General features: G+C 64.9%; 65 protein-coding genes (2 of these 65 cut by a window edge). 30 read left to right on the forward strand and 35 right to left on the reverse strand.

What is annotated here, in order from left to right; all coding sequences use genetic code 11:
- Positions 1-619, reverse strand: the 5' end (the start) of a protein-coding gene (locus tag K3148_RS09660) for a DEAD/DEAH box helicase (protein ID WP_221424604.1). The gene continues 1,235 nt to the left of window position 1, outside the view; only the first 619 of its 1,854 coding nucleotides appear in the window; it begins with the start codon at positions 617-619; its stop codon lies off the left edge, out of view.
- A 196-nt stretch (positions 620-815) separates the two neighbouring features.
- Positions 816-1,982, reverse strand: a complete 1,167-nt coding sequence (locus tag K3148_RS09665; protein WP_221424605.1) for a glutathionylspermidine synthase family protein — start codon at positions 1,980-1,982, stop codon at positions 816-818.
- Positions 1,983-2,064: 82 nt separating this feature from the next.
- Between K3148_RS09665 and K3148_RS09670 the strand changes: the two genes are divergently transcribed.
- Positions 2,065-2,745, forward strand: coding sequence for a DUF1190 domain-containing protein (locus K3148_RS09670; protein ID WP_221424606.1), 681 nt, complete (start codon positions 2,065-2,067; stop codon positions 2,743-2,745).
- 3 nt (positions 2,746-2,748) lie between these two features.
- Here the strand turns inward: K3148_RS09670 and K3148_RS09675 are convergent, their stop codons facing one another.
- From K3148_RS09675 to hisG, 7 genes are all read right to left on the reverse strand, one after another.
- Positions 2,749-5,352, reverse strand: coding sequence for a M14 metallopeptidase family protein (locus K3148_RS09675; RefSeq protein ID WP_221424607.1), 2,604 nt, complete (start codon positions 5,350-5,352; stop codon positions 2,749-2,751).
- Positions 5,353-5,387: 35 nt separating this feature from the next.
- Positions 5,388-6,299 carry an acyl-CoA thioesterase gene (locus tag K3148_RS09680; RefSeq protein WP_221424608.1) on the reverse strand — a complete coding sequence of 304 codons (912 nt, stop codon included), beginning with the start codon at positions 6,297-6,299 and terminating at the stop codon, positions 5,388-5,390.
- A gap of 94 nt (positions 6,300-6,393) precedes the next feature.
- A complete protein-coding gene (locus K3148_RS09685) occupies positions 6,394-8,547 on the reverse strand; it encodes a sodium-translocating pyrophosphatase (RefSeq protein ID WP_221424609.1) in 2,154 nt (717 codons plus the stop codon).
- Between the two features lie 150 nt (positions 8,548-8,697).
- Complete coding sequence (gene thiL, locus K3148_RS09690; RefSeq protein WP_221424610.1) at positions 8,698-9,567, reverse strand: thiamine-phosphate kinase; 870 nt, start codon at positions 9,565-9,567, stop codon at positions 8,698-8,700.
- 148 nt (positions 9,568-9,715) lie between these two features.
- The gene (nusB, locus tag K3148_RS09695; protein ID WP_221424611.1) at positions 9,716-10,168 is read right to left on the reverse strand and encodes a transcription antitermination factor NusB; all 453 of its coding nucleotides are present in this window, start codon (positions 10,166-10,168) and stop codon (positions 9,716-9,718) included.
- A complete protein-coding gene (hisD, locus tag K3148_RS09700) occupies positions 10,165-11,454 on the reverse strand; it encodes a histidinol dehydrogenase (protein ID WP_221424612.1) in 1,290 nt (429 codons plus the stop codon). The genes nusB and hisD overlap by 4 nt, the downstream gene beginning before the upstream one ends.
- Positions 11,454-12,107, reverse strand: a complete 654-nt coding sequence (gene hisG / locus K3148_RS09705) for an ATP phosphoribosyltransferase (protein ID WP_221424613.1) — start codon at positions 12,105-12,107, stop codon at positions 11,454-11,456. The genes hisD and hisG overlap by 1 nt, the downstream gene beginning before the upstream one ends.
- Before the next feature lie 44 nt (positions 12,108-12,151).
- Here hisG and K3148_RS09710 point away from each other — a divergent pair, with 44 nt between their 5' ends.
- Complete coding sequence (locus K3148_RS09710) at positions 12,152-13,216, forward strand: DUF2332 domain-containing protein (RefSeq protein WP_221424614.1); 1,065 nt, start codon at positions 12,152-12,154, stop codon at positions 13,214-13,216.
- A 12-nt stretch (positions 13,217-13,228) separates the two neighbouring features.
- Here K3148_RS09710 and K3148_RS09715 read toward each other — a convergent pair whose 3' ends face one another.
- From K3148_RS09715 to K3148_RS09730, 4 genes are read right to left on the reverse strand one after another with little or no spacing between them, the layout of a single operon-like run.
- Positions 13,229-14,125 (reverse strand): alpha/beta fold hydrolase, encoded by an 897-nt coding sequence (locus K3148_RS09715; protein WP_221424615.1) that lies wholly within the window; start codon positions 14,123-14,125, stop codon positions 13,229-13,231.
- Positions 14,125-14,940, reverse strand: coding sequence for an SDR family NAD(P)-dependent oxidoreductase (locus K3148_RS09720; RefSeq protein WP_221424616.1), 816 nt, complete (start codon positions 14,938-14,940; stop codon positions 14,125-14,127). The genes K3148_RS09715 and K3148_RS09720 overlap by 1 nt, the downstream gene beginning before the upstream one ends.
- Before the next feature lie 9 nt (positions 14,941-14,949).
- Positions 14,950-15,840: a pirin family protein gene (locus K3148_RS09725; RefSeq protein WP_221424617.1), complete on the reverse strand. Its 891-nt coding sequence runs from the start codon at positions 15,838-15,840 to the stop codon at positions 14,950-14,952.
- A gap of 13 nt (positions 15,841-15,853) precedes the next feature.
- The gene (locus tag K3148_RS09730; protein ID WP_221424618.1) at positions 15,854-16,126 is read right to left on the reverse strand and encodes a BolA family protein; all 273 of its coding nucleotides are present in this window, start codon (positions 16,124-16,126) and stop codon (positions 15,854-15,856) included.
- Positions 16,127-16,186: 60 nt separating this feature from the next.
- Between K3148_RS09730 and K3148_RS09735 the strand changes: the two genes are divergently transcribed.
- Positions 16,187-16,777 (forward strand): J domain-containing protein, encoded by a 591-nt coding sequence (locus tag K3148_RS09735; RefSeq protein ID WP_221424619.1) that lies wholly within the window; start codon positions 16,187-16,189, stop codon positions 16,775-16,777.
- A 4-nt stretch (positions 16,778-16,781) separates the two neighbouring features.
- Here K3148_RS09735 and K3148_RS09740 read toward each other — a convergent pair whose 3' ends face one another.
- The 5 genes from K3148_RS09740 to K3148_RS09760 are packed head-to-tail and all read right to left on the reverse strand — an operon-like array spanning position 16,782 to position 19,709.
- Positions 16,782-17,456 (reverse strand): dihydrofolate reductase family protein, encoded by a 675-nt coding sequence (locus K3148_RS09740; RefSeq protein ID WP_221424620.1) that lies wholly within the window; start codon positions 17,454-17,456, stop codon positions 16,782-16,784.
- Positions 17,457-17,460: 4 nt separating this feature from the next.
- Positions 17,461-17,940, reverse strand: a complete 480-nt coding sequence (locus tag K3148_RS09745) for a VOC family protein (protein ID WP_221424621.1) — start codon at positions 17,938-17,940, stop codon at positions 17,461-17,463.
- Positions 17,933-18,568 (reverse strand): glutathione S-transferase family protein, encoded by a 636-nt coding sequence (locus K3148_RS09750; protein ID WP_221424622.1) that lies wholly within the window; start codon positions 18,566-18,568, stop codon positions 17,933-17,935. Before K3148_RS09750 ends, K3148_RS09745 begins: the two co-directional genes overlap by 8 nt.
- 3 nt (positions 18,569-18,571) lie before the next feature.
- A complete protein-coding gene (locus K3148_RS09755) occupies positions 18,572-19,354 on the reverse strand; it encodes a VOC family protein (RefSeq protein WP_221424623.1) in 783 nt (260 codons plus the stop codon).
- Position 19,355: 1 nt separating this feature from the next.
- The gene (locus tag K3148_RS09760) at positions 19,356-19,709 is read right to left on the reverse strand and encodes a DUF1428 domain-containing protein (RefSeq protein WP_221424624.1); all 354 of its coding nucleotides are present in this window, start codon (positions 19,707-19,709) and stop codon (positions 19,356-19,358) included.
- A 68-nt stretch (positions 19,710-19,777) separates the two neighbouring features.
- On the opposite strand from K3148_RS09760, the gene K3148_RS09765 reads away from it, so the two are divergent.
- Positions 19,778-20,473, forward strand: a complete 696-nt coding sequence (locus K3148_RS09765; protein WP_221424625.1) for a winged helix-turn-helix transcriptional regulator — start codon at positions 19,778-19,780, stop codon at positions 20,471-20,473.
- Here the strand turns inward: K3148_RS09765 and K3148_RS09770 are convergent.
- A complete protein-coding gene (locus K3148_RS09770) occupies positions 20,470-21,315 on the reverse strand; it encodes an oxygenase MpaB family protein (RefSeq protein WP_221424626.1) in 846 nt (281 codons plus the stop codon). The two genes, K3148_RS09765 and K3148_RS09770, sit on opposite strands and share 4 nt — an antisense overlap.
- Positions 21,316-21,401: 86 nt before the next feature.
- Here K3148_RS09770 and K3148_RS09775 point away from each other — a divergent pair, with 86 nt between their 5' ends.
- The 4 genes from K3148_RS09775 to K3148_RS09790 all read left to right on the forward strand — a co-directional run bounded on the left by K3148_RS09775 (position 21,402) and on the right by K3148_RS09790 (position 25,936).
- Positions 21,402-22,076 (forward strand): cupin domain-containing protein, encoded by a 675-nt coding sequence (locus K3148_RS09775; RefSeq protein ID WP_221424627.1) that lies wholly within the window; start codon positions 21,402-21,404, stop codon positions 22,074-22,076.
- A gap of 73 nt (positions 22,077-22,149) precedes the next feature.
- Positions 22,150-23,133, forward strand: a complete 984-nt coding sequence (locus tag K3148_RS09780) for an AAA family ATPase (RefSeq protein WP_425594658.1) — start codon at positions 22,150-22,152, stop codon at positions 23,131-23,133.
- Between the two features lie 16 nt (positions 23,134-23,149).
- Positions 23,150-23,650, forward strand: coding sequence for a hypothetical protein (locus K3148_RS09785; RefSeq protein WP_221424629.1), 501 nt, complete (start codon positions 23,150-23,152; stop codon positions 23,648-23,650).
- A gap of 75 nt (positions 23,651-23,725) precedes the next feature.
- Positions 23,726-25,936, forward strand: a complete 2,211-nt coding sequence (locus K3148_RS09790; protein WP_221424630.1) for a transglycosylase domain-containing protein — start codon at positions 23,726-23,728, stop codon at positions 25,934-25,936.
- Here the strand turns inward: K3148_RS09790 and K3148_RS09795 are convergent.
- On the reverse strand, positions 25,933-26,346 hold the full coding sequence (locus K3148_RS09795) for a PaaI family thioesterase (protein WP_221424631.1): 414 nt from the start codon (positions 26,344-26,346) through the stop codon (positions 25,933-25,935). The genes K3148_RS09790 and K3148_RS09795 overlap by 4 nt on opposite strands.
- Complete coding sequence (locus K3148_RS09800; RefSeq protein ID WP_221424632.1) at positions 26,339-26,797, reverse strand: PaaI family thioesterase; 459 nt, start codon at positions 26,795-26,797, stop codon at positions 26,339-26,341. The genes K3148_RS09795 and K3148_RS09800 overlap by 8 nt, the downstream gene beginning before the upstream one ends.
- A 135-nt stretch (positions 26,798-26,932) precedes the next feature.
- Between K3148_RS09800 and K3148_RS09805 the strand changes: the two genes are divergently transcribed.
- Genes K3148_RS09805 through K3148_RS09815 form a run of 3 tightly spaced genes read left to right on the forward strand, consistent with a single transcriptional unit; the run spans position 26,933 to position 28,960 of the window.
- Complete coding sequence (locus K3148_RS09805; protein ID WP_221424633.1) at positions 26,933-27,094, forward strand: hypothetical protein; 162 nt, start codon at positions 26,933-26,935, stop codon at positions 27,092-27,094.
- Positions 27,095-27,113: 19 nt separating this feature from the next.
- Positions 27,114-28,076, forward strand: a complete 963-nt coding sequence (locus K3148_RS09810) for a hypothetical protein (protein ID WP_221424634.1) — start codon at positions 27,114-27,116, stop codon at positions 28,074-28,076.
- On the forward strand, positions 28,064-28,960 hold the full coding sequence (locus K3148_RS09815; RefSeq protein WP_221424635.1) for a transposase: 897 nt from the start codon (positions 28,064-28,066) through the stop codon (positions 28,958-28,960). Before K3148_RS09810 ends, K3148_RS09815 begins: the two co-directional genes overlap by 13 nt.
- On the opposite strand, the gene K3148_RS09820 is transcribed toward K3148_RS09815, so the two are convergent.
- The 10 genes from K3148_RS09820 to pyrE are packed head-to-tail and all read right to left on the reverse strand — an operon-like array spanning position 28,957 to position 35,866.
- The gene (locus K3148_RS09820) at positions 28,957-29,097 is read right to left on the reverse strand and encodes a hypothetical protein (RefSeq protein ID WP_221424636.1); all 141 of its coding nucleotides are present in this window, start codon (positions 29,095-29,097) and stop codon (positions 28,957-28,959) included. The two genes, K3148_RS09815 and K3148_RS09820, sit on opposite strands and share 4 nt — an antisense overlap.
- A gap of 19 nt (positions 29,098-29,116) precedes the next feature.
- Positions 29,117-29,605: a Holliday junction resolvase RuvX gene (gene ruvX / locus K3148_RS09825; RefSeq protein WP_221424637.1), complete on the reverse strand. Its 489-nt coding sequence runs from the start codon at positions 29,603-29,605 to the stop codon at positions 29,117-29,119.
- Entirely contained in the window at positions 29,581-30,822 is a 1,242-nt protein-coding gene (locus K3148_RS09830) for a DUF3089 domain-containing protein (RefSeq protein WP_221424638.1), read from the reverse strand. Before K3148_RS09830 ends, ruvX begins: the two co-directional genes overlap by 25 nt.
- 1 nt (position 30,823) lies before the next feature.
- The gene (locus K3148_RS09835; protein ID WP_221424639.1) at positions 30,824-31,969 is read right to left on the reverse strand and encodes an AI-2E family transporter; all 1,146 of its coding nucleotides are present in this window, start codon (positions 31,967-31,969) and stop codon (positions 30,824-30,826) included.
- A complete protein-coding gene (gene lepB / locus K3148_RS09840) occupies positions 31,966-32,859 on the reverse strand; it encodes a signal peptidase I (RefSeq protein ID WP_221424640.1) in 894 nt (297 codons plus the stop codon). Before lepB ends, K3148_RS09835 begins: the two co-directional genes overlap by 4 nt.
- Complete coding sequence (gene acpS, locus K3148_RS09845) at positions 32,856-33,257, reverse strand: holo-ACP synthase (RefSeq protein WP_221424641.1); 402 nt, start codon at positions 33,255-33,257, stop codon at positions 32,856-32,858. The genes lepB and acpS overlap by 4 nt, the downstream gene beginning before the upstream one ends.
- Entirely contained in the window at positions 33,254-33,523 is a 270-nt protein-coding gene (locus K3148_RS09850) for a pyridoxal phosphate biosynthetic protein (RefSeq protein ID WP_221424642.1), read from the reverse strand. Before K3148_RS09850 ends, acpS begins: the two co-directional genes overlap by 4 nt.
- A complete protein-coding gene (locus tag K3148_RS09855; RefSeq protein ID WP_221424643.1) occupies positions 33,520-34,260 on the reverse strand; it encodes a pyridoxine 5'-phosphate synthase in 741 nt (246 codons plus the stop codon). Before K3148_RS09855 ends, K3148_RS09850 begins: the two co-directional genes overlap by 4 nt.
- The gene (locus K3148_RS09860) at positions 34,257-35,252 is read right to left on the reverse strand and encodes a serine hydrolase domain-containing protein (protein ID WP_221424644.1); all 996 of its coding nucleotides are present in this window, start codon (positions 35,250-35,252) and stop codon (positions 34,257-34,259) included. The genes K3148_RS09855 and K3148_RS09860 overlap by 4 nt, the downstream gene beginning before the upstream one ends.
- Positions 35,253-35,287: 35 nt before the next feature.
- On the reverse strand, positions 35,288-35,866 hold the full coding sequence (gene pyrE / locus K3148_RS09865; RefSeq protein ID WP_221424645.1) for an orotate phosphoribosyltransferase: 579 nt from the start codon (positions 35,864-35,866) through the stop codon (positions 35,288-35,290).
- A 213-nt stretch (positions 35,867-36,079) separates the two neighbouring features.
- Here pyrE and coxB point away from each other — a divergent pair, with 213 nt between their 5' ends.
- The 14 genes from coxB (at position 36,080) to K3148_RS09935 (ending at position 47,359) form a co-directional block, all read left to right on the forward strand.
- Positions 36,080-37,126 (forward strand): cytochrome c oxidase subunit II, encoded by a 1,047-nt coding sequence (gene coxB / locus K3148_RS09870; RefSeq protein WP_247711541.1) that lies wholly within the window; start codon positions 36,080-36,082, stop codon positions 37,124-37,126.
- Between the two features lie 41 nt (positions 37,127-37,167).
- On the forward strand, positions 37,168-38,886 hold the full coding sequence (ctaD, locus tag K3148_RS09875) for a cytochrome c oxidase subunit I (protein WP_221424646.1): 1,719 nt from the start codon (positions 37,168-37,170) through the stop codon (positions 38,884-38,886).
- A gap of 91 nt (positions 38,887-38,977) precedes the next feature.
- Positions 38,978-39,928: an alpha/beta fold hydrolase gene (locus K3148_RS09880; protein ID WP_221426682.1), complete on the forward strand. Its 951-nt coding sequence runs from the start codon at positions 38,978-38,980 to the stop codon at positions 39,926-39,928.
- A 31-nt stretch (positions 39,929-39,959) separates the two neighbouring features.
- Positions 39,960-40,883 (forward strand): heme o synthase, encoded by a 924-nt coding sequence (locus K3148_RS09885; protein ID WP_221424647.1) that lies wholly within the window; start codon positions 39,960-39,962, stop codon positions 40,881-40,883.
- A 124-nt stretch (positions 40,884-41,007) separates the two neighbouring features.
- Positions 41,008-41,571 carry a cytochrome c oxidase assembly protein gene (locus K3148_RS09890; RefSeq protein ID WP_221424648.1) on the forward strand — a complete coding sequence of 188 codons (564 nt, stop codon included), beginning with the start codon at positions 41,008-41,010 and terminating at the stop codon, positions 41,569-41,571.
- 96 nt (positions 41,572-41,667) lie between these two features.
- Positions 41,668-42,489: a cytochrome c oxidase subunit 3 gene (locus K3148_RS09895; protein ID WP_221424649.1), complete on the forward strand. Its 822-nt coding sequence runs from the start codon at positions 41,668-41,670 to the stop codon at positions 42,487-42,489.
- A gap of 77 nt (positions 42,490-42,566) precedes the next feature.
- Positions 42,567-43,145, forward strand: a complete 579-nt coding sequence (locus K3148_RS09900) for an SURF1 family cytochrome oxidase biogenesis protein (RefSeq protein ID WP_221424650.1) — start codon at positions 42,567-42,569, stop codon at positions 43,143-43,145.
- Between the two features lie 51 nt (positions 43,146-43,196).
- Complete coding sequence (thrC, locus tag K3148_RS09905) at positions 43,197-44,585, forward strand: threonine synthase (protein WP_221424651.1); 1,389 nt, start codon at positions 43,197-43,199, stop codon at positions 44,583-44,585.
- A complete protein-coding gene (locus K3148_RS09910; RefSeq protein WP_221424652.1) occupies positions 44,585-45,472 on the forward strand; it encodes a class I SAM-dependent methyltransferase in 888 nt (295 codons plus the stop codon). Before thrC ends, K3148_RS09910 begins: the two co-directional genes overlap by 1 nt.
- Positions 45,473-45,482: 10 nt before the next feature.
- Positions 45,483-45,857: a dihydroneopterin aldolase gene (locus K3148_RS09915; protein WP_221424653.1), complete on the forward strand. Its 375-nt coding sequence runs from the start codon at positions 45,483-45,485 to the stop codon at positions 45,855-45,857.
- Positions 45,854-46,159 carry a Rossmann fold domain-containing protein gene (locus K3148_RS09920; protein ID WP_221424654.1) on the forward strand — a complete coding sequence of 102 codons (306 nt, stop codon included), beginning with the start codon at positions 45,854-45,856 and terminating at the stop codon, positions 46,157-46,159. Before K3148_RS09915 ends, K3148_RS09920 begins: the two co-directional genes overlap by 4 nt.
- Positions 46,156-46,398, forward strand: coding sequence for a MoaD/ThiS family protein (locus K3148_RS09925; protein ID WP_221424655.1), 243 nt, complete (start codon positions 46,156-46,158; stop codon positions 46,396-46,398). The genes K3148_RS09920 and K3148_RS09925 overlap by 4 nt, the downstream gene beginning before the upstream one ends.
- A complete protein-coding gene (locus K3148_RS09930) occupies positions 46,391-46,858 on the forward strand; it encodes a molybdenum cofactor biosynthesis protein MoaE (protein ID WP_247711542.1) in 468 nt (155 codons plus the stop codon). The genes K3148_RS09925 and K3148_RS09930 overlap by 8 nt, the downstream gene beginning before the upstream one ends.
- Before the next feature lie 75 nt (positions 46,859-46,933).
- Complete coding sequence (locus tag K3148_RS09935; protein WP_221424656.1) at positions 46,934-47,359, forward strand: hypothetical protein; 426 nt, start codon at positions 46,934-46,936, stop codon at positions 47,357-47,359.
- A 6-nt stretch (positions 47,360-47,365) separates the two neighbouring features.
- Here K3148_RS09935 and K3148_RS09940 read toward each other — a convergent pair whose 3' ends face one another.
- On the reverse strand, positions 47,366-48,046 hold the full coding sequence (locus K3148_RS09940; protein WP_221424657.1) for a Crp/Fnr family transcriptional regulator: 681 nt from the start codon (positions 48,044-48,046) through the stop codon (positions 47,366-47,368).
- Positions 48,043-48,561, reverse strand: a complete 519-nt coding sequence (locus K3148_RS09945; RefSeq protein ID WP_221424658.1) for a hypothetical protein — start codon at positions 48,559-48,561, stop codon at positions 48,043-48,045. The genes K3148_RS09940 and K3148_RS09945 overlap by 4 nt, the downstream gene beginning before the upstream one ends.
- A gap of 190 nt (positions 48,562-48,751) precedes the next feature.
- On the opposite strand from K3148_RS09945, the gene rplU reads away from it, so the two are divergent.
- From rplU to K3148_RS09960, 3 genes are all read left to right on the forward strand, one after another.
- A complete protein-coding gene (rplU, locus tag K3148_RS09950; protein WP_221424659.1) occupies positions 48,752-49,246 on the forward strand; it encodes a 50S ribosomal protein L21 in 495 nt (164 codons plus the stop codon).
- Between the two features lie 12 nt (positions 49,247-49,258).
- Positions 49,259-49,528: a 50S ribosomal protein L27 gene (rpmA, locus tag K3148_RS09955; protein WP_221424660.1), complete on the forward strand. Its 270-nt coding sequence runs from the start codon at positions 49,259-49,261 to the stop codon at positions 49,526-49,528.
- A 211-nt stretch (positions 49,529-49,739) separates the two neighbouring features.
- Positions 49,740-50,279 carry a GNAT family N-acetyltransferase gene (locus K3148_RS09960; protein ID WP_221424661.1) on the forward strand — a complete coding sequence of 180 codons (540 nt, stop codon included), beginning with the start codon at positions 49,740-49,742 and terminating at the stop codon, positions 50,277-50,279.
- A gap of 50 nt (positions 50,280-50,329) precedes the next feature.
- Here K3148_RS09960 and K3148_RS09965 read toward each other — a convergent pair whose 3' ends face one another.
- A complete protein-coding gene (locus K3148_RS09965; protein ID WP_221424662.1) occupies positions 50,330-51,208 on the reverse strand; it encodes a metal-dependent hydrolase in 879 nt (292 codons plus the stop codon).
- Positions 51,209-51,323: 115 nt separating this feature from the next.
- On the opposite strand from K3148_RS09965, the gene K3148_RS09970 reads away from it, so the two are divergent.
- Positions 51,324-51,923, forward strand: coding sequence for a TetR/AcrR family transcriptional regulator (locus K3148_RS09970; protein ID WP_221424663.1), 600 nt, complete (start codon positions 51,324-51,326; stop codon positions 51,921-51,923).
- Here K3148_RS09970 and ygfZ read toward each other — a convergent pair.
- The gene (gene ygfZ / locus K3148_RS09975) at positions 51,904-52,647 is read right to left on the reverse strand and encodes a CAF17-like 4Fe-4S cluster assembly/insertion protein YgfZ (RefSeq protein ID WP_221424664.1); all 744 of its coding nucleotides are present in this window, start codon (positions 52,645-52,647) and stop codon (positions 51,904-51,906) included. The genes K3148_RS09970 and ygfZ overlap by 20 nt on opposite strands.
- Before the next feature lie 39 nt (positions 52,648-52,686).
- Between ygfZ and pyrC the strand changes: the two genes are divergently transcribed.
- Positions 52,687-53,600: the 5' portion of a dihydroorotase gene (gene pyrC / locus K3148_RS09980; RefSeq protein ID WP_221424665.1), read on the forward strand. It continues 133 nt past the right edge of the window; the window shows 914 of its 1,047 coding nt (coding positions 1-914); it begins with the start codon at positions 52,687-52,689; its stop codon lies off the right edge, out of view.

The raw sequence follows: 53,600 nt of genomic DNA on the forward strand, positions 1-53,600 counted from the left end.
TCAGGCGCAGCGAATTGGTCTGGTAACGCTCGGCCAGCCGCTCGATCGGGCGCGGCATGGTGGCGGAGAACAACAGCGTGCGGCGGCCCTCGGGCGTCGCGTCGAGGATTTCTTCCAGATCCTCGCGGAAACCCATGTCGAGCATCTCGTCCGCCTCGTCGAGCACAACGCCGACCAGGCCCGACAGGTCCAGCGCGCCGCGTTCGAGGTGATCGCGCAGGCGGCCCGGCGTGCCGACGACGATGGCAGGGCCAGCCCGCAGCGCGCGGCGTTCCTTGCTCGCATCCATCCCGCCGACACAGGTCGCGATGCGCAGGCCGGTGCCCGCATAAAGCCAGCCAAGCTCGCGGCTGACCTGAAGGGCGAGTTCACGCGTCGGCGCGATGACCAGCGCCAGCGGCTTGTCGACAAGCGCCAGATTGGCGGTTTCGGCCAGCAGCGCATCGGCAAGAGCGAGACCGAAGGCGACCGTCTTGCCCGAGCCGGTCTGCGCCGACACGACGAGATCGCGCCCGCGCGCCTCGTTTTCGATCACGGCGGACTGGACTGGGGTAAGGTCGGTATAACCGCGTGCGGCAAGGGCTTCGCCGATGACCGGCGGCAGGGTTTCGAAAGACATCGTGGCTCGCAATACAAAAGCGCCGCGGCAAGAGGCCGCAGGGCTGGGAAAAAGGGGCATGTGTGAGGCCGCTTGGGGTCGCGGCGAGAGGGTCGCGCGCGCCGCCTCGCGGCATCCACACGACCATGCTTGCGCCGCCCCTACACGAAAGCGAAGCGTTTGGCTTGTGTTATTTTGCAGGTGCGAAAAGCGCCGCTCAGCCCAGGATTACGTGCGGCAGGAAGCGGGCGAGGTCGCGGGTGATGGGGCTGGCGTCTTCGCGGATGGACATGGCGACCGCTTCGTCGCCCACGATCCAGCTGCCGATGACCGCGTGGTTCTCGCCGCTGCGGGCGAGGGGGGCGTAGGCCTGCACGATCGCGCCTTCCGCGCCGTAGCCTTCGTCCGGGCCGCGGTGGCGGGTGTTGCCGTCGTAGAGCGAGATGTCCGCGCCTTCGCGGCTGAAGAAGGGCTTGCGCACATGGGGGCCGCGCGCAAGGTCGCGGCCTTCGGGGGCGTATTCGAAGAAGGTGGGCAGGAGGTTGGGGTGGCCCTCGTTGCGCTCCCACAGGAGCGGGAGCATGGCCTTGTTGGAAAGGATCGCCTTCCATGCGGGTTCGAGGAACAGAGTCTCGCTGCCTGCAACGTGCTCGGCGAAGCTCTCGCGCAGCATGTCCTCCCACGGGTAGAGCTTGAACAGCGCGCCGATGCGGTAGCCGTCGGGATCGGTGAAGCGCCCATCCTCGGTCACGCCGATGGCGGAAATGTCGAGGAAGCGCGTTTCCATGCCGGCCTGGCCTGCGACATCCTCGAGATAGGCGACGGTGGCGCGGTCCTCGACATGGTCCTCCACGGCGGAGAAGTGGAGGAGGCTGCCGGACGAAAGGATCGCCTGGAAACGCTCCATCAGCGCTTCGTGCAGGCGATTGAACTGGTCTGCATGCTGGGGGAGGCGGCCCAACTCGATCATGTCCTCCAGCCATTGCCACTGGAAAAAGGCTGTCTCGTAGATCGAGGTGGGGGTGTCGGCGTTGAACTCCAGCAGCTTGGCCGGGCCGCTGCCGTCATAGGCGAAGTCGAAGCGGCCGTAGAGCGAGGGATCGCCGTTCTTCCAGCTGTTGGCGACGAGATCCCGCATGTCTTCGGGAATGGCGAGGCGTTCCATCAGCTGCTGGCTGTCGCACGCCTCGTCGACCAGTTGGAGGCACAGGGCGTAGAGTTCGGTGGAGGGGTCCTCGATCTGGTTCTCCACCTCGTCGAGCGTGAATTGCCAGCAGGCGCGCTCGTCCCAATAGATTTCGCCATCGACATGGTGGAAGACGAAACCGTTAGCCCTTGCGACCTCTTGCCAGTCGGGCCGCTCGCCCAATTCCTTGCGGATCATGTCCCTTGCGCCCCCGTGGAAGGAATTTGTCAGTAATTTCGAACTATAGCCCTTATCCATATAGAGATTTTGGGGGCATCCAATGACGAATTCCGACATCACGCCGAAAACGCGCCGCAAGCGTTCGGGCCGCGTTGCGCTGACCACTATGGCCGCGCTGGGTGGCGGTGCCTTGCTGTCCGGCTGCGGCGAGGCGGCGGCCGAACAGGCCAAGGCACCGATGCCCGTCGCCAGCGCTCAGGATGGCGAGGAAGTGCAGGTCTTCGAGAACGTCTTCGCCTGCGCCAAGGAAACCGGGATGACCCGCGCCGAATGCGCCGAAAAGCGCGAGGAAGCGCTGGCCATTGCGGAAAAGGAAGCGCCGCGTTTCGAAGCTCTGGCCGATTGCGAACAGCAGTTCGGTGAGGGTAAATGCCAGGAAAGCCCCTCCGATACGACGTCGCCGACGGAATCGCGCCGCGGTCCGTCCTTCATGCCGTTCCTTGTCGGCTATATGTGGGGCAAGTCCTCGACGCGTCCCGCACCGGCCTTTTCGTCGCCGGGCGGCGGCTACCAGACCAGCCGCGGTGTGCGGCTCGGCTATGCGGGCGCTCCGGGCAAGTATTACGCCGGATCGCGCGCCTTCCAGCCCGCGCGCAGCGTGCCCAAGGTCAAGGCCGCCTCGGCCATGGCCAAGAAGGCCGGCTTCGGCGAAACCAGCCGTGGCTGGAGCCTCAACAGCCGTGCAGGCCGCACCGCGACCGCATCGAGCCGCGGCGGCTAGACCCTATCGCGTGTGGGCCGGGGCCAGCAGGATCGCGTTGGCGATCAGCAGGTCCAGCCCGTCGAGATAGCCGCGCAGCGAAGGATCGTGCGCGAACCCGATGGCGAGCCCGCCACCGTTCCGCTCGGCCAGGAGGTAGGGCTTGAATGCCATCTGGCGCCTATTCTCGTCCCAGATATAGCCGCTTTCCAGCAGTGCGTCCGCCGAGGCGAAGCGCAGCACGTTCGTGCCGTCCTTGCGGTTGAGCGGGGTGAAGATCAAACTCCCCGACGCGCTGACGACCGGTCCATCGTCGTAGCCTGACGAGAGGTAATGGTTTGCATCGGCCACGGTGCGAACCAGCGCGCCGGGGAGGCGGTCGGGCAATTCGGTGGGATCGTCGATCAGCGCGTCGTATTCGTCGGCCGAGACGATTTCCGTTCCTTCGCTTGCGGGAGCGTCCTCGCCCACTTCGCCATCGCCCTCCGGCGACTTGCCGAGCGCGCCCTGCCGCGCGGTGCTGAACAGCCGCGTCTCGTCTTCGATGAAGCCGGTAAGTGCCGTTCCGACGATGACCGCCACACCGCCCCGCTGGACATAGGCCTGCACCGCCTTGCGCGCTGCCATATCGAGCGAGCCTTCGGGTATGAAGAGCACGTCGTAACTGCCGAGATTGGCGCGCGGCAGGGTGCCGGTGCGGATCGGGGTGACGGGCGTCGCGAGCCTGCGCTCGATCACGTAGCGCAGCGATCCGGCGGAGGTTGGCGAGATGCCGTCGTCCCATGCCATGGCCACGCGCGGCGCGCCGAGGCGGCGGAAGGCTTCGCTGCCGAAATTGGGGCCGGCCTCGACCCAGCTTTCGGCGAGCGGCACGGTTTCAGCGCCGATCTGGCGGGTGAGTTCCTCCAGCCGCGCCAGTGCTTCGGGGCTGTTCGAACGGCGCGGCACGATCACCGAACCGCGCGGGAATTCTCGGCCGCCAATGGTGAAGGCGCGTTCGCTTGCGCCAGCGTCGATGCCTTCGCGCAGCGCGGCGAGGATGAGCTGCGCCTGACCGCTATCGGTCCAGGGAATGGCGAGACCGAAGTCGCCCATGCCCCCTGCCGAGGCGGTGATGGGGGAGGACGCCTCCAGCGGGGAGCCGGTGACGCGCGACGAGCATTGGGTGACATCGACGCCCGACATCAGCCCGACCGACCAGGCGGTGGTGTCGTAAAGCTCGTGCGGCTGGCCGCGCTCGCGGCGCTCTTCCTGGCGGCGCACGAAGGCGGGGTCGAGCGCGGTGGTACGGTCGAGGAGGCTGCGGATGAGCCGTCCCGAAGGCTGCGCGCGGTCGATGGCGAGAGCGCCCTCAGGATAGCGCTTGCCGCAAGCCGATACGCCTGGAGCAAGGCGCTGCACCTCGATCCCCTGAGCCGCCAGCCTGCGGCCCAAAGCTTCGGCGTTCCAGCGACGCTGCGCCAGGTCGATCACATAGCTCCCGCGCCCTTCATCGCGCGCGGTGCGGCGGTGGGCGGCATAGTCGGCGAGAAAGCGGTCGGCGTTGCGGGCGACCGTTTCGGCGTAGGCCATGCTGGCGAGGAAATGGTTGCGCACCCCGTCGGCATAGGTGAGCAGCTGGCCATCGCGGCGTCGCAGGACGAGACCGCGCGCCGAGGCCTGCTCGAACGTCGCGCCGATGGCACCGTGGAGCGTCGGCCAGGTGTCGCCATAACCTGGATAGAAAGCGTCATAGACCTCACGCGTGAAATAGGGGATGCCGCGCGCATCGAACTCGCGCGCGATCGCGCGGCCGAGGAGTACCTGCTTGTCCTTCTGGCCCGGCGTGATGTTCGGGTTGAAGGGCTCGGCAGCAGGCGGGAAATAATAGGTCTCGTCGCCGCCCATCTCATGCGCATCGACGAAGACGACCGGGTTCCATTCGAGCAGCGCCGCCACCTTGCCGCGCGTTTCGGGCTGGGTGAGGGCGAACCAGTCGCGGTTCAGGTCGAAGAGGTAATGGTTCTGGCGGCCGCCGGGCCATTGCTCGTCATGCTCCGCCGCGTGGCGATCGGGCGAAGGGGCTAGGCCGAGCGCGCTACGGAAGCCGGTGACGAAGCGGTTGCGCCCGTCGGGGTTCTGGCTCGGGTCGATGACCACGTAACTATTAGTGAGAATGGTGTCGGCCTGCGCGTTCCCGCGCGCGGCGAGGAGGTGGTAGGCCACCGCCAGCGCGGCGTCGCTGCTGGAAATCTCGTTGCCGTGTACGCCGTAGGAAAGCCACGTCACAGGCAGCGTGCCGGATTGCGGGGTTTCGCCGCGCGCCACGGCAGCCATCGCCGCCTTGTTCGCTTCGAGGCGGCTCATGTTGGTTGCGCTCGAAATCACGAGATAGTGCAGCGGGCGGCCTTCCCAGCTCGTGGCGTATTGCACGAGGCGAGTCCGTTCGGGCGCGGCGCGGTGGAGCGTTTCGAGATAGCGTGTCACCTCATCCGGCGCGCTAATCCGCTGGCCCGTGGCGTGGCCGATGGTCGCTTCGAGCGTCGGGATGGCGGAATCGAATTGGCCGTCCAGCACCGATTGCGCGGCCAGCGGAGCCGTCGGGATCATAAGGACCAGCGCGGCGAGCGCCTTCAGCGGTGCGAGCATCGAATGTTTCCCCTCTGGCAGCTTGATGTCAGGGCCTAAGTTCGTTTGGAGCGCCTGACCACACCTTCCTGCGCCACGCTGGCGACGAGATCGCCAGCGCGGTTGAAGATGCGGCCACGGTTGAAGCCGCGTCCTCCGCCCGACCACGGGCTGTCGGTGGCATAGAGCAGCCATTCGTCGGCGCGCGCAGGACGGTGGAACCAGATGGCATGGTCGAGACTGGCGCCCTTCAACTCTCCCCGCGCCCAGGATAGGCCATGGGGGAGGGCTGACGTGCCGAGCAGCGTGAAGTCGCTGGCATAGGCGATAACCGCGCGGTGCAGCGCGGGATCGTCGGGCAACGCAGCGGCGGCGCGGAACCAGCTGTGCGCGTGGGGTGGCTTCTTCTCCGCGTTCATCCAGTGCAGCTTCCCACTGGTGCGCATCTCGATCGGGCGCGGGCGGAGCATAAGTGTGCGCTGGACTTCCGGGACCTCGCCCATTTTTTCGAGGAATTTCTTCCGCATCTCCATGTCCGAGGGAAGGTCCTCGGGCGGCGGCACATCGGGCATGGGGCTGTCTTCGTGCTCCAGCCCCTCTTCGGGATGCTGGAAGCTGGCGGTGAGGTTGAGGATGGGCGTGCCTTCCCCGTCCTCGCCGGCCTGCCGGGCGACGACGCGGCGGTTGGCGAAGCTGCGCCCGGTGAAATCGGCGGCAACCGCATAGTCGATATCGACGCCCTCGCGCCCGCCGCGCAGGAAATAGGCGTGCAGCGAGTGTGCTTCCATCCCTTCGGGCGCACTGGCCTGCGCGGCCTGGAGTGCCTGTGCGATTACCTGCCCGCCAAAAACGCGGCCGATGCCGCCGGGCTGCTGGTTGCCGGTGAAGGCGTATTCGCCCGCGGGGGCGACGGTCAGCAGGCGGATCAGGCCGGCGACGAGCTGTTCGGGGGTCTTGGTGTCACTCACTCGGGGCGATGTGCTTCCCCTTTACGCGAGCGTCAAGAAAAAGGCGGCGACACCTAAGTGCCGCCGCCCTTTCAAGCGTCATGATCGCGTTGGATCAGGCCGCGAGTGCCGCCAGCAGCAGCAGCGCGACGATGTTGGTGATCTTGATCATCGGGTTCACGGCCGGACCCGCGGTGTCCTTGTAGGGATCGCCCACGGTATCGCCGGTCACGGCAGCCTTGTGGGCTTCGGAGCCCTTGCCGCCGTGGTTGCCGTCTTCGATGTACTTCTTCGCGTTATCCCACGCGCCGCCACCGGCGGTCATGGAAAGCGCCACGAAGATACCGCCGATAATCACGCCGAGGAGCAGGGCTCCGACGGCGGCAAAGGCGTTTTCCTGGCCCGCGAGGAAGAAGATCGCGAAGTAGACCACGATCGGCGCGAGGACCGGCAGCATCGAAGGAACGATCATTTCCTTGATCGCGGCCTTGGTCACGAGGTCCACCGTCTTGGCGTAGTTCGGCTTGCTGGTACCGGCCATGATGCCCGCGTCGGCAGCGAACTGCTCGCGCACATCGACCACCACGTCACCGGCAGCGCGGCCCACGGCGGTCATGCCCATCGCACCGAAGAGGTACGGGAGCAGTGCGCCCAGCAGCAGGCCGACGATCACATACGGGTTCTCGAGGCTGAAATCGACGTCCGCATTCGGGAAGAACTCCGCGAGGTCGGTCGTGTAGGCAGCGAAGAGAACCAGCGCGCCGAGGCCCGCCGAACCGATGGCATAGCCCTTGGTCACGGCCTTGGTGGTGTTGCCCACCGCGTCGAGCAGGTCGGTCTTCTCGCGAACGCTGTCGTCGAGACCGGCCATTTCGGCGATGCCGCCGGCATTATCCGTCACCGGACCGTAAGCGTCGAGCGCCACGACCATGCCTGCCAGAGCCAGCATGGCGGTGGCTGCATAGGCGATGCCCATGAGCCCGGCGAGCTGGAAGGTGGCGATAATGCCGGCCACGATCACGAGCGTGGGCAAGGCGGTCGATTCAAGGCTGATGGCAAGGCCCTGGATCACGTTCGTGCCATGGCCCGTCTCGGACGACTTGGCGATCGACTTCACTGGGCGATAATTGGTGCCGGTGTAGTATTCGGTGATCCAGATGATCAGGCCGGTGATGGCCAGACCGATGAGCGAGCACCAGAACAGCGCCCATCCGGTAAAGGTGACGACCTGTTCCGAGGTACCTTCTTCGGCAACCGGAGCGCCGGGATCGATGCCGACGGTCGAACCGCCAAGCTCGGTGCCCATGCCGCCAAGCGCATAGTTCATGACGATCCAGATCAGCGGGATCGCGAGGATGGCGGACCAAAGGAAGCCTTTGTACATCGCGCCCATCACGTTCGTGCTGCCCTTGCCGAGCTTCACGAAATAGGTGCCGATGATGCTGGTGACGATGCACGCGCCGCCAATCAGCAGCGGCAGGGCCATCATCGGCATCAAGAGGTCGCCCAGCGCGTCGCCGAAGAGCAGCGCGGTGAGGACCATGGTGGCGCCCACGGTAACGACATAGGTCTCGAACAGGTCGGCAGCCATGCCGGCGCAGTCGCCCACATTGTCGCCGACATTGTCCGCGATCACGGCAGGGTTGCGCGGATCGTCTTCGGGGATGCCGGCTTCCACCTTGCCGACGAGGTCGGCGCCGACGTCTGCGGCCTTGGTGAAGATACCTCCGCCCAGACGCGCGAAGATTGAGATCAGCGAGGCGCCGAAGGCGAGGCCGACGAGGCCGTCGATCACTTCACGGCTGTTCGGGGCATGGCCGGCAGGGCCGGTCAGGTACCAGAAGAACACCGCAATCGCGAGGAGCGCGAGGCCCGCCACCAGCATACCGGTGATGGCACCGGCGCGGAAGGCGAGGGTCAGGCCCTGCTGCAGCCCGCTCTGCGCGGCGGCAGCCGTGCGCACGTTCGAGCGTACCGAGATGTTCATCCCGATAAAGCCCGCAACGCCCGACAGGATGGCGCCGATCACGAAACCGATGACCGGAATGATGCCGAGGAACACGCCCACGAGCACCGCCACGACCACGCCGACGAAGGCGATGGTGGTGTACTGGCGTTTCAGATAGGCCTGCGCGCCTTCCTGGATGGCGCCGGCGATTTCCTGCATTTTCTCATTGCCTGCGCCCGAACTGAGCACCTGGCGGCTGGTGACGAAGCCGTAAATTACGGCGAGCAGTCCCAACCCTATGGATAGGATTACAAGGTCCACGAAAATCTCCCCTCCCGATTATATGTTTGATGCGACCCGGCGTGGGAGACGCCGACGCATTGGAGGCGGGAAGGTGTATCAGCAGCGCATACGCTTGCAAGGGGTCTAAAGCGCAAGAATCTGCGCTTTTCCCCTACGTCGCACGAAAGGTTAGTGCTGGTAGCCCAAACCCTGCTCGGGAGTGAGCGCTTCACCGTCGAGCCAGAGCGGAGCAAAATCGGTGTCGGTGACCGTGCCGATCCGCGTGGCAGGGACGGGCAAGTCGACACCGACGGGGGCGGTGAAGAGGAGTTCGTAATCGTCGCCCCAGCGGATGCATTCCGCGCGGCGCGAAGCGTCTGCGACCGGGATGCTGTCGCTTTCGAGTTCGAACGCCACGAATTCCGCCGCACAGGCCATACGCCAGCAATCGAGCAGGAGCCCGTCCGAAATGTCCATCATGGCGGTGACGTGCGGGGCCAGCAGGCGACCCTCCTCGAGACGCGGACGCGGCCTGCGATAGGCGGTGCTGTCGGCCTCGTCTCCGCCGCGCAGAGCCTCGAAGCCGAGCATGGCGGCGCCCAGAGTTCCGGTGACATAGATGGCATCTCCCACTTTCGCGCCACCGCGTGAGGGCACCGGCGTGTGCGTCGCGCGCCCCAGGGCCGTGCAGCCCCAGACCCGCGGGCCTTCACCGCGTACCGTGTCCCCCCCGAGCAGGGGAACATCGTAGGAGTCCAGAACCTCGCGCAGCCCGGTGACGAAGCGATGATCGTCGGCGCCCAGCATATGCGAGAGCAATACGCCGGCCGGCTCGGCTCCCTTGGCCGCAAGGTCGGAGAGGTTTACCGCCACCAGCTTCCACGCAATGTCGGCCGGGTCCTGTCCTTCGAGAACATGGACACCGTCGACCATGGTGTCATGCGTCAGGACCAGCGTCTCGCCGCCGAACTCGAGAACGGCGGCATCGTCCTCCAGCCCGCGCGCGCCGGGGTTCGAAGCCAAGCCTCGAAGGGCGGCGATGAAGTCTGCCTCGTTCACTCCAGCCCCCTATCCGTTCGCCCTGAGCTTGTCGAAGGGCCTTCCTTCACTTTTGGAACTGCGCAAGAAGAAAGTGCGGTGATTGGCCTTTGGCCAGCTTCGCTTCCGACAAGCTCAGCACGAACGGATTTCTTAGAGACGCTGGAAGTTAGCGTCCGACTTCCTTGGCGACCGCGTCGAGGATGCCGTTGACGAACTTCGCTTCGCGGTCGTCGAAGAAGGCCTTGGCGACATCGACGTATTCGCTGATCGCGGCGGCCTTGGGCACGTCCTTGCGGGCGATCAGCTCGTAACTGCCCGCGCGCAGGATCTGCAGCATGGTCTTGTCGAGGCGGGCCAGCGTCCATCCCGACGCGAGACGCGCGGTCAGAAGCTCGTCGATCTCCGCGCGGCGCGCCTCGACGCCCTTCACCAGATCGTCGAAGAAATCGATGTCGGCATCGGCGTATTCCTCTTCCTCGATCACCTTGCCGAGGCGGTGCTGGTGGAATTCGTCGAGCAACTTGGCGGTGGCGGTGCCTTCCATCTGCTGCTGGTAAAGCGCCTGCACCGCGCCGAGACGGGCCGCGCTGCGCGACTGGGACTTGGGGTTCTGGCTCACGAAAGCCTCCTGGAAATCGAAAGGGCGTGCGCAGGGAGGCCCTCGGCCTCCGCAAGGCGCACGGCGGCAGGGCCGATGGCCTTCAGCGCACCGTCGGTGGCGCCGATGAAGCTGGTGCGCTTCATGAAATCGAGCACCGACAGCCCGCTCGCAAAGCGCGCGCGGCGGCCGGTGGGAAGGACGTGGTTGGGACCGGCGATATAGTCGCCGACCGCCTCGGGCGTCATGCGGCCGAGGAAGACGCTGCCCGCGTGGCGCAGCTTGGCGAAGATCGCTTCGGGATCGTCCGTGGCGATCTCGACGTGTTCGGCGGCGAGCCGGTCCGACAGGGCCGGGGCTTCATCGAGGCTGTCCACGAGGACTACGAGGCCGTGATCGTCCCAGCTAGCCTTGGCAGTCTTGGCGGTCGGCAGCTTGAGGAATTCGAGGTCGATCTGGTCCATGACCTGGCTGGCGAAGCCGCGGTCGTCGGTGATCAGGATCGACTGGCTGGTCGGGTCGTGCTCGGCCTGGCTCAGGAGGTCGGCAGCGATCCATTCCGGCTTGTTGTTCTTGTCCGCGATGACGAGGATTTCGCTGGGGCCGGCGACCATGTCGATACCCACGACACCGTAAAGCTGGCGCTTCGCCTCCGCGACCCATGCGTTGCCGGGGCCGACGACCACATCGACGCGCGCGATCCGCTCCGTCCCGAAGGCGAGCGCGGCCACAGCCTGCGCGCCGCCGACGCGGTAGATTTCGTCCACGCCCGCGACATGGGCGGCGGCTAGCACGAGATCGTTGGCCTCGCCGCCGGGTGTCGGCGTGGTAACGACAAGCCGCTCCACCCCGGCCACCTTGGCGGGGATGGCGTTCATCAGCAACGAAGAGGGATAGGCCGCGCGGCCGCCGGGCACGTAAAGCCCCGCCGCCTCCACCGCGCTCCAGCGCGCGCCGAGGCGCATGCCGATTTCGTCGGTATAGTCGCGGTCCTGCGGCAACTGGCCTTCGTGATAGGCGCGAATTCGGCTCGCGGCGGTTTCCAGCGCCTCGCGCAGCGCATCGTCGAGGCGGTCGTAAGCCGCCTTGCACGCCTCTTTCGAGATCGACCAGTCGTCCTCGCCGGTCAGATTGTGCTGGTCGAAACGCTTGGTGTATTCCACCAGCGCGCTGTCCCCGCGCTCGCGCACTTCGTTAAGGATGGTGGCGACATCGCGTCCGACCTGCGCATCGCTTTCGCGGCGGTCACGAACGATCTTTGCGAACTTCGTTTCGAAATCGGCGTCCCTGGTGCGGAGCAGCTGCATCAGGCGGCGCTCCGCTCTTCGCTGATAGCGCGGAACGCCTCGACCAGCGCGGAGACGCGCGGATCGGTCTTCAGCGCGGCGCGGTTCACGATGAGGCGTGCGGTGATGTCCATGATGTGGCCGGTCTCGACGAGGCCGTTGTCCTTCAGCGTCTGGCCGCTGGAAACAAGGTCGACGATGCGGCCGGCAAGACCAAGTTCGGGGGCGATTTCCATCGCGCCGTTCAGCTTGACGCATTCGGCCTGGATGCCTTGGCGTTCAAAGTGACGGCGGGTGAGATTGGGGTATTTCGTCGCTACGCGCAGGTGGCTGGCCCCGCTGGTCGCGCTCGCGCCCTTCGGCTCGGCCACGGCGAGGTGGCAATGGCCGATGTCGAGATCGACCGGCGCGTAGAGATCGGCGTAGTCGAATTCCTCGATCACGTCCGATCCCACGATGCCCAGCTGCGCCGCGCCATGCGCGACAAAGGTCGCGACATCGAAGGCGCGCACGCGGATGAGGCGCATGTCTTCGCGCGTGGTGGCAAAGGTCAGCGAGCGGTTCGCCTTGTCGTGGAAGGCATCTTCCGGCACGACGCCCGCACGGGCCATGACGGGCAGCGCTTCATCGAGGATGCGGCCCTTGGGAATGGCGAAGGTAAGACTGTCGGTCATTGCGGAGCGGCAGATAGGCACACGCGGGCAAAAGGGCAACGGATATGGCGGAGAGCGGGGTGATGGACATCGTTTCGGTCCCTCAAGCCATCGAATGGCAGGCGAAACACGCCGAAAATGCGGGCGCGCCTGGCACGGCGCAGGTGGTGCGCGCGCTGCTGGCGCTGGAGGAAAGCGAGGCGGCGACGGCGCGGCGGATCTTCGCCTGGCAGGGCCTGTCCTTGCGCGATGCCATGCCGCTGAGGATCGCGGCCGGCATTCACAACCTCCTGCTGACCGGCGAGGAACCGCGGCTCGAGGACGTCTACGCGGGACGCATGCCCGCGCAGGACCAAGTCGACGCGCTGGTGCGCGAGATCGTGGAAACGCATGATTTCCAGCTGATGCCGTGGCTCGACGGGCCGCCGCAGACGAACGAGGCCGGGCGCTCGGCCAGCTTTGCCGCCGGGCTGCTCTGGCTCGCGGACGGGCGCACTTGCCCGAAGTTCGAGTGGCTGGAAATCGGGGCGAGCGCGGGCATCAACACCATGCTCGGTCGCTATCATTACGATCTCGGCGGGGTAAGCACCGGGCCGAGCGGCAGCCGGATGCGGATCGTGCCCGAGTGGCGCGGGGGCCCGCCGCCTGACAGCGACATCGGTTTCGTCGATACGCGGGGCAGCGATATCGCCCCGGTCGACCTCACCGACGAGGCGCAGGCGCTGCGGCTCAAGAGCTATGTCTGGCCCGAGGCGACGGGGCGCATGGCCCGGATCGACGCCGCGATCGCGCTAGCCAGCCTGATGCCACCCGAAATCGAGCGGATGGACGCGGGCGACTGGGTGGAAAAGGAACTGGCGAAGCCGCAGGAGGAGGGCGTGACCCGCGTGCTCGGCCATTCGATCATGTGGCAATACCTGCCCGATTTCACGCAAGAGCGGATCGAGACGGCGCTGCAGGAGGCGGGTTCGAGCGCCACGAAGGAACGGCCGCTGGCGCACCTGTCGCTGGAGACCAACCGCGAGACCTTCGCGCATGAATTGAAGGTCCGCTACTGGCCGGACGGGGAAAAGCCGGCACATCTCGCCAACGCCCATCCGCACGGCGCATGGGTGGAGTGGCTGGATTAGGTCAACTATCCGCTAGGTCGATGTTTCGAGAAATTCTTCCATCGCCGCATTGACCGCATCGGGAGCCTCCCACGGGACGAAGTGGCCGCAATCGGGCACCTCGACGAGGGTCAAATCCTTGACGTGCTCGCCCAGTTCGGCCGTGTTTTCCGGCGGGAGCGCGAGATCGTCTTGCGCCCAGATCACCAGCGTCGGAATGGTCAGCGGCGGGAAGGGCGGGGGTGACCAGCCCTCGGGGAGCTCGAACGGGGCGTCCATCGGCGGGATGTCGATCGGGCTGGCGCGGTACCAGTTGAGCATGGCAAAAGCCGCGTCGCGATCCTGCCAGTCCTGCAGCAGGCGGACGCGCTCTTCCGGCTCCATCTTGTCGGGCGCATCCCAGCGGATATGCGCTTCGAGGATGCCGAACAGGCCTTTCTCGCGCACGAGTTCGTCGTTTGCCGGGTCGCGGAAGCCGCGCATATACTGACTCGCCTCGCGCTGGACGCGCGAGGTGTAGAGCAGTTTCTGGAAGACCGCATGGTGCGGTGCGTTGGCGATAACCGCGCGCGATACGCGCCCCATCTGCTCGCCCGCCATCGCCACGCCCCATGCGATTGCTCCGCCCCAATCGTGGCCGACAATCGTGAACTCCTGCACGCCCAGCGCATCGGCCAGAAGGAAGATATCGCCCACCAGCTTGTCGGGCGTGTAATTGTCGACGCCTTCGGGCTTGGACGAGCCGCGATAGCCGCGCTGGTCGGGCGCGATGCAGCGGAAGCGGCCGGAGAAATGGGCGATCTGGTGGCGCCATGTGCGGTGGCTTTCGGGAAAGCCGTGGAGGAAGATGAGCACCGGCGCCTCGCGCGGGCCCACGTCCACCGTGTCGAGTTCGATCCCGTTGGCGAGGGTGACCCGGACCTGCTCCATCAGTCCTCCGCCTGCATCTTTTCCATATATCCCGCCGCGACCATGCCGGAGACCTGGTCGAAAAGCTGGTCGGGCGTGCGGCGCATTTCGCCCATCGCCTCTTCCATGCCTTCGGCCACGATGATCTCGCGCTGGTTCAGTTCGACTGCGTCGACGATCCGGCGGGCGGCGTCCTCGGGCGCTATGCCGTTGTCGATCACCTTGTCGCTGCGCCCACGCACCGAACCGTCGCCGTTGAGCGCGTTGCGGCTGACATCGGTGGCGACCGAGCCGGGGCAGATCACGTGCACATCCACGCCGCTTTGCGAAAGCTCGCCCCTCAGCGCGTCGGCATAGCCGATGAGGCCGTGCTTGGCCGCGCAATAGGCGGTGCGCATGGGCACGCCGACCTTGCCCGCAATGGAGGAGATGAAGAGCAGTTTCCCGCTCCCGCGCCCCGTCATGTGCGGCAGCAGCGCCTGCGATGCGGCAATCTGCGAGGTGAGGTCGATGTCGATGATGTCGCGATAGACCTGCATATCGGTATCGACCGCCGGGCTGCGCTGGGAAATCCCCGCATTGGCGACGAAGATATCGACGCCGCCCTTCCAGCCGGTGGCTGTGTCGGTCGCCTCCCGCATCGACTCTTCGTCCCGCACATCGAAGGGCAGGGTGAGCGTTTCGGTCTCGAGCCGGTCGGCGACGGCGCTAAGCCGCCCTTCGTCGCGGCCGGAGAGGATGATATTCGCGCCGCGGCTCGCCCATTCCTGCGCCAGCGCAGCGCCGATGCCGGACGAAGCGCCCGTGATCCAGGCGGTCTTGCCTTCGAAACTCATAGTCTCTCCTTAGGGGTAGGTGACGGTCTTGGGCTGGCCATCGGGCAGCGGAATGCGCTCCTCGCTGTCGCCCGGCACTTCGGGGAAGCGGCGGTTGCGCCAGTCGTCTTTCGCCTGGTTGATGCGCTCACGGCTGGAGCTGACGAAATTCCACCAGGCGTGGCGTTCGGTCTGGAAGGCCTCGCCGCCCAGCAGCATGACTCGCGCGCCGCTCCTGCTCTCCAGCGTCATGTCGCGGCCCGGCTGGAGCACGGCCAGTTCGTAGAGCTTGAGCGCATGTCCATCGACGCTTGCTTCTCCGCCCACCAGCATCACCGCGCGCTCGTCGGCATCGTCTTCGAGCGGGATCGCGCCGCCCGCGCCCAGCACGATCTCGGCATAGATGGTGTCGGCATAGGTGGTGGTGGGCGCGCGTTCGCCCCACAATTCGCCCATGATCACGATGGCACGCGCGCGGCCGTCTTCCACGATGGGAAGGTCGGACACGGCCTCGAACGCGGGATCGATTTCCTCCTTGCCATCGGGCAGCGCCAGCCATGTCTGCATGCCGTAAAGCTTCGGGCCAGCCTTCCGCTCTTCCTCGGGCGAGCGTTCGGAATGGACGATGCCCCTGCCCGCCGTCATCAGGTTCACCTGTCCGGGCCGGATGGTGGAGAAACTGCCAAGGCTGTCGCGGTGGTCGATGGCGCCTTCGAACAGCCAGGTGACGGTGGCGAGATTGATATGCGGATGCGGGCGCACATCCATGCCGCTGCCGAGATCGAGCTGCGCCGGGCCGAACTGGTCGACGAAGATGAAAGGACCGACCATGCTCCGCTTCTTGGACGGCAAAACCCGTCGGACCTCAAACTGTCCGAGATCATGCGTCGTCGGCGTCAGCGTGAGGTCGATCTGGCTCATGGAATGCCTCTTCTTAGCTGGTGGGCGCGGAAGCCTGGATGGCGAGGGCGTGGACGCGCTCTCCGGGTATGTCGCCCAGCGCCTGGTTGACCATGCGCTGGCGGTCGAGCCGGCTTTTGTCGGCGAAAGCGGGCGCTTCGATGACCACGGTGAAGTGCGATTCCCCGCTGCCGTCATCGCCGGCGTGGCCGTGGTGCTTCGCGCTGTCGTTGATGACTTCGAGGCGCGTGGGCGCGAAAGCCTCGGTCAAAAGGCGTTCCATTTCCTGCTGGACCGGTTCTGCCATGCGTTCGTTTTCTCCTCTTCAGGGTTTGCATAGCGCAAATCTCACACCATTCTAGAACGAATGCGCCAGTCAAAGTTTCATGGTCGGTATGAAGACACAGGCAGGGTCTGTGCCCACCCCACCTGCGAGGAGCCGGGCGAATTCCGCGCGCCGGGCGATGGTCACCGGTTCGACGGACCGGGCGAATGGCGCTGGATGTGCCTCGAACACGTGCGCGAATTCAACGCCGGTTACGACTGGTTCGAAGGCATGAGCGCCGAGGAAATCCTCGACGCGCAGGGACCGGCGAGCGGCTGGCGCACCGAAAGCCCCAGCTTCCGCCCGACAGCGGGCGTGGACGGCATGCCGCGCTGGGCGGATTACGACGATCCGCTCGACGCGATCTCCGCGCGCGCCAACGGCATCAAGAGCCGCGCCCAGCGCGAGGCGGCGATGGCGATGGACGGACGTTTCAGCCGCGCAGAGGCCAAGGCGCTGGAAGTCATGGGGCTGGGCACCGGCACCGACCGGCGCGGACTCAGGCGGCGGTACTCGGAATTGGTCCGGCGATACCATCCGGACCGCAATGGTGGTGACCGGCAATACGAGGCACGGCTTAACAAGGTGGTGGAGGCCTACAATACGTTGCGCAATGCGCCCGCTTTCATCTGACCCTTCACCAGGTCCCGTCCTCGATCTTTTTCCGGCGAGCCAGCTCGCGCTCGCTCAGGATCGGGATTGGCGCTTCGGGGGGATAGGGAGGCAGCGCTCCGCCGGGCTTGTAGGCTGCAACTATGGTCCCCTTGTCGGTCACCCAGTGATCGGTCATTTCGAGCTTTCCGACCGGTGTGCCTTCGCCAAACATGCGCTTTCCCCGGCCGAGCGTGAGGGGGTAGGTCATTAGGACGAGTTCGTCGATCAAACCGGCAGACAGGAGGGCGGGGTAGAGCGTGCTCGACCCCTGGATGACGAGGTCGGGTCCCTCGCTTTCCTTGACCCGCGCGACATCGTCCACGCTCGAGAGCCGATGGCTGTTCTCCCACGGAAGCTCCTGGTCGCCGCTGGTCAGCACGAATTTGGCAGCCTTGGTGAAGGCCTCACTCATCGGCTTGTTGTCACCCTCGGCATAGGGCCAGTAGGCAGCGAAGATGTCGTACGTGCGGCGCCCTAGCAACAGGTCGTAATCGCCGCCGAACAGCTTGCCGAGCGCCGGTTCGACGCCTTCGTCCCACAGCTTGAAAACCCAGCCGGCCTCGTCGAACCCGCCCATCGGGTCTTCTCCGGGGCCACCGGGCGCCTGCATCACGCCGTCGAGCGACAGGAACATGCCGCCAGTGATCTTGCGCGCCATCGCCTTAATCTCCCCGGCGCGCGGCATCGATGGCCGCAACATCGATCTTGCCCATCGACATCATCGCCCCGAAAGCGCGCTTGGCTTCATCGCCACCGGCCTGGTTGGCCTCTAGCAGGGTGCGCGGGGTGATTTGCCAGTTGAAGCCCCACTTGTCCTTGCACCAACCGCAGGCGCTTTCCTGCCCGCCGTTGCCGACGATCGCATCCCAGTAGCGGTCGGTTTCCGCCTGGTCTTCGGTCGTCACCATGAAGCTGACGCTTTCATTGGGCTTGAACATGTCGCCGCCGTTGAGGCCCGAGAACGCGCGGCCCAGCACGGTGAATTCGACCGTCAGCGCGTCGCCCTTCTTGCCGCCGGGGAAATCCGACGGCGCACGGAACACATGACCGACGGAACTGTCCGGGAAGGTTTCGGCATAGAAGCGCGCGGCCTCTTCGGCCTCTCCGTCAAACCACAGGACGGTGGTGAACTTCTCAACCATTGGCCTGTGCCTCCGCGATCAATTGCATGTCGATGGCCTTGGCGTCCTTATAGGCAGGGCGCTCGCGCAGGCGCTCGGCGTAATCCTCGAAGGTCTTGCGCTTGGGGATCGAGCCGAACTGGAGCCCCCAGTCGACCTGGCTGCCGACATAGACATCGGCCATGGTGAAGCGGTCGCCGCAGACATAGTCGCGGTCGGCCAGTAGTGTGTCGAAGGTGTCCATGGCGCGCTCGTAGCTGCCGAAACCGAGCATGCCCTGCTTCTGCGGATCTTCGACACTCCACCCCATGCTGCGCGAAACCACGGCCTGTTCGACCGGGCCGGCGGCGTAGAAGAGCCGGCGAAAATAGGCGGCCTTCTCGTGCGGCTGGGGGAGTAGACCCGCATCGGGATGCATTTCGGCGAGGTAGTGGCAGATCGCCGCCGCCTCGGTCACGACGTGGACGTGGTCACCATGGTGGTGGACCAGCGTCGGAACCTTGCCCAGCGGATTGGCGCTGAGGAAGGCCTCCGACTTGGCCGCCCAGTCGACCAACTCGGTCTCGTAGTCCGCGCCGACCTCGTGGAGCGCCCAGCGCGCGATTTGCCCGCGGCTCATCGGATTGGTGAAGAAGGTGTAGGTGGCCATGGATCAGCTGCCTTTCGCGCCAATGATCGAGAAGAACGCGCCTTGGGGATCGATGCCCTGAAAGACGTAATCCCCGCCGGGAATCTCCATCGGCCCATTGACGACCTGCCCGCCATGGCCGGTGACGAAGCTATGCGCCGGGTCGATCTCGGGCACGCGGAAGTAGTGCGCCCATGCCGAAACCGGCATTTCCTCCGGGCGCTTCATGATCGCGCCGAGGCCGTAATCCGACTGGGTGTACATCTGGTAGAGGCCCATCGGCCCCATATCCATCGCCTCGCCCTTCTCCCATCCGAAGAGGTCGCGATAGAAGCTGTCGGCGGCGGAGGGGTCTTCGGTGACCAGCTCGTTCCAGGCGCAATGGCCCACCTTTGGCTCGTGCTTGGCGAAGGCGCCGCTGTCCTCGCCCGAACGGTCGTCGATGACATAGAAGGGCGCGCCTTGCGGATCGGACAGGAGCGCGAAGGGGCCGACGCCCGGCACCTCGTTCCCCTCCATCATTACGCCGCCGCCCGCCTTGCGGACCGTGTCGACCGCCGCGGGGACATCGTCGACGCGGACATAGCCGAGCCAGGCCGGGCGGGCGCCGCCCTCGGTCATGTCCTCGGTCAGGTGCAGCATGCCGCCGACCTGCGTCTCGCCGGCGGAGAAAACGCGATAGTCGACGCCCTCCTGGCCGCTGTCCGCGAAACTCCATCCGAGGAGGGGGCCGTAGAAGGCCTGCGCGGCCTCCGCATCGCTCGTCATCAGTTCGTACCAGACGAAATCGCCGTGTGCGTCTGCCATGTCAGGCCTCCTTCCAGACGATGGGTTCGAAGCCGCCGTAGACCATCCGCTTGCCGTCGAAGGGCATTTCGCCGAACTCCTCCATGCGGGGGTCTTCCATCATCTTCGTTTCCGCGGCTTTCGCGGTCGCCTCATCGGGCCAGGTGACCCAGGAGAAAACGATCTTCTCGCCCGGTTCAGCCTTGGTTGCGCGGCGGAAGTCGGTGGTGTGCCCGTCCTTCACGTCCGCTTCCCAGCATTCGATCTGCGACTGCGCGCCGAATTCCTTCGCCAGTTCCCAGAACTTTTCGGCGGTCTCGGCGTAAGCGGACTTGTTGCCCTCGGGCACGGCCAGCACGAATCCGTTCACATACATCGCCTCTCTCCTTTCAACTCCGACTCGGACCTTGTGTGTGATGAGGCTCTAGGTTACTAAAAGCAACTATGAAGTTACAAAAGGAAACCAAAGCGGGTTCAGTCGAGCATGGGCGTTGGTATGGCGACGCCTGCGGGACCGCTTTCGGCCTCGAACTGATCGGCGAGCGGTGGTCGTTGCTGGTGGTGAGGGAACTCATGCTGGGCCCGCGCCGCTTTTCCGAACTGCGCGCCAGCCTCCCCGGAATTTCGGCCAAGGTGCTGACCGAGCGGCTGGCGACATTGGAAGAGGCCGGCGTGCTGGCGAAGAGGCGGTTGCCGTCTCCGGCCCCGGTACAGGTCTACGAACTTTCCGAATGGGGGTATCGCGCGGAACCCCTGATCCAAGAGCTTGGCCGCTGGGCGGCGATGTCCTCCGGACACGATCCGACGCTGCCGCTCTCGCCCGTCTCGCTCATGCTGTCGCTGCGGACGATGTTCGATCCGGCAAAGGCGGCGGGGATGGAGGCGACGATCGGTTTCGAAATCGCGGGCGAGCAGTTCATTGCGTGCATGAAGGACGGGGCGATCCCCATCCGCCGCGGCGAGGTTCGCGATGCGGATGCGGTTTTCCGGGCTCCGACCGCGCCGGTCATGGCCGGTTTGCTCTATGGCGATGTACCACCGGAAGAACTCGAACGCGAAGCCGGTCTGGTGATCGAGGGGGACCGCGAAAAGGCGCGACGCTTTGTCGCAATCTTCGAGCTGCCCGAAAAGCTGGCCTAGCCCTGCCGGAAGGCCCAGCGCAAGGTCTTGCCCATGCCCCACGTCGCCGCCCGCGCCGGAAAGGCGCCAATCCCGGGACGCTCAAGCCCGAGCATGGAGCGCGCAAACGGCGGCAGCAGCGCCACCGCTTCTGCGCCCAGCATCGCCTGAACGGCCGGCGGCGCGCCCTCGGGCCGCTGGCGCAGGACGAGGTCGGCAATCTCGCGCGCTTGCGGAGAGGTCGCCAGATCGCCGCGCAACTCGCGAAACAGCGCCTCGGCCTCGCGCCGGTCGAGCGGGACCGGATCGGCTCCCAGCGCGCGGGCGATGACAGCGAACTGCCGGTAATATTCGTCCTGCGCGGCTGCGGGCATGTCGGGGCGGACATGGCGCAGGTAGGCGGCGAGGAAGCTGGTCGCTTCGGCTACATGGACCCAGGCAAGCGTGCGCGGATCGGTCGCGGAATAGGGCGATCCGTCGGGCAGCGTGCCGCCGACCTGCGCGTGGATGCGGTTGACCCGTTCTATGGCGCCTTGTGCGTCGTCTCGGTGTCCGAATGTGGTCACCGCAATGAACCGTGCCGTGCGCCGCAGCCGCCCGTGCATATCGCTGCGAAAATTCGAATGGTCGAGCACACCTTGTAGCGCGTGCGGGTGGAGCATTTGCAGCAGCAGCGAGCGGATGCCGCCGACCATCATCGCCACGATATCGGCATGAACCAACCGGATCGGCGTATCCTTGTCGAACAGGGCCTCTGCGGAAACCGGCACCGGCTGCTCCCCGCCCTCGACATCGTTGAAGACGCCGCGCACCTTTTCGACCAGCTTGAGCCGGAGGTATTCGCTGGGGGAGGGCGACGCCATGGCGGCAGTCTAGGCGAGCGCCGCAACCTTGGCGAGAGGGGAGATTGTCCCCATCTTGCGCGGGCAAGCAGAAACGGAGGGAATGGATGCGGGTGAATGCCGATTTCGACGAGCGCATCGTGGTTCATACACGCGAGCTCGACTGGCAGGCCTCGCCGATGAAGGGTGTCGAGCGCAGGATGCTCGACCGGATCGGTGGCGAAGTCGCCCGCGCTACCTCCATCGTCCGCTACGCGCCCGGCAGCGCTTTCAGCGAGCATACCCATAACGGGGGCGAGGAGTTCATCGTCCTCGAAGGTACCTTCCAGGACGAGCATGGCGACTATCCGCGAGGCACCTATGTCCGCAATCCGCCGACGACCCACCATGTCCCGCGTTCCGACGAGGGATGCACCATCTTCGTAAAGCTGTGGCAGTTCGATGCCGCGGATCGCGACCAGTTCGCGCGCGACATGGGATCGACCGCTCTCGAGGAGGCTGGCGAGGGCGTGCGGACCGCCACGCTCCATGCAGATCCCCGCGAAACGGTAGAACTCATCGTCCTCGAACCCGGAGCTTCATGGACCTTGGGCAGCGAGGGCGGGGCAGAAGCGCTCGTGCTGGATGGCAGCCTCGCCGGAGACGAAATCCACCTCGGCCTGCACGACTGGATGCGGATGCCGAAAGGCGACACACTCACGCTGAAAACCGGGCCAGAGGGCGCGCGTATCTGGACGAAGACCGGCCATCTCGCCCATGTCCGGGAACCCGAAGCGGCCTGAAACCGGTTTTCCCTTGCAATGGGCATTGCGGCCCGCGCGTGCCTCCTCTAACCCGCCTCACGATATGAACGAGATGACCGACAAGACCTTCGAGCCTTCCGCCAAGACCGTGCTTCCCGCGCCCGACATTGAAGTCGATGTGCGCGAGACCTTCGGCATCGATATCGACTGGAAGGTGCCCGCCTTCTCCAAGCCGGATTCGCGAACGCCCGATCTCGACGAAGCCTATGTCTTCGATCCGGACACGACGCTCGCCATCCTTGCCGGCTTTGCGCACGACCGCCGCGTCATGGTGCAGGGCTATCATGGCACGGGTAAGTCGACTCACATCGAACAGGTCGCCGCGCGCCTCAACTGGCCGTGTATCCGCATCAATCTCGATGCGCATATCAGCCGTATCGACCTCGTCGGGCGCGACGCCATCGTGCTGCGCGACGGCTTGCAGGTCACCGAATTTCGCGAAGGCCTGCTGCCCTGGGCGCTCCAGCACCCGGTGGCGCTGGTGTTCGACGAATACGACGCAGGCCGTCCGGACGTGATGTTCGTGATCCAGCGCGTGCTCGAACAGCAGGGCAAGCTGACGCTGCTCGACCAGAACCGCGTGATCCGCCCCGATGCAAACTTCCGCCTTTTCGCCACCGCCAACACGGTCGGCCTCGGCGACACGAGCGGTCTTTATCACGGCACGCAGGCGATCAACCAGGGCCAGATGGACCGCTGGAACATCGTCACCGCGCTGAACTACCTGCCGGCCGAAACCGAGCAGCAGATCGTCGAGGCGAAGAACCCCGACACCGATCCCAAGATCCTTGCCGACATGATCAAGGTCGCCGATCTTTCGCGCCAGGGCTTCATCAACGGCGACATCAGCACGGTGATGAGCCCGCGCACGGTGATCACCTGGGCGCAGAACTACGCCATCTTCAAGGATGTCGGCTTCGCCTTCCGTCTCTCTTTCCTCAACAAATGCGACGAGGAAGAGCGCATGCTGGTGGCCGAATATTACCAGCGCGTCTTCGGTGACGATTTGCCCGAAAGCGTGGTCGGCAAGAACTAGGCGGTCGCATACGGTGGTGAAAACCAGGATCGCTCTATCGCTGACGTGTCTTGCCGCGCTGGGCGCGTGCGACGCCGTGTCGGGTCCCAAATACGAGATCAGCATGGAGATGCGCGACCTCGCCGGGCCGTGGCTCTCCGACGAAGAGAAGAGGGCGATGGAAGCGGAATTTCTCGCCGAATGGGCTGGCGGCCCCCAGTGTGTCGGGGCGCAAACGTTCGGGGACTGGAAATCGATCGTTGAAGAGGTTTCCGCGATGGGCGCCGACAAGGGGTGTGAGAGCGAGATCACCCAGCAAGACGAAACTGGCTTTACCAGGGTAATGCGTTGCACCGGCAAAGGTGAAGGCGATTTTGTCTCAGACGGCTCGCAATTGGTTGCAACCACCACCGCCTACGTGGATGGCGATAATTTCCGGTTCGAAACGCGCTTCGATTTCGGGCATGAAGAGATACCGGGTAGCTTCGCCTATACTCTGGCCGGGACAGGCAGACGCGTAGAGACGTGCAGCACATAGTTCGAAGCCTGTCGTCACAGGTTCATCTCCGAGACCCTATGCATAGCTGTGTTAATAGGATAGCACAGTAGCTCCATGGGCGTTATCGATTCCATCCTTCGCCGCGATCGGCCCGAACCCGCACCTCCGGGCCATCGCGGCTATTACGCGCTGAGCGATGACTGGGATGATGACGACAGTTGGGACGACCGGCTGGACGCGGTCGATCACGCGGTGCTGGCCGAAGAGCGCAAACGCCAGAAATGGTGGCAGCGCGAACACTGGTTCGGTCGCCGCAAACGCTGGTGGGTGGTTCGCATCATCGCCGGCATTCTGGCGCTGTTCATGGCGCTCGTCGCCTGGCTCGCGGTGACTGCCCCGCTCAACAAGTCACTCGAGCCGATTGCCCCGCCGCAGATCACGCTGCTCGCTTCGGACGGCACGCCGATCGCCCGCAACGGCGCGGTGGTGGACGAGCCGGTCGATATCGACACGTTGCCGCCCCACGTGGTCGAGGCCTTCCTCGCCATCGAGGACCGCCGCTTTTACGATCACTGGGGTGTCGACCCGCGTGGCATCGCACGCGCCGCTTTCACCGGCACGGGTGGCGGTTCCACGATCACGCAGCAGCTGGCCAAGTTTACCTTTCTTACTCCCGAACGCAGCCTGTCACGCAAGGCGCGCGAGGCGCTGATCGCCTTCTGGCTGGAAGCCTGGCTGACCAAGGACGAGATCCTCGAACGCTACCTGTCGAACGCCTATTTCGGCGACAATGTGTATGGCCTGCGCGCAGCCAGTCTGCATTATTTTTACCGCAAGCCCGAAAACCTCCTGCCGAACCAGGCCGCGATGCTCGCAGGCCTGCTCCAGGCACCAAGCGCCTATGCGCCGACCCGGCATTACGAGCGGGCGGAAAAGCGCATGAAGCTGGTGGTGCAATCGATGGTCGCGGCAGGCTACATCACCGAGGACGAAGCGCGTGCCATGCGCTCTCCGGCGCTCGACGTGCGGTTGAAGAGCGACCTTCCCACCGGCACCTATTTCGCCGACTGGGCGCTGCCCGAAGCGCGCCAGATGTCGGAGACGGGCTACGCCCGCCAGACGCTCACCACCACGCTCGATGCGCGGCTCCAGAACATCGCGCGCCGGGTGACCTCGCGCGCGCCGCTGGGCGAGGCGCAGGTGGCGCTGGTCGCCATGCGCACAAATGGCGAGGTCGTCGCCATGATCGGCGGCAAGGATTACGAGAAATCGCCCTTCAACCGCGCCACGCAGGCCAAGCGCCAGCCCGGCTCTACCTTCAAGCTCTTCGTCTATCTCGCCGCCATGCGCGATGGCTGGAGCCCGGACGACACCATTAGCAACGCGAAGATCGAGCAGGGCGGCTATCGGCCCGAAAACTCCGGCGGGCGCTATTCCGAAAGCCTGACGCTGGAACAGGCCTTCGCGCAATCGAGCAATGTTGCCGCCGTGCGCCTATTCGGCGAGGTTGGCAGCGAAAAGGTCATCGATGCGGCGCGCGATCTTGGCGTGACCTCGCCGCTCACCAAGGGCGATCCGAGCATGGCGCTGGGCACATCCACCATGAGCCTGCTCGAACTGACGGCGGCCTATGCGGGCGTGGCCGGCAACGCCTATCCGGTCGAACCGCGCGCTTTCGCTACGCCCGAGCGGGGCTGGTTCGAAAGCATGGTCGATGGCCCGTCGAGCTTTTCCGGCTCGACGAGCCGCAAGATGGACCGCCTGCTGCGCTCGGTCATCGATGGCGGCACGGGGCGCAGCGCGCGCCTTTCCACCCCGGCCTTCGGCAAGACCGGGACGACGCAAGACAATCGCGACGCGGTTTTCGTGGGTTACGCGGGCGACCTCGTTGTCGGCGTGTGGATCGGCAATGACGACAATTCGCCGCTGCAAGGCATTTCCGGCGGCGGCCTGCCTGCACGCATCTGGCGCGATTTCATGAGCCAGGCGCTGGGCGCAGCCGCAGCTCCCAAACCGCCGACCCCGACGAGCAGCCCCGATCCCGACGGCCCCATCGAGCCGCTCGACGTGCCCGATCTGGAAGACATCCCCTTGGGCGACGGCAATTCGCGCCTGCGCATCCGCGATGGAGAAGCCATTTTCTCTACCGAAATCGACGGTATTCCGGTCGATATCCGCGTCAGCGACGATGGCATCGGCGTCGACGAGGCCGCAATCGAGGAAGCGCGGCGACGGGCGGAGGAGCGGCGTCAGGAGGCCGAGGAGCGCCAATACGAGGAAATCCGCCGCCAGCTCGAACGCGACGGACGGATACGCAACTTCTAGCCTTCGGCTTCGGCCATGAAGACGTTCATCACCGCGGTCGCGATGGGGCGGCTGCGATCGTCCTGCCAGGCTTCCACGGTCAAATTCGCGCTGCGGCGGCCAAGCTTGGTGACCCGTCCCTTGGCAAAACTCGCCTGCGACTTGCCGGCGGCAAGATATTGTACGGTGATGTTGATCGGCTTGAGCACTGCGTCGCGATCGAGGCGAGCAAGTTCTGCTCGCAGCGCCGCGTAGCCCGCTGTTTCCAGCAGGCCGCCGGTCGCGCCGCCGTGGAAGTGTTCGGGCCTCCCCTCAACCGCCTCGACGAATTCGACGCGCATGACAGGCACGTCATCCTCCCACTCGGCCAGTTCTATGCCGAGCGAGCGGGCGTAGGGCGTAAGGACGGTAAAGTCGGGACGCTCAGCCACCGGGCAACTCCCGCTTGGGGCCGCCGCCGATCTTCATGAAGACCGCCTGGATATGCGCGACCGGATCGTCGACATCGCCATCATGCGCAAGGCCGCGCACGAAGGCGGCGCTGCGGGTGATGCGATAGCATTGCGAGCGGCCGAAGACCGCCGCTCCCTCACGCGCCGGGCGCACGTAATCGACGCGCAGGTCGAGCGTGGCGATGGCCTGGAACTTGTCCATCGCTTTCCAGATCGCGAGCCCGCTCGCCATGTCCATCAGGCTGAGAATCGGGCCGGAGGCGAGCACATGCTGGCCCTCGTCGCCAAGCAGGTCTTCGCGCCAGGGCAATTCCAGCTCCACCCAATCATCGCCGTGATCGGCGTAGCGCATGCCAAGGAAGCCCGGATGGCCACGGCTGGTGAGGAAGGGCGTCGCCGTCTTCGGATCGAATGCTGCTGGTTCGCTCATGGGTGGGAGCGCCGATAGCGCCGGGTTCCGGCTCATTACAATGTTTTAATTCGATCACCGGCGCGCACATCGCCAGCAAGGGGGCAGGGGAGCGTGGCACGGGGTCGCGGCTCCCTTCAATTAGGGAGAACACCTATGAACCTGCCCAAGATCGATCTTTCCAGCCTGCCGGGTCTCGATACCGTCACCGGCCTCTTTGGCTCGCTGGTTAGCGAAGGCGGCCCGACCGTCGACGACCGCGTGGTGGTGATCATGGTCTACGTTTACGAGACCGTTGCCACCGAAACGCTGCTCTGATCGCGGCGCTGCGCGAAAGATGCGAATCGATCCGCAGATAAGGGCGTTGCGAGGCGATCCGGCCTCGCAACGCCTGGCGCAGGAAGAACTGGTGGCGGCCTGCGATAGCTGGCGCTCCGGCGCGGGGGCCGAGGCGCTCGCGGACTTGCAGAGATATGGCGAGGGCCAGCCTCTCGATGAGTGCCCTGCGCTGAAGACCCTGCTGAACGACCAGGCGGCGGCCTTCGCATGGCTTGCCCCGCTTCTCGACGCGGGGCTGGAGAGCCTTACCCGCAACCCGCTCGGCCAATTCCCGATGCGGCACCAGTATTCGGACGGCGTCGCGATGATCCAGCTGGGCCTATCCGGACGGGCCGCTCTGACGCTGATTGCCTATGACGAGCTGCAACAGTCCCCGAAATCGGCCAGCTTTTCCGCAGGCGAGCGCCACGAACTTGTCCTGTCGGGCGTGGGCGATTTCCGCTTCGTCGACCTGCTGGAAGAGCGCGCCAATTCTGCCGCTATCGACCAGCGCGTCCGCCGATTGGTCGCTGGCGAGACCCTCTCCTGCGATGGGGCGACCCAGACGCGGGTCCTTGAGCGGGTTCATGGCCGCATGGTCATGCTGCGCCTAGCCCGGACCGACGCAGCGCAATCCGACACGCGGCAGTATTCCCTGGAAGACGGACGCCTGCTTCATCGGGCCAGCGGCAACCGGCTGGAGAGCCAGCGGGAGATGGCCACTGCGCTGCTCGGCAGGATGGGGCGCAGCGATGCCGCCCCCTTGCTCGCCGAGCTAACCCGAGAAGGGAGCGCGCACATCCGCTGGCAGAGTTTACGCGAATGCCTCGGGCTCGACACCGCGACGGGCTTTGCAGCGCTGACCCAGATCGCCGCCGACGCATCGGACGAGCTTTCTTCCCCGGCCAGCGCCTTGAGGGCGCAATTGCTCGAAGCCTATCCCCAACTTGCAAGTTTGGAGGCTATTCCATGCCCCGCCTGATCGAAAACAACGAGAGCGCCAGCCGCTCGCTGGACGCCTGCCTCGGGATGCTTGCCGAGACCCCCTTCGATCCGGGCGACGAGGCCTCACTCGCCAAGGGGGGTGTTGCACTCGCCCGATTGGCGAACGATCGCACCTTCCTCGGCGATATTCTCATCGCGCAGCTGGAGAGCCGCTACCGCGAAGGCGGTGTCGAGAGTGCCTATGGACCGCAGTCCATCGTCCTGTCGCGGATCGAAGGCGGCAGCTTCCTGCGCGCCAACATCTGGCCCAGCGCTGACGAAAGCTGCTTCCGGGCGAGCGGTGCGGATGCCTTCGTCTACGGCGTCCCCCACGACCACAATTTCAGCTTCCTCACCGCCGGATACTTCGGTCCCGGCTATGCGAGCGACTATTATGAATACGACTATGAAACAGTCGCAGGCTATCGCGGAGAAAAAGCCGCGCTACGCTTCGTGGAGCGCAGCTGCCTCTCGGAAGGCAAGCTGATGCTTTATCGCGCCCACCGCGACATTCACTCGCAAATCCCGCCCGAAGCCATGTCGGTCTCGCTCAACATCATGCACATCGACCCGGCGCAGGGGTGGCACGACCAGTATGGCTTTGACCTCGACAGCAACGCCGTGACCGGCATCCTCAATCCGACCTCGACCGAATGCTTTCTGCGTTGCGCTGTCGGGCTGGGCGGCGAGAACGCGCTGGAATTCGCCGAGTGGGCGGGGCGGGCGCATCCGAGCGACCGGATGCGGCTGGCGAGCTTCGAAGCGCGCAGCGGTCTTGTCACGGGCGAAGCGCGCGACGCCCTTTGGCGTGAGGCCGAGCTTTCGGGAAGCCTTATGGTGGCGAAGGAGGCCTGTGCGCGGCGAGCCGCCCTAAACGCTTAGAGCAGGATCGCTATCGTCGCGAGGAACAGGATGACGAGGCAGGCGATCCCGATGGCGCGCAGTGCCATGCGTATGGCGCTGGCCTCACGTCTATGATCGGCGCGCGCGCTCCCGAAGATGTCGAGAAAATCCAGCAATCCGCAACCCCCTGTTCCTTCAGAACCCTCCGCCGGCCAAGGTATCGATGGCCCCCTGGAGGATGACCGCAGCCGCATGGCTGTCGATCTTTTCGGCACGCTTTGCGCGGCTCATGTCCTGACCGATCATGGCGCTTTCAGCCGAGGATGTCGACCAGCGTTCATCCCATAAAAGCACCGGTAAATCGAAGGCTTGCGCGAGATTGCGGGCATAGGCCCGGCTCGCCTGCGCGCGCGGGCCTTCGGTACCGTCCATGTTGCGCGGGAGGCCGATCACCAGACCCTTGATGCCGCGTTCGGTGACGAGTTCGCGCAATTTGCCGCAGTCCTTGGTGAACTTGCTGCGCGGGATCGTCTTGCCCGCCGTGGCGAAGCGCCAGCCGGCATCGCAGGTCGCCACGCCGATGGTCTTGGTGCCGAGGTCGAGCCCGAGCAAGGCTCCGCCATCGGGCAGAGCGTCGCCGAAATCGAGCGCGCTGTCGGTTACGAGGCGGCCGGGGCCGTCCACGCGGACACTCGCGCCAACACGTCTTCCTGCAGGTTCTTCCAGAACAGCGGGATGTCGTAGACGTGGTAATTCCCGCCGGGCAGGACACCTTCGCCCAATTCGGGCGGATCGCCGATGAGCAGCAAGCCTTCTTTGTTACAGCGCGCGGGGATCGCGCCAGCGACCAGCTCGCCGGACGTCAGGTCCGCGCTCGGCTTGAGCGTGCCGAGGTTTGCCGAAGCGGGTGCTGCGCCACCGGTCCCGCCGGTCAGCGGATTGACGCACAGGATCGGCCCGTCGCCGCGGGGCTGCCCGTCGAACCCGGGCGTGACCTCGTAACGCCGCTTGATGAACTCGGCATCGCCATCGTCGGCAAAGGAGGAATAAGCCATGATGCAGCCGGGCTGGCCCGCGGAAGCGCAGGCGGGCAGGGGCAGGGCGGGCAGATCGTGTTCGATGGAGATTGGCCAGCCGATCGCATAGACGGCGGCAATGCGTTCGGTGAACCCTTGCGCCTCTGCGCGGTCCATCAGCAGGAGCAGGACATGGATTGCGCCCTGGCTGTGCCCTGCGAGGACGATGGGCTTGTCCTCGTCGACGCTCTTCAGGAAATAGTCGAAGGCCTGCGCGACATCGGCATAGGCGGCGTCGATGGCCTGCTGCGCCTCGGGCTTGTCGGTCAGGAACGCACCCGCGGCCGCCTGGCGATACTTCGGCGCCCAGATCTCGTCTGCACGGTTGAAAGGACTGGCGAGGCCGCGCAGGAAGATTCGCGCGCGGGTGTTGGTCGTGGCATCGTCGAGCGTCGCGTTCCATTCGGTGCCGCCGGCCTTCAGGAAGCTGGTGGGAGGCACGAAGAAAACGGCGAAGTCGGGCGTGGCGGTAGCTTGTGCGGCTTCACCGGCGACCGAACCCGAGGTGTCCATGGCGCCCGGTTCGTCGAGGCTCTGTTCGGCGGCCGGACGTTCAGGCGAAGGTGCCTGATCGGCCGGATCGCTGGCCGGCTGCGCGATCGCGGGCTGGTAGCGCGAGGGGTCAGACGTGCCGAGGCCGGGGCGCGAATACCACATATCGGGATCTTCATAGGCGTTGGCGGCGAGCGCTTCCTGCTCCACGAATTCGCCGCGCGGGACGAAGGCGATTTCGGTTGCCTCGCGCGACCAGATGGCGAGCGCGATGGCGCCCACAATCACGATCACGATTACGACCGCGATGAAATAAAGAAACTTGCGGGCCATGTCAGGCGGGCTCCGGAGCTGGAATGGGTTCGACCTCCCCCTTGCGGCGTGCCGAGCGACGTTCGAGCGCGACCTTGATCATGGCGAGCAAGGGATCGGCAAGCGCGAGGCCAAGCAGGCCAAACAAGACGCCGAAGATCAGCTGCGCAGACAGGACCAGCGCAGGTGCCAGGTCGACCGTTTTCTTGGCGATCAGCGGCACGAGGACATAGCCGTCGAAGTTCTGGACGAGGAAATAGACGAAGATCGTATAGAGCCCCATGTCGGTCCCGCCGGAGAACCCGACCAGCACCATCAGCACGCCCGAAATGATCGCGCCGATATTGGGGATGAAGGCGAGGAGGCCCGTCAGCAAGCCGAGCAGGGCGGCCATGGGCACCGGGTCGATCCCGATCAGCATACCGCCGAACGCCAGCATGACCCAGGTGAAGAAGCCCTCGAAGGCCATGCCCAGCAGGCGACCGGCCATCAGGCGGCGCAGCGTGTATGCCTGATGGCTCAGCGTGTCGTAGAATGCGCTGCGTTTCTTTGCCGGGACCATCCACGCCACGCCGCGCTCGTAAATGCGCGGGTCGATGGCGAAATAGATGCCGATGATGATGATGAGCAGCAGCGTCGTCAGCCCGCCGAAAATGCCGCCAATGGCCTTGGTGACCGTGCCCACACCGCTCGACATGCTGCCGGCGAAATTCTGGATATCGGCTGTGCTGATGGCAAAGCCCTTGTCTTGCAGGAAGGCGATCGTGCGGCCGAGCTGTTCGTTGATGATCGCCGGGAACTCGGCGGCTTGCTGCGAAATTTGCGAGCCTGCGAAATAGCCGAGCCAGATGAAGAAGGCGGTCACCAGCAGGAGGACGATGGTAACCCTCAGCCCGCGCCCGATCGGCAAAGCCTTGCCAAGGAGGCGCGAGCCGCCATCCACCATGCAAGCGAACACCATCGCACCGAAAATGACGAGCAGCGATTGCGAAATGTGGACGGTCAACCAGATGAGACCGATGACAAGGCCCCACACAAGCGCGCGGCCCGCTTCGAAGCGCAGCTTGGGATCGCCGATATAGGTCGGACTGGCGCCCGGATCGTCGTGGTAGGCAAGGTCGTCCTTGCTCGCTCTGTCCTTCCCGCTACCCGACGATGTGTCTGTCATTCTTCGCTTTTCCCCGTGTCGATGGCCGGGCGCAGGGTGGTCCAGGCGCGGCCTTCGCGCAAGCTCGTAAACCAGCTCACCGGGTTGAGGCTTGTCGTCCCGTCGAGTGAGAAGGTGATGAACTCCGCGCGTCCGCCGATGTTTTCCAGCGGAACAGGGCCGAGCAAGCCGCGCGAGGAATTGAGCTCGCGGCTGTCGGAGGAATGATCGCGGTTGTCGCCCATCACGAAGACATGGCCTTCGGGAATCGTCATTTCGGCGAACTGGTCGAGGCTGCGCTCGTCGCCGTTGATATGGTCGATGATGAGGTAGCTGGCACCATTGGGCAGCGTTTCGCGGTAGACGGGGACGCGGCAGACCGGCTCGCCATTCTCGCCGCTGACGAGGAAGGTGGGATCGTAGAAGCCTGTGCAGGTCGAATTGGCATCCACCGGCAGGTCGAGCGGGGGCTCGGCTTCCTGTACGATCGGCTTGCCGTTGAGGATTATCTGGCCGTTGCGCACCGCGATACGGTCCCCGGGAAGGGCGACGACGCGCTTGATATAGTCCTCGTCACGCTCCGGATGGACCGGGATGACGATGTCCCCATATTCAGGCGTTGCGGGCGCAACGCGCCAGTCGCCGCGCGGGGCGAGGTGGAAGCTGACCGAGGACCAGTTCCAGCCATAGGGATATTTGCTCACGACCAGCCGGTCGCCCACCAACAGGTTCGGCAGCATCGATTCCGAAGGGATGTAGAAGGGCTTCGCGATGAAGCTGTGAAAGGCGAAGACCGCGAGAAGCATCAGGAAGAGGCCGCGGATTTCCGCCAGCCAGTCGACCTTCTTGTCGTCCTTCTTCTTCTTTTCGATGTGGTCGGTTTTGGTCACGGCCGCGGTGTCTGCACTCATGCGGGGAAGGCCTCGATGATCACGAATGCCTGTGCCCATGGATGATCGTCGGTGAGGGTGAGATGAATGCGCGCCTCATGGCCGTGCGGCATCATTTCGGCAAGCCTTAGTGCAGCGCCGCCCGTCAGCTGAAGCGTCGGCGCCCCCGAGCGGGCGTTCACCACGCCGATGTCCTTGTGGAACACGCCGCGCGAAAAGCCGGTGCCAACCGCCTTGGCAAAGGCCTCCTTGGCCGCCCAGCGCTTGGCGAAGGTGCCGACGCGGGTGAAGGGGCGTTTCTCCGCCTTGGCGCGCTCGATATCGGTAAAGCAGCGGCACTCGAACTTTTCGCCCCACCGCTCCAGCGAATTGGCGATGCGGTCCATATTGGTCAGGTCGTTGCCCATGCCGATGATCATAGGACCCTCGCGAAGATGCCGATAAGTATGGCGATCATCATCCAGTGCAGCATGACCTGTGTCTTCACCAGCGGATGATCGATTTCACCGCCCGAACGCTTGAGCGAGCCCCAGTATCCGAAGATCTGGATGATCGGCCAGCCGATGGCAAAGGCGAGCAGCACTTGCCGCGAAAGCGCGAAGCCGAGCAGGAGGATCGAGAGCAGGAAGGGGATGGCCGCTCCCAGCGCCCAGAGCTTCGCCGACCGGCCAAGCTCGGCGCTCATCGCGCCTCATCCATCAGCTCTCGCATCTGGCGCACGGCGTTTTCCAGCCCCACGAAGACGGCCTCGCCAACGAGGTAATGGCCGATGTTGAGCTCGGCCAGCTGCGGGATGGCGGCGATCGGCTGGACGTTTTCATAAGTAAGGCCGTGGCCGGCGTGCGGCTCGATCCCGTTCTTGGCGGCGAGCGCGGACATATCGGCGATACGTTTGAGCTCGCGCGCGGTTTTCTCGTTGTCTCCGGCAAGGTGGGCATGCGCGTATTCACCGGCGTGGAACTCCACCACCGGCACGCCCAGCCTGAGTGCCGCATCGAGCTGGCGTTCGTCCGCTTCGATGAAGAGCGAGACGCGAATGCCGTTGTCGCGCAGCTTCCACACGATCGGCGCGAGCGTGTTGTGCTGGCCTGCTGCGTCGAGGCCGCCTTCGGTCGTGCGCTCCTCGCGCTTTTCGGGGACGATGCAGGCGGCATGCGGTGCGTGGCGCAGCGCTATCTCGAGCATCTCCTCCGTCGCGGCCATTTCGAGGTTCAGCGGAAGATCGGTCGCCTCCTGGATTCGCTTCAAGTCCGCATCGCGGATATGGCGGCGATCTTCGCGCAGGTGCGCCGTGATCCCGTCACCCCCAACGCTCGCCACGATCTGAGCCGCCCGGACAGGATCGGGATGGTCGCCCCCGCGCGCGTTGCGAATGGTGGCGACATGGTCGATGTTCACGCCAAGGCGCAGGGGATGGATCATTTGGTGCACACCGCAACTGAAAGGAGTTCGAAGCTGAAGCCTTCGCGGCTCCACGGCTCTCCGAAGGCATATTCTTCTTCGCCGCGCGGCGTGAAGGCGACCACGGCGATGCCGAAGTCAGGAATGATGAAGTTGCGCGCCTGATAGCCGCGCACGGCGCCGCGTCGTTCGATAACGCGCACAGGCTCATCGCAGCCGTCAAGCGGCAACATGGCCTCCCACTGGCCGAGAGCCGTGTAGCCCAGGTTCGGGACGCCATCCCACATTTCCTCGCGCGCCTCTTCGCTGAGCAGGCGGTCCTCCATCAGCGCGCGATCGAAGCGCACCAGATCGTTCGGCGGGCCGGCCAGCCCGCCTGCTGCGCCATAAAGCGCGATCTCGCTCGCCGAAGCACCGTTCTCGCTGGCGGCGAGACGCGTGTCCGGAGTGACAAACTTTGCGAACAGAATGCCGGAAGGTTCGGCGATGCGCGTTTGGAAAAGGGTTTCGAGCGCCTCACCGTTCACGCGTTCCAGCACGCGACCAACGATCAGCGTGTCGCAATTGTTGTAGTCGAAATCTCCGCCCGGCGCCTGTGTCCGCCGCTCGGCGCAAAGCATCGGATCGAGTGGGCGAAGCGTATCGAATACAAAGCCAGCGTCGTCTTCCGGGTCATACAATCCGGACTGATGACGCAGCAATTGGCGCAAGGTGGGGGCTTCCGGTCCGGAAGGCCATTCCTTCAAGTAGACGCTGACTGGGGTGTCGAGAGAGAGCGCGCCGCGTTCGACATCCTGCATCACCAAGGTGGCGACGACCTGTTTGGTGACGGAGGCCCAGGGCCATGTATCGCCGCTCCCCATGTCGGCCCCGTCAAGGGCGCCGCCCGAAATCCGCAAAGCGCCTTCGAACTCGTTACGCTCTACAAGCGGTTGGAGAAGTTCCTGCGTCAGCGCGGCCGCTTGGGGCGACGACACGGTGTAGACCCGGTCATCGGGGGGTGGGCACCCCATCAGAAGAAACGCCAAACAGGCTGCCGCGAAGGCCCTCACTTCCGGCTGCCCGGCTTGGTGATCTCGATGGCGTCCAGTTCTTCCGGGACTTCGTCGTCGGCATAGGTCGGGAAATTGATGTCGATCAACGGGAAGAAAGGGACGCCCAGATCGGCTTCGCCATTGCTCCGGTCGACGAGGGCGACCTCGGCAATCACTTCGCCGCCTTCGCGGCCCACGGCGGCAATCGCCTCGCGGCTGGAGAGGCCGGTGGTGACCACGTCCTCGACCATCAGCACCTTGGCGCCCGGCTCGATGCGGAAGCCGCGGCGCAGGTGGAATTCGCCTTCGGGCCGTTCGAGGAACATCGCGTCCTTGCCTAGCGCGCGGCCCATTTCCTGGCCTATGATGATGCCGCCCATGGCCGGGCTCACCACCACATCGATCCGGCTGCGGATGTCGCGCGGGATGCGCTGGGCCAGCGCCAGCGCCAGTCGCCCGGCGCGTTCCGGGTTCATCAGCACGCGCGCGCATTGCAGGTAATGGCCGGAATGCCGCCCGCTGGAGAGGAGGAAGTGGCCTTCGAGCAGGGCTTCGCTGGCACGGAATTCGGAGAGGATTTCTTCGTCTGTCATTGCGCGACAACCCAAAGCGCCTCGCGCGCGATTGCGCAAGAGGCAAAGCAGCTTGCACATTTTTATCCGGCGGGTGCTTGAGGCTGGCGGAAACCCTGCCTATAGGGCGCAACGCAAACGGACCTCGCTTGAGGGGCGATACTGGCGTGCACGCGCCACTCGCAAAAGCGAAAGAGTCCGCCAGACGACACGACACGAAAGAGTTCCAACGTAATGAAAACTCTCGGATTTCACCGGATCGTAGCCAGCCTGGCGCTGGCGTTTTCGCTGCTTGTCGGCACCCCTGCCGCGATGGCGCAGGACACTGCCGAAGCGGCGCAACTCGAATCCGTCGATCCGGCCGAAGCGGCCGATGTCGCCAATCCGGACGCGGTTTCCGCCGGCAGCGGCGCCTACACGCCGATGGCGCCGACCGAAGGCAAGGGCATGCCGGTTCCGGGTGGTATCGACATCCAGCCGCAATATTCGGAAACGGGTGAGTACGCTTACGGCCTTCACATCTGGCTGTTCTGGATCATGGTCGCGATCAGCCTCTTCGTGCTCGTCCTGATGCTTTACGCCATGTTCAAGTTCCGCCGTTCGGCAAACCCGGTGCCGTCGAAGACCAGCCACAACACGCTTATCGAAGTCATCTGGACGGTTGTTCCGGCGCTCATCCTGCTGGCCATCGCGATCCCCTCGATCACGCTGATTGCCAAGCAGTACGAGACCCCGCCTAAGGACGCGATCACCATCAAGGCGATCGGCTACCAGTGGTACTGGGGTTACGCCTATCCCGACAACGGCGACTTCGAGATCGTGTCGAACATGCTCGAAAAGGACGAAGCCGACGCACGAGGCGAGCCGCACCAGCTGGCCGTCGACAACCGAATGGTCGTCCCCGTCGGCGTGCCGATCCGCCTGCAGGTCACTGCAGCCGACGTCATCCACTCGTTCGCCGTTCCCAGCCTGTGGTTCAAGATGGACGCCGTTCCGGGCCGCCTGAACGAGCGTATCTTCCAGGTCGATGAGCCGGGCGTCTATTACGGGCAATGCTCCGAACTGTGCGGCGCGCGCCACGGCTACATGCCGATCGCGGTCGAAGCGCTGCCGATGGACCAGTATAACGCCTGGGTCCTTGCCCAGGGTGGCACTGTCGCCGGTGCGGAAGAGGAAGGCGTCGAAGCCAATCCCTCGCTGCCGCCGGTGCAGACCCCCGAAAGTGCTGCTCCGGGGGCCCCGGGTGCAGGTGCACCGCCGGTCGAAAATCCGACCACCTGATTTAAGACCGACGACGAATTCAAGCTCGAGAGACTAGCATCATGGCCACTACCGCCGACAGCTTCCAGGCTCACACCGACGACCACGCGCACGATCACGCCGATCACAAGCCCGGCTTTTTCGCGCGCTGGTTCATGTCCACCAACCACAAGGACATCGGTACACTTTACCTGATCTTCGCGATCGTCGCCGGCATCATCGGCGGCGGGATTTCGGGTATCATGCGTGCCGAACTTGCCCAGCCTGGCATCCAGTACCTGCAGTTCTGGGCCGAATTCATGGGCGGCACGCCCGATTTCGACACCTCGCTGCATATGTGGAACGTGTTCATTACCGCCCACGGCCTGATCATGGTCTTCTTCATGGTCATGCCGGCCATGATCGGCGGCTTCGGCAACTGGTTCGTGCCGCTGATGATCGGTGCGCCCGACATGGCCTTCCCGCGCATGAACAACGTGTCGTTCTGGTTGACCGTGGCCGGTTTCGTCTCGCTGTTGTTCTCGCTCTTCGTGCCCGGGGGCACGGGTCCGGGGGCCGGCACGGGGTGGACCGTTTATGCGCCGCTGTCGACCTCGGGTTCGACCGGTCCGGCCGTGGACTTCGCGATCTTCTCGCTCCACCTAGCTGGCGCGGGCTCGATCCTTGGCGCGACCAACTTCATCACCACCATCTTCAACATGCGTGCGCCGGGCATGACCCTGCACAAGATGCCGTTGTTCGTGTGGTCGGTGCTGGTCACTGCCTTCCTGCTGTTGCTCGCGCTTCCGGTGCTGGCCGCGGCCATCACCATGCTGATCACCGACCGTAACTTCGGGACGACCTTCTTCGACCCCGCAGGCGGCGGCGATCCGATCCTTTACCAGCACCTGTTCTGGTTCTTCGGCCACCCCGAAGTCTACATTATGATCCTGCCGGGCTTCGGCATGATCAGCCAGATCATCGCCACCTTCAGCCGCAAGCCGATCTTCGGCTATCTCGGCATGGCCTACGCCATGGTCGCGATTGGCGTGGTCGGCTTCATCGTCTGGGCGCACCACATGTACACCGTGGGTCTCGACGTGAACACGAAGATGTACTTCACCGCCGCCACCATGGTCATCGCGGTTCCGACCGGCGTTAAGATCTTCAGCTGGATCGCCACGATGTGGGGCGGGTCGATCGAGTACAAGAGCCCGATGGTCTGGGCGCTGGGCATGATCTTCCTCTTCACCGTTGGCGGCGTGACCGGCGTCTATCTCGCCAATGGCGGCGTGGACGATGTTGTGCACGACACCTACTTCGTGGTGGCCCACTTCCACTACGTGCTGTCGATGGGCGCCGTCTTCTCGATGTTCGCGGGCTTCTATTACTGGTTCCCGAAGATGAGCGGGCGCATGCACTCCGAACTGCTCAGCCACATCCATTTCTGGCTGTTCTTCATCGGTGTGAACGTGATTTTCTTCCCGCAGCACTTCCTCGGACTGCAGGGCATGCCGCGCCGCTATCCGGATTACGCAGATGCCTATGCCTACTGGAACGAAATCAGCACGATCGGCTACATGATCATGGCGTTCTCGATGATCTTCTTCTTCGTGAACATCATCTACGCCTTCGTGGCCGGCAAGAAGGCGGAAGACAACTACTGGGGCGAAGGCGCGACCACGCTCGAGTGGAGCCTGTCGAGCCCGCCGCCATTCCACCAGTTCAGCGAACTGCCGGTGATCGAAGACCATCACGATCACCACGACCACATCGGCGACGCGAAGCCGGCTCACGCCTGAGCGAGAGCGTCACTGGACAAGGACAAGCGGCCGGTTCCATGAGGGACCGGCCGTTTTTCTTTGCCTGAAGGAGTGAGAGCCCGTGCCCGAAATGCGGATGATCGACGTCGGCGAGTTGCGCCTTCGCTGCGCCATGGAAGGCGAGGGACCGCTCGCCATCATGGTCCACGGCTTTCCCGAAAGCTGGTACAGCTGGCGACACCAGCTCGGGCCGCTGGCCGAGGCCGGGTTCACCGCCTGCGCGATCGATGTGCGCGGCTATGGCGGATCCGACAAGCCCGAGCCGGTCGAGGCCTATGCCATGGAGCGGATCGTCGGCGACCTCGTCGGCCTCAAGATGGCGCTCCAGCCCGACCAGCCCGCAATCCTCATCGGCCATGACTGGGGCGCGCCGATCGTGTGGAACACGGCGCTGACGCACCCGGAGCATTTTCGCGCTGTGGCTGGGCTATCCGTTCCCTTCGCCGGCGTGCCCAGCCGCCCCTTCACCGAAGTCTTCCACGAGCACTTCACCTCGCAGGGCAAGTTCTTCTACCAGGAATATTTCCAGCAGCCCGGCGTCGCGGAGGCCGAAGCCGAGAAGGACCCGCGCGACTGGGTGGCGCGCATGATGTATTCGATCAGCGGTGATGTCCCGCCGGGCGACTATTGGTCCAAGCCCTATGGCGCGACCTTCCTCGAAGGCTTGCCCGATCCCCAACCGACATCATGGCTGACCGAGCAGGATCTCGATTTCTACGAGGCGGAATTCAAGGCTTCAGGCTTTCGCGGCCCCTTGAACCGCTATCGCAACCACGTGGCCGATTACGAATGGCTGCAGGGCTGGCAGGGCAAGCGCATCGAGCAGCCCGCGCTATTCATCGGCGGCACGCGCGATCCGGCTACCTATCTGTTCGGGGCCGTGACCGATCCCATTGCGCTCATGAGGATGTGCGCGCCCAACGTTGAGGGCTATATTCTCGAGGGCGTCGGCCACTGGACGCAGCAGGAGCGGCCGGATGAGGTGAACCGCATCCTGATTGACTGGATAAAGCGGCTTTGAACCCCTATAGGCGCCGCAGAAGCGAATCCACATGACCGAAGCCGCCCCCACCACCACCCAGCTCCCCGCGGACTGGCGCGACTTTTTCGCGCTGACCAAGCCGCGCGTGATGACGCTGGTCATCTTCACCGGCCTCTGCGGCCTCCTGGCCGCGCCGGGCAGCATCCATCCGGTGATCGGCTTCACCGCCATCCTCTGCATCGCGCTGGGTGCGGGTGGGGCGGCGGCGCTCAACCAGTGGTGGGAAGCGGACATCGATTCGGGCATGAAGCGCACGTCGAAACGCCCCTTGCCCGCTGGTCGGATGAACCGCACCGACGCGCGCGATTTCGGCATCCTCATCTCTGCTGCCTCGGTGGTGATCATGGGACTGGGCGTAAACTGGCTCGCCGCCGCGATCCTGGCGCTCTCGATCGTCTATTACGCGGTCATCTACACGATCTGGCTGAAGCCGCGCACGCCGCAGAATATCGTCATCGGTGGCGGGGCAGGGGCCTTTCCGCCGATGATCGGATGGATCGCTGTGACCGGTGACATCACGCTGATGCCGGTGCTGCTGTTCGCGATCATCTTCTTCTGGACGCCGCCGCATTTCTGGGCGCTCGCCCTGTTCGTGCAGAGCGATTACGCCAAGGTCGGCATTCCGATGATGCCGGTGGTGAAGGGCGAGAAGTCCACGCGACGCCAGATCCTCGCCTATTGCGTCCTCCTCGTGCCCATTGCCGCTGCGCCGTGGTTCATCGGCGGGACCGGCGCGATCTACGGCGTGACCGCGATCCTGTTGTCGCTCATCTTCCTACTCATGAGCGTGCCGGTGGCTTTCCGCACCGCTGTCGAGGGCGACAAGATGAGCTTGGAGAAACGCCTCTTCGCGTTCAGCGTTTTCTACCTGTTCGCCCTGTTCGCGGCGCTGGTCGTGGACCGTGTTGCCGCCCAATACGGAGCTTTCGGATGACCCCCGAAGAAGAGAAAGAATTTCGCCGCCGCCAGAAGAGCCGCAACCTCGTGCTCGGCGGCCTGCTGCTGTTCATGGCCCTGCTGTTCTACGCGATCACCATCGTTAGGATGTGAGGCCAGGCATGACGACCGCGACGCTCGAAACCCGCAAGAACCGGACCGCGCTGCTCGCTCTGGCGGCGGCGGCGGGCATGCTGGGCCTCGGCTATGCGGCGGTGCCGCTCTACCAGCTCTTTTGCCAGGTCACCGGCTTTGGCGGCACGACGCAGCGCGCCACCGAAACCGATGCCGAGATCGCCGCGCGCCTTGGTGCTGCAGCGGGCGGCCAGCAAATTTCGGTCCGCTTCGATGCGACCACCGCGCCCGGTCTTGGCTGGACCTTCAAGCCCGAACAGGTGACCGACACCGTCACCATCGGCCAGCGCGACATGGCGATCTACCTCGCCAAGAACAATTCCGACCGCGCGATCACGGGCACGGCGACCTTCAACGTCGAGCCCGAGCAGGCCGGGGCCTATTTCAACAAGATCCAGTGCTTCTGCTTCACCGAGCAGACTTTGCAGCCGGGGCAGGAAGTGCGGATGCCGGTGCTTTATTTCGTCGACCCCAAGGCGCTGGACGATCCGAACATGGACGGCGTGGAGCAAATTACTCTCTCCTACACCTTCCATGAGGCGAAGGATTAGGCCAGGAAGCCGAAGAATAACCGCGCCTGCCCCCTAGACCCGCGCGCCCATGCGCATTAAGGGCAGCCGCTAAGCGAAACCCAGGATACGAGTACAATGGCTGGTAACGTCAATCACGAATATCACATTCTCGAACCCGATATCTGGCCGCTGATCGGCTCGCTGTCGGCGCTGACCTTCACCAGCGGCATGGTGCTCTACATGCACGAGATGGCTTCGGCCCACCTCGTGCTCGGCCTAGGCATCGCCGGCCTGATCGCCACCTTCTTCAGCTGGTTCTCGAACATCGTGAAGGAAGCCGAGCGCGGCGACCACACGCCGATCGTCCAACTGCACATGCGCTACGGCATGATCCTGTTCATCGCTTCGGAAGTGATGTTCTTCGTCGGCTGGTTCTGGAGCTGGTTCGACTTTGCGCTGTTCCCGAGCGAGATTTCCGAAGTCGTGGGCGGGCAATTCCCGCCGGCGGCGATCGAATACGTCATCAACCCCTTCAGCCTCCCGCTGCTCAACACGCTGATCCTGCTGTGTTCGGGCACCACGGTGACTTGGGCGCACCATTCGCTGATCCACGGCGACCGTGACGGCCTGAAGAAGGGGCTTTGGCTGACCGTCATCCTCGGCGCGATCTTCACCTGCATCCAGGCTTACGAATACGCCGTTGCGCCCTTCGCTTTCGGTGGCAACACCTACAGCTCGGCCTTCTACATGGCGACCGGCTTCCACGGCTTTCACGTGCTGGTCGGCACGATCTTCCTGATCGTCTGCCTGATCCGCGCCTACAAGGGCCACTTCACGCCGCGCCAGCACTTCGGCTTCGAAGCGGCTGCGTGGTACTGGCACTTCGTCGACGTGGTGTGGCTTTTCCTCTTCGCCGTCGTCTATGTCTGGGGCGGCTGGGGCGCAGAATTCCACTGAGGCCGATCAGCCTTGGCTGACACGATAATGGGGCAGCCCGGCCACGCCGCGGCTGCCCCTTCCGCATTCGAGAGACCATGACCCGAAACCTTCCCATCATCCCGACGATCATCGTCGCCGGCGCCATCGCGGTGATGATCGCACTCGGCATCTGGCAGCTTGGCCGGATGGACGAGAAGGAGGCGCTGATCGCGCAGGCCGAACAGAACCTGCGCATGTCGTCCGAAGTCGCCTACCCGCGCACCGAAGCGGAGTTGGAGCAGCGCCTCTACCGCCGCACCACGATCCTGTGCGCAAGCGCCTCGGGCGCGACGACCACGGCGGGGACTAGCGCGCGCGGCGAAAAGGGCGTGGCGCAGCGCGTGACCTGCGCGCTCGAGGACGGCACTCCGGTGAAGGTCGATCTCGGTTATTCGCGTAACCCGCAGCCCGTCGCATGGGGTGGCGGAGAGGTCCGCGGCACGATTGCGCCGGGCGGACGGGTGGTGGCGGCGGAGCCGGTCGCCGACCTCGAACCTCTCGCAACGCCTGACCCGCGCGACCTGCCGAACAACCACCTCGCTTACGCCGGGCAGTGGTTTTTCTTCGCTCTGACGGCGCTCGTCATCTACCTCCTTGCCCTGCGTCGCCGCGCCACGCGGGCTAGGGACGATTAAAGACCCGCTTGCTTGCCCGTGCGCGCCCGCACGGCTAACCGCATCCGCGCAATGAAATACGTCTCCACACGAGGTGAGGCTCCGAGCCTCGATTTCGCCGAAGTCACGCTGGCAGGGCTGGCGAGCGATGGCGGGCTCTACGTGCCCGAAAGCTGGCCGCAGTTTTCCGCCGAAGACATCGCCGCGATGCGCGGGCTGCCCTATGCCGAACTGGCCGCGCGGGTGATGGAGCCTTTCGTCGGCGACAGCCTCACGCCGGAGCGCCTGCGCGAGCTCACCGCCAAGGCCTATGGCCGCTTCGCCCACAAGGCGGTGACGCCGCTGGTCCAGCTCGACGAGCAGCACTGGGTGCTCGAACTCTTCCACGGCCCCACGCTCGCCTTCAAGGACGTGGCGCTGCAAATGCTGGGCCTGCTGTTCGAGGAATTCCTCAGCCGTGAGAAGGGCAGCCTGACCATCGTCGGCGCGACCAGCGGCGATACCGGCAGCGCGGCAATCGATGCCGTGGCGGGGCTAGACAATGTCGAAATCTTCATGCTCCATCCCAAGGGCCGGGTGAGCGATGTCCAGCGCCGCCAGATGACGACGGTCCGCGCGCCCAACGTCCACAACATCGCCATCGACGGATCGTTCGACGACGCGCAGGCCATGGTGAAACGCATCTTCGCCGACCGGGACGTCACCGCGAAGCACCGCATCGGCGCGGTCAATTCGATCAACTGGGCACGGCTGATGGCGCAGGTGGTCTATTACTTCGCTGCCTCGCTGCAGCTGGGTGGGCCGGAGCGCAGCCTTGCCTTCAGCGTGCCGACGGGCAATTTCGGCGATGTCTTCGCCGGCCATGTCGCTGCACGCATGGGTCTGCCGATCGAGAAGCTGATCGTGGCGACCAACGTCAACGATATCCTCCACCGGGCGCTGGCCGAGGGCGACTATTCCGCCGGATCGGTCACGCCCACCAGCGCACCGAGCATAGATATCCAGGTCAGCTCCAATTTCGAGCGCTTGCTGTTCGATGTCGGCGGGCGCGACGGCCTGGCTTTGGCCGAGCAAATGCGCGGCTTCGATGCGTCCAAAGCCATGCGGCTCACCAACGCCCAGACCGAGGGCGCCGCCCTCTTCACCAGCGCGCGCGCCGACGAGGGCGATACCGCGCAGGCCATGCGTTGGGCCTATGAGAATTGCGGCGAGATGCTCGACCCGCACACCGCCATCGGCCTCCACGCCGCGCGCGCTGCGGATATCGCTCCCACCGTGCCGGTGGTGACCCTTGCCACCGCCCACCCGGCGAAATTTCCCGATGCAGTCGAACGCGCCACGGGCCTGCGCCCCGGCCTGCCCGCTCGCGTCGGCGATCTTTTCGCGCGCGAGGAAAGCTTCGTCGAATTGTCCGGCACTTACGAGGCGGTGCGCGACCACATCATGGGGCACGCCTCCTGATGGCCGAACTCACACGCGATCCGGTGTTGATGGTCGGCGAGGGCTGGGACGGCTACCGCCTGCTCGACAGCGGGCTTGGCCGCAAGTTCGAAGCCTATGGCGAATATCGCTTCATCCGTCCCGAACCGCAGGCCATGTGGTCGCCCAAGCTCGACCACTGGGACGCGCATGGCGAATTCGTCCCCGGCAGCGACGAGGACGGCGGCGGGCGCTGGCAGTATGCGAAGGACGTCCCGCAAGACGGTTGGCCGCTGGGCTGGGGCGATGAGGTCCGCTTCACCGCGCAATGCACGCCGTTCCGCCATCTCGGTTTTTTCCCCGACATGGCGCCCGTCTGGACCTGGATGGGCGAGCAGCTCGAAGGCCGCGCCGATGCCGAAACGATGAACCTCTTCGGCTATACGGGTGTCGGTACGCAGGCGCTCAGTAAATACGGCCGCGTTACCCATGTCGATGCGAGTAAGAAGTCCGTCGCACAGGCGCGCGAAAACGCCGCGCTCGCCGGGCTCGACGATCGTCCGGTGCGCTGGCTGGTCGAGGACGCGATGAAATACACCGCGCGCGAAGTGCGGCGCGGGCGCCGCTATGACGGGATCATCCTCGATCCGCCCAAGTTCGGCCGCGGCCCAGATGGCGAGGTGTGGCGTCTCGAGCAGGGCCTCCCCGAACTTGTTTCCGATTGCCGCCAGTTGCTTGATCAGGACAGCAGCTTCCTCTTCCTCACGGTCTACGCGGTCCGGATGAGCAGCCTCGCGCTTGGCGGATTGCTCGAAGAGGTCTTCGCAGAGCTGCCCGGACAAATCGAGCACGGCGATCTTGCCGTGCAGGAACAGGGCGGCCGCTTGTTGCCGACGGCGATCTTCGCGCGCTGGTCCAATCCGCGCTAGGGACGGGTCCATGAACGATTCGCTCACTCTCGAAGTCGCCGATTTCGAACACGACGTCCTCACCGGGATCTATTCCGAAGAGACCGGCAAGCCGCAACCGCTGCGCTTCACCATCCAGGTGCGGATGAAGCCGCTGCGGCATTACGATCCCGACACGCCGCTCGACGATTCCAAGAACTACATGGACTTGAAATTCGCCGCGTCCGAGGCGCTGCCCGAAGGCGTGCATTTCAAGCTGATCGAGGCCGTGGCCGACCATGTCTGCGAAACGCTGTTCCTTCAGGACAAGCGTGTCGAGGCGGTGACGGTGAAGATCGTCAAGCTGGCGATTGCCGAGGCAGGCGAGAAGATTGGCATCACGCTGCATCGCGAGCGCCGCGAATGAAGCGCATCGCGGTCGAGGGTCTGCCGGAAGAACCGCTCGCCGCAGCGGGACTGTTCCACCAGAACTGGCTCGATCCCATTGAGCGCGCGCTGGAAGCCGGGCAGGACGTGCTGGTCACACTCGATCCGGCCGATCACACGCATGACGAATGGCGCAGGGCCGCCGCCGCCATGCTGGCGCGCAAGCACGCGCCGCGCCGCGTGGTGCTGGTGGCCGGCGAGGGTGCGGCGCTCGAACCGATCGCAACCTATCTGGCAAGCGCGCCCGGTGTGACGGGCCAATATCTCAAGGCCGCAGGATGAGCGCAACCATCCTCTTCCTCGGCCCCTTGCGCGACCTTGCGGGCGAGGCTGAGCGCGAAGTTTCCGCGCCGCTCGACTGGGAAGCGCTGCTGGACACGGTGGGCCCGGACATAGCCGCACAGATCAAAGACGAACGCGTCAACGTCGCCTGCAAGGGCAAGGTCCTCGCCGACAAGCGCACGCTCCTGGCCGAAGATGGCGATGAAGTCGCGCTGCTGCCGCCGGTGAGCGGTGGCTAGGCTCGCCCTCTCCACCCCGCTCGACGTGCGCCTGCTCGACAAGGGCGTGTCGGTCGGAGAAGCGCTGGCGGCTTTCAACGCCGCGCATAGCGAGGCAGGCGGGGTGGTCTCCTTCCTCGGCAAAGTAAGGCCCGACGGCGGCGTCCGCGCGCTCGAACTGACCCATTACGCGCCGCTTACTCTTCCGGGCATGGAAGGGCTGGCACAGACCGCGAAAGACCGCTTCGTACTCGACGGCGCGCTGGTATGGCATCGAGTCGGCGTGATGACTCCGGGCGAGGCTATCGTGCTGGTCGCTACTGCCGCACGCCATCGCCGCAACGCCTTCGAAGCGGCCGATTTCCTCATGGACCACCTCAAGTCCGCCGCGTGGTTCTGGAAGCGCGAGCGTCGGGACGATGGCTGGCGCTGGATCGAGCCGCGTGGCGAAGACCACGCAGACCTCGCCCGCTGGAAATAATCGCGCCCGTTTGATCTCGATCAAGGAACGGGGTGAAGGTTTGCATCAGAACGTCTCCAACAAAGGAGATCGTTCATGTCGAAGCACCTCACCCGCGAACTCGTTGCCGAACAGGCCGCCATCGTCGCAGCGCCCAAGCCGCGTCACGTGGTGGACCGCACGTTCGAGCTCCCCAAGGGGCTCTATTCGGCGACCGTCGCTCTGTACCTCGGTTTCCTCGCAGTGATGGCCACGGGCCTTTCCTCGCCCGGTCTCGTCATCCCGATGGTCATCTTCACCCTCTTCATCGTCGCCGGCTTCGGAGTGCCGGCGATCTGGGCACGGCTCGCTCCCGCACCCCGCTCGCGCCAGATGAGCTTTGCCCAGCTTCGTCGCGATGGGTTCGCCACGCTGACCGGCCGTATTTCGGCTCGTGATGCCAGCGTCCAGATGCTGATCCTCCCGGTCATCATCTTCTGCTGGGGCGTGACAACGGTCACCATCGCAGCGCTGGTCCGCTGACCGGCGCTATCGAAGGGGGAGGAGCGCGGGATCGAGCAATTCGATCCCGCGCTTTCCGTTGCGCCGGATAGCGCCCTCGCGCTCGAAACGGGTCAGCATCCGGCTCACCGTTTCGATCGTCAGGCCGAGCATGTCGGCCAGCTCTCCGCGCGAAAGCGGAAGGTCGAATTCCTTCGCCGGATGGCAGGGCGAATCGCTGGCCGCACGCGCCAGCGAGAGGAGCGCGCCCGCAACGCGCTGCTCCGCCGATGCCGTGCCGGTCAGCGCAAGCAGTTCGCGGCTGGCGAAAAGGTCTTCCTGGGTGCGCCGCAGCAGCGCCTGGCCGAGGCCCGGGTACCGTTCGATCGCTTCGGCAAAGGCAGGGCCGGAGAACACGCACAATTCGCTCTCGCCCAGCGCCACCACATCGTGCCGCATATAGGGTCCGAACATCTCGCCGACGAAGCCCGAGGGATGGACGAGCGAAAGGATCCGCTCGCGCCCGTCGGCATCGATGGAGGTGATCTTGAGCGCGCCGCTTTTGAGGGTGGCGCAGGCGGCCTCTGTCATGCCGGCTGCAAACAGCGTCTCACCCTTGTGCAGGGTGCGCAGGCGGCCGGCCCTGGCGAGCTCTTCGCGCTCTTCGTCTTCCAGCACGGCACAGGCCGCCCGGTCGCGCACGGGGCAGGTGGCGCAGTGCAGGGTCACCGGATACGCGCGCGCAGGTCTTCCAGAGTGGCGTCCTGCTCGCTTACCAGTTCGATAACCCTCTGCCTTGCCGCTTCGACAGCCCCCGCGTCCTCCGCTGCCACCCGCGTGGCGGTGTAGATCGCGTCGAGATCGCCGAGCGGGATTGCCGCCAGGCTGCGCGCCGAATCGAGCTCGGCCAAGGCAACCTGCGCTGCGGCCCAGCTATCGCTGCCGATCGAATTGCCGCGAGCGGAGGTGACAAGGCGCTGGGCCCGTGGCTGCACTTCGAGGAACTGCGCATGCGCGCTTTCGGCGGCCGCAACCAGGCTGGCGAGTCGCGCATCGAGTCCGCCGGTCAGGTCGACGTCCACCGTGGGAACATCCAGACGGCGGGGTTCGCCGGTGGCGAATTCGCCTTGGACGCGTTCCGCGTCGCGGATGGCGAGGGAGGGGTAATCGCTGCCACTGGTCGCGCAGGCGCCAAGGAGACTGGCGAGAGAAACAGCGAGGACGGCTCTTGCATGTTGCGGCATGAAGGCCACATAGCATGCGCACGTGCATGTGCCAGCGTGAAACCCAAAAAAGCGCCGCGTTCGGCGTTGACTTGGGTCGGGCTTTCGCTTAACGGCACGCTTCTTTCCGGGCCCGCTAATCGGCGGGTCGACGGGTGCGCCGTAGATTCGCAAGGACGCGGCACAGCAATTTGATTGAGAGATACGTACCATGTTCGCAGTAGTGCGCACGGGCGGCAAGCAATACCGGGTTGCCGCCGGAGACAAGATCGCGGTTGAGAAGCTGGCTGGCGAAGCCGGTGACACCATCACTCTGGGCGACGTCCTGCTCGCTGGCGAAGGCGATTCGCTTGCTGACGCTGCGAAGACGGTCGTTTCGGCTGAAATCATCGCGCAGGCGAAGAGCGAGAAGGTCACGGTCTTCAAGAAGCGCCGCCGCCACAACTATCGCCGCAAGAACGGCCACCGCCAGATGATGACGCTGCTGCGCATCACTGCCGTTGGCGATTCGAAGGCCGAGAAGAAGGCTGCTCCCAAGAAGGAAGCTGCCCCGAAGAAGGATGCTTCGGAAGAAAAGGCTGCGCCCAAGGCGAAGAAGGCCGCTCCCAAGAAGGACGCGGCTCCCGCCAAGTCGGGCACGCACGCCACCGAGAAAAAGGCTCCTGCCAAGAAGGCAGCTGCCAAGAAGACCGAATCCAAGAAGTAAGGAACCCGGACCATGGCACATAAAAAAGCAGGCGGTTCATCGCGTAACGGTCGCGACTCAGCCGGTCGTCGTCTTGGTGTGAAGAAGTTCGGCAGCGAAAACGTCGTCGCCGGCAACATTATCGTGCGCCAGCGCGGCACGAAGTTCTACCCGGCCGTCAACGTCGGCATGGGCAAGGACCACACGCTGTTCGCGCTTACCGACGGCGTCGTCCGATTCCACTCGGGCAAGCTTGGCCGCAAATATGTGTCGGTCGACCAGGTGGCTGAAGCTGCCGAATAAACGGACGCTCCGATAACGGGATCGTCCAGACGAGACGGTCCCAGCCGGGCTAACGACCCGGCAGACGAAGAGGGAGATGGGGCCGACCCGTCTCCCTCTTGTCGTTTCTCCCTCTTCGTAAATCGCATGGGCGAAAATTCCTTTCGCCATCACGCAATTGTCACGCGTCCGGCCTAGGAGCCCGGAGCGTGGTCCTACGGGGAGAATACCAATGTTCCATGTCACCGAAAGGCTGCTGCTGCGGCCTGCTTGGCCCGAAGATGCAGACGCGCTGTTCGGCGGTATCGCCGACAAGGGTGTCGTGCGAAATCTTGCGAGTGCGCCTTGGCCCTATCTCCCCGAACATGCGCGTGATTTTGTCTGCCGCGAGGCGGTCGCCCGCTATCCGAAATTCCTCATTACGAAGCCGGGGCCCACGGGGTCCGAGGTGATCGGCTGCATCGGGATCGACCCGGGCGAGGGCGGCACCGAGCTTGGCTACTGGATTGCCCGCTCCGCATGGGGTCAGGGCTTTGCTACCGAAGCCGGACGCGGGATGCTGGAAGTCGCCCGATTGCTGGGTCATGGCAGGATCAACGCAGGGCACTTTGTCGACAATCCGGCATCGGGCCGCGTGTTGCGCAAGCTTGGTTTCGTGCCGACCGGCAAGGCCGCCATGCGGCACAGTTGCGGCCGGGGCGAGGAGGCGGAATGCGTGATGTACCGCCTCGATCTCGAGGCTGAGGCCGGACCGAACCTGCAGGCCGCATAAGAAAAGCCCCGCCATCGCTGGCGGGGCTTTTTGCTTTCGAGGGTGAGAGATTATTCGGCCGGCATCAGCGCGGCTTCGAAATCGCCCTCGTAGACCTTGATAAGCTCGCGATCGTCGTGATCCCACGGGTGGAAGCCCGGCTTGAAATAGGCGAGCCATGCCGGGAAGATGCGGCGCACCACGCCGGGGGTGACAGTGAGGTACTTGAACAGGCCCCAACGCGCTTTCCAGCCGGTGATGCCGTCCTGCGCCAGCAGTTCGAGCGAGTCGGCCCAGCGGTTCTTGAAGAAGCGAGCAGTGACCGTGAGCATCACAAGGCTCCGGACGCGCCAGCGCTTGCCGTCGGTCCAGTCGCGCGTGGCGTGGTTCCAGGTGTCGAAGGCGACACCCTTGTGTTCGATTTCCTCGGCCGCATGCCAGCGCCACATATCGCGCACTTCCGGATCGGCATCCCTGAAATGCTCCGGATTGGCGAGGAATTCCGCCGCCATCATTGCAGTATAGTGTTCAAGCGCCATCGTCACGGCGAGGTTGGCAATGGCCGGACGGCCCTTGGTCAGATCGAGCAACTCCTTCACGCGAAGGTCGATCGCCTTGATGTCGTAGCCGTGATCTTCGGCGAGACGATTAAAGGCGATGTGTTCGCGCGTGTGATTGATTTCCTGCTTCACGAACGCACGGATTTCCTCCGCCAGCTGAGGGTCGGCGCCTTCGCGGTGGGCCTTGACGGCCTCGACGAAGAAAGCCTCCCCGCGCGGGAATGTGGCCGACAGGGCGTTGTGCCAGGCCGTGCCGAAAGGCTCGCCTGCCCACCAGCGCCTCGGCGTGGTGCCGCGGTTGAAGCGCTCGTCGCGCACGGTGATGGTGAGATCGGCAGGGGTCGGGCCCTTGCTCATGGCGTCGGTGTCGATAGTGACGGGGGCGTTCATGGACGGCTCCGGAGTTAACTTACATGGTTGTCAGTAAGCATTACTGACATAAATGTCAATAACGGGAGCTTAACGGCTTCCCCCGCGCGCAGCGATGGGTTAACGCTGGCGAACAATGGCTACCCGCAAGCGTCTACCTCCCGAAGAATCCCGCCTTGCTGCGCTCGAAGCGGCGCGCGGTCTGCTGATCGAAACCGGCCCCCAGTCGGTTACGTTGAAAGCGGTTTCGGCGCGGATCGGGCGGACGCATGCGAACCTGTTGCATCATTTCGGCTCGGCGGCGGGCTTGCAGAAGGCGCTCGCCGGGCACCTGGCCCAGGCCGTCTGCGCGACGATTGCCGACGCGGTCCGCGCCAGCCGGGCAGGGCTTGGCTCCCCGCGCGAAGTCGTGGACCTTGCGTTCGACGCTTTCGACAAGGAAGGCGCGGGCGCGCTTGCCAGCTGGATGATCCTGACCGGCAATGAGGACGCACTCACCCCCATCGTCGAGACCATCCATCAGCTGGTCGACGAGATTGCCCCCGAAGAAGCCGAGCATTCAGGGAACGCCACGCAGGTCCACGAGGAAACGCTGGCGCTCGTCCTTATGGCGATGGGCGACGCGCTGATCGGCACAGCCCTGTCGCGCTCGCTCGGCTTGCCCGAGACGGCGGCGCGCGACCGTGCAGAACGGATGCTGGTTCGTTCGCTCGAAGCTAGCCTTCCGCAGGCGTAAGGCCGGGGCGCATCCACTCAGGGGCCGCTTCCGGTTCGATATCGCTCACGCGCAAGTGGTCCACGGCAAGGCCCAAGGCCTCGTAGGCCACCTTGCGCCGCTTCTCGTCCGACTGTTCGAGCGGCACGACAACAAGCCGCCGGTTGACCTTGCTGCGCCAGTTCATCCGCGCGGTGTTTTCCTGACCGATGTAGCAGCCCTTATCGAAGGCCACGCCGTGGAGTTCGACAGCGTTTGTCTCCAGCCACAATATGTCGCCCAGCTCCGCGCGGCCTTCGGGCACTCCGAGCGAGAGGCGATGCGCGCGATACGCCTCGTCCGCCGATGCGTCGCCCTCTGCCACCGGGGCGAGCCAGCGCTGGCCCAGCGCGGGAAGGCGCGGATCGGAAGCGCCGCCGTCGCCCGTGTGGCCTTCCCAATGGACGCCGACCGTATCGTCCACCGCAATGTCGATCTTGCGGCGCAGGCGATAGAGCGAAAGGCGCTTCGCGAGGTCTTCGGCGAATTCGGCTTCGCAATCGAGGAGCAGACCGCCGTCGCCCGCAGGCCACACGATCATGTCGAACAGCGCCTTGCCCTGCGGCGTGAGCAGTCCGGCATAGACGGGCAACGCCTGCTTCACATCATTGGTCAGCAGGCCTTGCAGGAAGCCGGCAACGCTCTCGCTGTCGTCTTTGGGCGTCAGGCGCACGATGGCGCGGCTGGTCAGGCGGGTGGCTGTCATGCGTGACAGATAGGCCGCCTGCCGCCATAGGCAACCGCCATGAGCCACGCCCCCGAATCGCTGACCATCCGCCGCCCCGACGACTGGCATCTCCACTTTCGCGATGGCGAGACCATGCGCGCGGTCGTGCCGCACACCGCGCGCCAGTTCGCCCGCGCGATCGTCATGCCCAATCTCGCGCCGCCGGTAACTACCACCGCATTGGCCGACTCCTATCGGACCCGCATTCTCGAAGCCGTGCCCGAGGGGCTCGACTTCACACCGCTCATGACCGCCTATCTCACCGACGAAACCGATGCGGACGACCTGGCGGCGGGTTTCGCGGATGGCGTGCTTACCGCGGCCAAGCTCTATCCCGCGGGCGCGACGACCAACTCCGCCCACGGCGTGACCGACATCGCGAATATCGAGCGCGTGCTGGAAAAGATGGCCGCGATCGGGATGCCGCTCTGCGTCCACGGCGAAGTCACCCATGCCGAGATCGATATTTTCGACCGCGAGGCGGTGTTCATCGACCGCATCCTAGCTCCGGTGGTGGAGCGTCTGCCCGAACTGAAAGTGATCTTCGAGCACATCACCACGAAGCAGGCTGCCGAGTTCGTCGATGCGACCGGCCTCAATGTTGGCGCAACGATCACGCCGCAGCACCTCCATATCAACCGCAACGCGATCCTGGTGGGCGGCATTCGCCCGCATATGTTCTGCCTGCCCGTCGCCAAGCGCGAGGAGCACCGGCTGGCGCTGCGCAAGGCGGCGACCTCAGGATCGGCCAAGTATTTCCTCGGCACTGACAGCGCGCCGCACCATCGCCACGCAAAGGAAAGCGATTGCGGATGTGCGGGGATTTTCAACGCGCCCTTTGCGCTTGAAAGCTATGTCACCGTTTTCGACGAAGAGGAGGCGCTCGATCACTTCGAGGCGTTTGCCAGCCTCAACGGCCCCGGCTTCTACGG

The sequence above is a fragment of the Qipengyuania aurantiaca genome (assembly GCF_019711375.1).
Classification (GTDB): domain Bacteria; phylum Pseudomonadota; class Alphaproteobacteria; order Sphingomonadales; family Sphingomonadaceae; genus Qipengyuania; species Qipengyuania aurantiaca.

Coding starts and splice junctions, on each gene's coding strand:
- K3148_RS09665 (WP_221424605.1), bottom strand. CDS start 1,982: ATGATCCGCAAGGAATTGGGCGAGCGGCCCGACTGGCAAGAGGTCGCA.
- K3148_RS09670 (WP_221424606.1), top strand. CDS start 2,065: ATGACGAATTCCGACATCACGCCGAAAACGCGCCGCAAGCGTTCGGGC.
- K3148_RS09675 (WP_221424607.1), bottom strand. CDS start 5,352: ATGCTCGCACCGCTGAAGGCGCTCGCCGCGCTGGTCCTTATGATCCCG.
- hisD (WP_221424612.1), bottom strand. CDS start 11,454: ATGCAGCTGCTCCGCACCAGGGACGCCGATTTCGAAACGAAGTTCGCA.
- hisG (WP_221424613.1), bottom strand. CDS start 12,107: ATGACCGACAGTCTTACCTTCGCCATTCCCAAGGGCCGCATCCTCGAT.
- K3148_RS09710 (WP_221424614.1), top strand. CDS start 12,152: ATGGCGGAGAGCGGGGTGATGGACATCGTTTCGGTCCCTCAAGCCATC.
- K3148_RS09715 (WP_221424615.1), bottom strand. CDS start 14,125: ATGGAGCAGGTCCGGGTCACCCTCGCCAACGGGATCGAACTCGACACG.
- K3148_RS09720 (WP_221424616.1), bottom strand. CDS start 14,940: ATGAGTTTCGAAGGCAAGACCGCCTGGATCACGGGCGCTTCGTCCGGC.
- K3148_RS09725 (WP_221424617.1), bottom strand. CDS start 15,840: ATGAGCCAGATCGACCTCACGCTGACGCCGACGACGCATGATCTCGGA.
- K3148_RS09730 (WP_221424618.1), bottom strand. CDS start 16,126: ATGGCAGAACCGGTCCAGCAGGAAATGGAACGCCTTTTGACCGAGGCT.
- K3148_RS09735 (WP_221424619.1), top strand. CDS start 16,187: ATGCGCCAGTCAAAGTTTCATGGTCGGTATGAAGACACAGGCAGGGTC.
- K3148_RS09740 (WP_221424620.1), bottom strand. CDS start 17,456: ATGGCGCGCAAGATCACTGGCGGCATGTTCCTGTCGCTCGACGGCGTG.
- K3148_RS09745 (WP_221424621.1), bottom strand. CDS start 17,940: ATGGTTGAGAAGTTCACCACCGTCCTGTGGTTTGACGGAGAGGCCGAA.
- K3148_RS09750 (WP_221424622.1), bottom strand. CDS start 18,568: ATGGCCACCTACACCTTCTTCACCAATCCGATGAGCCGCGGGCAAATC.
- K3148_RS09755 (WP_221424623.1), bottom strand. CDS start 19,354: ATGGCAGACGCACACGGCGATTTCGTCTGGTACGAACTGATGACGAGC.
- K3148_RS09760 (WP_221424624.1), bottom strand. CDS start 19,709: ATGTATGTGAACGGATTCGTGCTGGCCGTGCCCGAGGGCAACAAGTCC.
- K3148_RS09765 (WP_221424625.1), top strand. CDS start 19,778: ATGAAGTTACAAAAGGAAACCAAAGCGGGTTCAGTCGAGCATGGGCGT.
- K3148_RS09770 (WP_221424626.1), bottom strand. CDS start 21,315: ATGGCGTCGCCCTCCCCCAGCGAATACCTCCGGCTCAAGCTGGTCGAA.
- K3148_RS09775 (WP_221424627.1), top strand. CDS start 21,402: ATGCGGGTGAATGCCGATTTCGACGAGCGCATCGTGGTTCATACACGC.
- K3148_RS09780 (WP_425594658.1), top strand. CDS start 22,150: ATGACCGACAAGACCTTCGAGCCTTCCGCCAAGACCGTGCTTCCCGCG.
- K3148_RS09790 (WP_221424630.1), top strand. CDS start 23,726: ATGGGCGTTATCGATTCCATCCTTCGCCGCGATCGGCCCGAACCCGCA.
- K3148_RS09800 (WP_221424632.1), bottom strand. CDS start 26,797: ATGAGCGAACCAGCAGCATTCGATCCGAAGACGGCGACGCCCTTCCTC.
- K3148_RS09805 (WP_221424633.1), top strand. CDS start 26,933: ATGAACCTGCCCAAGATCGATCTTTCCAGCCTGCCGGGTCTCGATACC.
- K3148_RS09810 (WP_221424634.1), top strand. CDS start 27,114: ATGCGAATCGATCCGCAGATAAGGGCGTTGCGAGGCGATCCGGCCTCG.
- K3148_RS09815 (WP_221424635.1), top strand. CDS start 28,064: ATGCCCCGCCTGATCGAAAACAACGAGAGCGCCAGCCGCTCGCTGGAC.
- K3148_RS09830 (WP_221424638.1), bottom strand. CDS start 30,822: ATGGCCCGCAAGTTTCTTTATTTCATCGCGGTCGTAATCGTGATCGTG.
- K3148_RS09835 (WP_221424639.1), bottom strand. CDS start 31,969: ATGACAGACACATCGTCGGGTAGCGGGAAGGACAGAGCGAGCAAGGAC.
- lepB (WP_221424640.1), bottom strand. CDS start 32,859: ATGAGTGCAGACACCGCGGCCGTGACCAAAACCGACCACATCGAAAAG.
- acpS (WP_221424641.1), bottom strand. CDS start 33,257: ATGATCATCGGCATGGGCAACGACCTGACCAATATGGACCGCATCGCC.
- K3148_RS09850 (WP_221424642.1), bottom strand. CDS start 33,523: ATGAGCGCCGAGCTTGGCCGGTCGGCGAAGCTCTGGGCGCTGGGAGCG.
- K3148_RS09855 (WP_221424643.1), bottom strand. CDS start 34,260: ATGATCCATCCCCTGCGCCTTGGCGTGAACATCGACCATGTCGCCACC.
- K3148_RS09860 (WP_221424644.1), bottom strand. CDS start 35,252: ATGGGGTGCCCACCCCCCGATGACCGGGTCTACACCGTGTCGTCGCCC.
- pyrE (WP_221424645.1), bottom strand. CDS start 35,866: ATGACAGACGAAGAAATCCTCTCCGAATTCCGTGCCAGCGAAGCCCTG.
- coxB (WP_247711541.1), top strand. CDS start 36,080: ATGAAAACTCTCGGATTTCACCGGATCGTAGCCAGCCTGGCGCTGGCG.
- ctaD (WP_221424646.1), top strand. CDS start 37,168: ATGGCCACTACCGCCGACAGCTTCCAGGCTCACACCGACGACCACGCG.
- K3148_RS09880 (WP_221426682.1), top strand. CDS start 38,978: ATGCGGATGATCGACGTCGGCGAGTTGCGCCTTCGCTGCGCCATGGAA.
- K3148_RS09885 (WP_221424647.1), top strand. CDS start 39,960: ATGACCGAAGCCGCCCCCACCACCACCCAGCTCCCCGCGGACTGGCGC.
- K3148_RS09890 (WP_221424648.1), top strand. CDS start 41,008: ATGACGACCGCGACGCTCGAAACCCGCAAGAACCGGACCGCGCTGCTC.
- K3148_RS09895 (WP_221424649.1), top strand. CDS start 41,668: ATGGCTGGTAACGTCAATCACGAATATCACATTCTCGAACCCGATATC.
- K3148_RS09900 (WP_221424650.1), top strand. CDS start 42,567: ATGACCCGAAACCTTCCCATCATCCCGACGATCATCGTCGCCGGCGCC.
- thrC (WP_221424651.1), top strand. CDS start 43,197: ATGAAATACGTCTCCACACGAGGTGAGGCTCCGAGCCTCGATTTCGCC.
- K3148_RS09910 (WP_221424652.1), top strand. CDS start 44,585: ATGGCCGAACTCACACGCGATCCGGTGTTGATGGTCGGCGAGGGCTGG.
- K3148_RS09915 (WP_221424653.1), top strand. CDS start 45,483: ATGAACGATTCGCTCACTCTCGAAGTCGCCGATTTCGAACACGACGTC.
- K3148_RS09920 (WP_221424654.1), top strand. CDS start 45,854: ATGAAGCGCATCGCGGTCGAGGGTCTGCCGGAAGAACCGCTCGCCGCA.
- K3148_RS09925 (WP_221424655.1), top strand. CDS start 46,156: ATGAGCGCAACCATCCTCTTCCTCGGCCCCTTGCGCGACCTTGCGGGC.
- K3148_RS09935 (WP_221424656.1), top strand. CDS start 46,934: ATGTCGAAGCACCTCACCCGCGAACTCGTTGCCGAACAGGCCGCCATC.
- K3148_RS09945 (WP_221424658.1), bottom strand. CDS start 48,561: ATGCCGCAACATGCAAGAGCCGTCCTCGCTGTTTCTCTCGCCAGTCTC.
- rplU (WP_221424659.1), top strand. CDS start 48,752: ATGTTCGCAGTAGTGCGCACGGGCGGCAAGCAATACCGGGTTGCCGCC.
- rpmA (WP_221424660.1), top strand. CDS start 49,259: ATGGCACATAAAAAAGCAGGCGGTTCATCGCGTAACGGTCGCGACTCA.
- K3148_RS09960 (WP_221424661.1), top strand. CDS start 49,740: ATGTTCCATGTCACCGAAAGGCTGCTGCTGCGGCCTGCTTGGCCCGAA.
- K3148_RS09965 (WP_221424662.1), bottom strand. CDS start 51,208: ATGAACGCCCCCGTCACTATCGACACCGACGCCATGAGCAAGGGCCCG.
- K3148_RS09970 (WP_221424663.1), top strand. CDS start 51,324: ATGGCTACCCGCAAGCGTCTACCTCCCGAAGAATCCCGCCTTGCTGCG.
- ygfZ (WP_221424664.1), bottom strand. CDS start 52,647: ATGACAGCCACCCGCCTGACCAGCCGCGCCATCGTGCGCCTGACGCCC.